Source organism: Paracoccus sp. PAMC 22219 (assembly GCF_000787695.1).
In the GTDB taxonomy this organism is placed as follows: Bacteria; Pseudomonadota; Alphaproteobacteria; order Rhodobacterales; family Rhodobacteraceae; genus Paracoccus.
Map to the genome: position 1 here is coordinate 55043 of NZ_BBPH01000001.1, position 55179 is coordinate 110221.

General features: G+C 68.3%; 59 protein-coding genes, 1 tRNA gene, 1 other RNA gene and 4 pseudogenes (2 of these 65 only partly in view). 13 read left to right on the top strand and 52 right to left on the bottom strand.

Annotated elements, in window-relative coordinates:
- From TY51_RS00280 to TY51_RS00385, 22 genes and pseudogenes are all read right to left on the bottom strand, one after another.
- Window positions 1-242: the 5' portion of a phage major tail protein, TP901-1 family gene (locus TY51_RS00280; RefSeq protein WP_042244436.1), read on the bottom strand. It extends 172 nt beyond the left edge of the window; only the first 242 of its 414 coding nucleotides appear in the window; the start codon lies at window positions 240-242; its stop codon lies off the left edge, out of view.
- A gap of 12 nt (window positions 243-254) precedes the next feature.
- Entirely contained in the window at window positions 255-674 is a 420-nt protein-coding gene (locus TY51_RS00285) for a DUF3168 domain-containing protein (RefSeq protein WP_042244438.1), read from the bottom strand.
- Complete coding sequence (locus TY51_RS00290) at window positions 671-1009, bottom strand: head-tail adaptor protein (RefSeq protein ID WP_042244571.1); 339 nt, start codon at window positions 1007-1009, stop codon at window positions 671-673. Before TY51_RS00290 ends, TY51_RS00285 begins: the two co-directional genes overlap by 4 nt.
- Window positions 1009-1623 carry a hypothetical protein gene (locus TY51_RS00295; protein ID WP_042244440.1) on the bottom strand — a complete coding sequence of 205 codons (615 nt, stop codon included), beginning with the start codon at window positions 1621-1623 and terminating at the stop codon, window positions 1009-1011. Before TY51_RS00295 ends, TY51_RS00290 begins: the two co-directional genes overlap by 1 nt.
- 189 nt (window positions 1624-1812) lie before the next feature.
- Entirely contained in the window at window positions 1813-2976 is a 1164-nt protein-coding gene (locus tag TY51_RS00300; RefSeq protein WP_042244441.1) for a phage major capsid protein, read from the bottom strand.
- Window positions 2973-3611, bottom strand: coding sequence for an HK97 family phage prohead protease (locus TY51_RS00305; RefSeq protein WP_081994617.1), 639 nt, complete (start codon window positions 3609-3611; stop codon window positions 2973-2975). Before TY51_RS00305 ends, TY51_RS00300 begins: the two co-directional genes overlap by 4 nt.
- A gap of 3 nt (window positions 3612-3614) precedes the next feature.
- On the bottom strand, window positions 3615-3845 hold the full coding sequence (locus TY51_RS00310) for a hypothetical protein (RefSeq protein WP_042244442.1): 231 nt from the start codon (window positions 3843-3845) through the stop codon (window positions 3615-3617).
- 3 nt (window positions 3846-3848) lie between these two features.
- Window positions 3849-5032, bottom strand: a pseudogene (locus TY51_RS00315) (phage portal protein).
- 79 nt (window positions 5033-5111) lie between these two features.
- Complete coding sequence (locus TY51_RS00320) at window positions 5112-6371, bottom strand: DNA-packaging protein (RefSeq protein ID WP_042244575.1); 1260 nt, start codon at window positions 6369-6371, stop codon at window positions 5112-5114.
- Window positions 6372-6405: 34 nt separating this feature from the next.
- On the bottom strand, window positions 6406-6729 hold the full coding sequence (locus tag TY51_RS00325; protein ID WP_231558827.1) for a permease: 324 nt from the start codon (window positions 6727-6729) through the stop codon (window positions 6406-6408).
- A gap of 319 nt (window positions 6730-7048) precedes the next feature.
- Window positions 7049-7683: pseudogene (locus tag TY51_RS00330) on the bottom strand (phosphoribosylanthranilate isomerase).
- 3 nt (window positions 7684-7686) lie between these two features.
- On the bottom strand, window positions 7687-8070 hold the full coding sequence (locus TY51_RS00335; RefSeq protein WP_042244443.1) for a lipopolysaccharide assembly LapA domain-containing protein: 384 nt from the start codon (window positions 8068-8070) through the stop codon (window positions 7687-7689).
- Between the two features lie 48 nt (window positions 8071-8118).
- Window positions 8119-8403, bottom strand: a complete 285-nt coding sequence (gene ihfB, locus TY51_RS00340; RefSeq protein ID WP_042244444.1) for an integration host factor subunit beta — start codon at window positions 8401-8403, stop codon at window positions 8119-8121.
- Between the two features lie 239 nt (window positions 8404-8642).
- The gene (gene rpsA, locus TY51_RS00345) at window positions 8643-10322 is read right to left on the bottom strand and encodes a 30S ribosomal protein S1 (RefSeq protein WP_042244446.1); all 1680 of its coding nucleotides are present in this window, start codon (window positions 10320-10322) and stop codon (window positions 8643-8645) included.
- Between the two features lie 187 nt (window positions 10323-10509).
- Complete coding sequence (locus TY51_RS00350; RefSeq protein WP_042244448.1) at window positions 10510-11301, bottom strand: metallophosphoesterase; 792 nt, start codon at window positions 11299-11301, stop codon at window positions 10510-10512.
- Between the two features lie 6 nt (window positions 11302-11307).
- On the bottom strand, window positions 11308-12285 hold the full coding sequence (locus TY51_RS00355; protein WP_042244450.1) for a diacylglycerol kinase family protein: 978 nt from the start codon (window positions 12283-12285) through the stop codon (window positions 11308-11310).
- Window positions 12286-12336: 51 nt separating this feature from the next.
- Entirely contained in the window at window positions 12337-12540 is a 204-nt protein-coding gene (locus TY51_RS00360; RefSeq protein ID WP_042244452.1) for a formate dehydrogenase subunit delta, read from the bottom strand.
- Window positions 12530-13354: a formate dehydrogenase accessory sulfurtransferase FdhD gene (gene fdhD / locus TY51_RS00365; protein ID WP_081994618.1), complete on the bottom strand. Its 825-nt coding sequence runs from the start codon at window positions 13352-13354 to the stop codon at window positions 12530-12532. Before fdhD ends, TY51_RS00360 begins: the two co-directional genes overlap by 11 nt.
- A 2-nt stretch (window positions 13355-13356) precedes the next feature.
- Window positions 13357-16284 (bottom strand): formate dehydrogenase subunit alpha, encoded by a 2928-nt coding sequence (gene fdhF, locus TY51_RS00370; protein WP_042244454.1) that lies wholly within the window; start codon window positions 16282-16284, stop codon window positions 13357-13359.
- Window positions 16281-17798 (bottom strand): NADH-quinone oxidoreductase subunit NuoF, encoded by a 1518-nt coding sequence (locus tag TY51_RS00375; RefSeq protein ID WP_042244456.1) that lies wholly within the window; start codon window positions 17796-17798, stop codon window positions 16281-16283. The genes fdhF and TY51_RS00375 overlap by 4 nt, the downstream gene beginning before the upstream one ends.
- The gene (locus TY51_RS00380) at window positions 17795-18268 is read right to left on the bottom strand and encodes a formate dehydrogenase subunit gamma (protein WP_042244458.1); all 474 of its coding nucleotides are present in this window, start codon (window positions 18266-18268) and stop codon (window positions 17795-17797) included. The genes TY51_RS00375 and TY51_RS00380 overlap by 4 nt, the downstream gene beginning before the upstream one ends.
- Before the next feature lie 90 nt (window positions 18269-18358).
- Entirely contained in the window at window positions 18359-19237 is an 879-nt protein-coding gene (locus tag TY51_RS00385) for a LysR family transcriptional regulator (RefSeq protein WP_042244460.1), read from the bottom strand.
- A gap of 90 nt (window positions 19238-19327) precedes the next feature.
- On the opposite strand from TY51_RS00385, the gene TY51_RS00390 reads away from it, so the two are divergent.
- On the top strand, window positions 19328-19954 hold the full coding sequence (locus TY51_RS00390; protein ID WP_042244462.1) for an alpha/beta fold hydrolase: 627 nt from the start codon (window positions 19328-19330) through the stop codon (window positions 19952-19954).
- Here the strand turns inward: TY51_RS00390 and doeB are convergent.
- From doeB to TY51_RS00425, 7 genes are all read right to left on the bottom strand, one after another.
- Window positions 19951-20940 carry a N(2)-acetyl-L-2,4-diaminobutanoate deacetylase DoeB gene (gene doeB / locus TY51_RS00395; protein WP_042244464.1) on the bottom strand — a complete coding sequence of 330 codons (990 nt, stop codon included), beginning with the start codon at window positions 20938-20940 and terminating at the stop codon, window positions 19951-19953. The two genes, TY51_RS00390 and doeB, sit on opposite strands and share 4 nt — an antisense overlap.
- Entirely contained in the window at window positions 20937-22133 is a 1197-nt protein-coding gene (gene doeA, locus TY51_RS00400; RefSeq protein WP_042244466.1) for an ectoine hydrolase DoeA, read from the bottom strand. The genes doeB and doeA overlap by 4 nt, the downstream gene beginning before the upstream one ends.
- 27 nt (window positions 22134-22160) lie before the next feature.
- Window positions 22161-22865 carry a hypothetical protein gene (locus tag TY51_RS00405; RefSeq protein WP_042244467.1) on the bottom strand — a complete coding sequence of 235 codons (705 nt, stop codon included), beginning with the start codon at window positions 22863-22865 and terminating at the stop codon, window positions 22161-22163.
- A gap of 10 nt (window positions 22866-22875) precedes the next feature.
- Window positions 22876-24162: a TRAP transporter large permease gene (locus TY51_RS00410; RefSeq protein WP_042244469.1), complete on the bottom strand. Its 1287-nt coding sequence runs from the start codon at window positions 24160-24162 to the stop codon at window positions 22876-22878.
- Window positions 24159-24824, bottom strand: coding sequence for a TRAP transporter small permease (locus tag TY51_RS00415; RefSeq protein ID WP_081994631.1), 666 nt, complete (start codon window positions 24822-24824; stop codon window positions 24159-24161). The genes TY51_RS00410 and TY51_RS00415 overlap by 4 nt, the downstream gene beginning before the upstream one ends.
- Window positions 24825-24889: 65 nt before the next feature.
- A complete protein-coding gene (dctP, locus tag TY51_RS00420) occupies window positions 24890-25915 on the bottom strand; it encodes a TRAP transporter substrate-binding protein DctP (protein WP_042244472.1) in 1026 nt (341 codons plus the stop codon).
- A 187-nt stretch (window positions 25916-26102) separates the two neighbouring features.
- A complete protein-coding gene (locus TY51_RS00425; RefSeq protein ID WP_042244581.1) occupies window positions 26103-27464 on the bottom strand; it encodes a PLP-dependent aminotransferase family protein in 1362 nt (453 codons plus the stop codon).
- Between the two features lie 64 nt (window positions 27465-27528).
- Here TY51_RS00425 and TY51_RS00430 point away from each other — a divergent pair, with 64 nt between their 5' ends.
- Complete coding sequence (locus tag TY51_RS00430) at window positions 27529-28032, top strand: Lrp/AsnC family transcriptional regulator (RefSeq protein ID WP_042244474.1); 504 nt, start codon at window positions 27529-27531, stop codon at window positions 28030-28032.
- Window positions 28033-28125: 93 nt separating this feature from the next.
- Window positions 28126-29496: an aspartate aminotransferase family protein gene (locus TY51_RS00435; protein ID WP_042244583.1), complete on the top strand. Its 1371-nt coding sequence runs from the start codon at window positions 28126-28128 to the stop codon at window positions 29494-29496.
- Window positions 29497-29523: 27 nt separating this feature from the next.
- Here the strand turns inward: TY51_RS00435 and TY51_RS19955 are convergent, their stop codons facing one another.
- From TY51_RS19955 to TY51_RS22365, 9 genes are all read right to left on the bottom strand, one after another.
- Window positions 29524-30111 (bottom strand): NTP transferase domain-containing protein, encoded by a 588-nt coding sequence (locus TY51_RS19955; protein ID WP_052649620.1) that lies wholly within the window; start codon window positions 30109-30111, stop codon window positions 29524-29526.
- Entirely contained in the window at window positions 30108-30941 is an 834-nt protein-coding gene (locus TY51_RS00445) for an XdhC family protein (protein WP_042244477.1), read from the bottom strand. The genes TY51_RS19955 and TY51_RS00445 overlap by 4 nt, the downstream gene beginning before the upstream one ends.
- A gap of 79 nt (window positions 30942-31020) precedes the next feature.
- Window positions 31021-31635: a hypothetical protein gene (locus TY51_RS00450; RefSeq protein WP_052649622.1), complete on the bottom strand. Its 615-nt coding sequence runs from the start codon at window positions 31633-31635 to the stop codon at window positions 31021-31023.
- Window positions 31632-33857, bottom strand: a complete 2226-nt coding sequence (locus TY51_RS00455) for a xanthine dehydrogenase family protein molybdopterin-binding subunit (protein WP_042244589.1) — start codon at window positions 33855-33857, stop codon at window positions 31632-31634. Before TY51_RS00455 ends, TY51_RS00450 begins: the two co-directional genes overlap by 4 nt.
- A complete protein-coding gene (locus TY51_RS00460) occupies window positions 33857-34315 on the bottom strand; it encodes a (2Fe-2S)-binding protein (RefSeq protein ID WP_042244591.1) in 459 nt (152 codons plus the stop codon). The genes TY51_RS00455 and TY51_RS00460 overlap by 1 nt, the downstream gene beginning before the upstream one ends.
- 112 nt (window positions 34316-34427) lie before the next feature.
- On the bottom strand, window positions 34428-34595 hold the full coding sequence (rpmG, locus tag TY51_RS00465) for a 50S ribosomal protein L33 (protein ID WP_042244479.1): 168 nt from the start codon (window positions 34593-34595) through the stop codon (window positions 34428-34430).
- A 255-nt stretch (window positions 34596-34850) separates the two neighbouring features.
- Window positions 34851-34925: transfer RNA gene (locus TY51_RS00470), tRNA-Glu, on the bottom strand.
- A gap of 112 nt (window positions 34926-35037) precedes the next feature.
- Window positions 35038-35280 carry an AEC family transporter gene (locus TY51_RS00475; protein WP_042244481.1) on the bottom strand — a complete coding sequence of 81 codons (243 nt, stop codon included), beginning with the start codon at window positions 35278-35280 and terminating at the stop codon, window positions 35038-35040.
- Entirely contained in the window at window positions 35256-35966 is a 711-nt protein-coding gene (locus TY51_RS22365; RefSeq protein ID WP_042244483.1) for an AEC family transporter, read from the bottom strand. The genes TY51_RS00475 and TY51_RS22365 overlap by 25 nt, the downstream gene beginning before the upstream one ends.
- 75 nt (window positions 35967-36041) lie before the next feature.
- On the opposite strand from TY51_RS22365, the gene gatC reads away from it, so the two are divergent.
- The 5 genes from gatC to rnpB all read left to right on the top strand — a co-directional run bounded on the left by gatC (window position 36042) and on the right by rnpB (window position 39166).
- Complete coding sequence (gatC, locus tag TY51_RS00485; protein ID WP_042244485.1) at window positions 36042-36329, top strand: Asp-tRNA(Asn)/Glu-tRNA(Gln) amidotransferase subunit GatC; 288 nt, start codon at window positions 36042-36044, stop codon at window positions 36327-36329.
- Window positions 36326-37810 carry an Asp-tRNA(Asn)/Glu-tRNA(Gln) amidotransferase subunit GatA gene (gatA, locus tag TY51_RS00490; RefSeq protein WP_042244487.1) on the top strand — a complete coding sequence of 495 codons (1485 nt, stop codon included), beginning with the start codon at window positions 36326-36328 and terminating at the stop codon, window positions 37808-37810. Before gatC ends, gatA begins: the two co-directional genes overlap by 4 nt.
- Before the next feature lie 29 nt (window positions 37811-37839).
- The gene (locus TY51_RS22980) at window positions 37840-38106 is read left to right on the top strand and encodes a hypothetical protein (RefSeq protein ID WP_042244489.1); all 267 of its coding nucleotides are present in this window, start codon (window positions 37840-37842) and stop codon (window positions 38104-38106) included.
- Between the two features lie 7 nt (window positions 38107-38113).
- Window positions 38114-38758, top strand: coding sequence for an N-acetylmuramoyl-L-alanine amidase (locus TY51_RS00500; RefSeq protein WP_042244491.1), 645 nt, complete (start codon window positions 38114-38116; stop codon window positions 38756-38758).
- 33 nt (window positions 38759-38791) lie between these two features.
- Window positions 38792-39166: RNase P RNA component class A (rnpB, locus tag TY51_RS19960), an RNA gene on the top strand.
- 1 nt (window position 39167) lies between these two features.
- Here the strand turns inward: rnpB and TY51_RS00505 are convergent.
- The 5 genes and pseudogenes from TY51_RS00505 to nth form a co-directional block, all read right to left on the bottom strand.
- On the bottom strand, window positions 39168-39617 hold the full coding sequence (locus TY51_RS00505) for a hypothetical protein (protein ID WP_042244493.1): 450 nt from the start codon (window positions 39615-39617) through the stop codon (window positions 39168-39170).
- Between the two features lie 90 nt (window positions 39618-39707).
- Window positions 39708-40889 carry an endolytic transglycosylase MltG gene (gene mltG, locus TY51_RS00510; protein ID WP_197054587.1) on the bottom strand — a complete coding sequence of 394 codons (1182 nt, stop codon included), beginning with the start codon at window positions 40887-40889 and terminating at the stop codon, window positions 39708-39710.
- Window positions 40889-42151 carry a beta-ketoacyl-ACP synthase II gene (gene fabF / locus TY51_RS00515; protein WP_042244497.1) on the bottom strand — a complete coding sequence of 421 codons (1263 nt, stop codon included), beginning with the start codon at window positions 42149-42151 and terminating at the stop codon, window positions 40889-40891. The genes mltG and fabF overlap by 1 nt, the downstream gene beginning before the upstream one ends.
- Window positions 42152-42299: 148 nt before the next feature.
- Window positions 42300-43309 (bottom strand): annotated as a pseudogene (locus tag TY51_RS00520) (adenosine kinase).
- Entirely contained in the window at window positions 43306-43968 is a 663-nt protein-coding gene (gene nth, locus TY51_RS00525) for an endonuclease III (protein WP_042244499.1), read from the bottom strand. The pseudogene TY51_RS00520 and the gene nth overlap by 4 nt, the downstream one beginning before the upstream one ends.
- A gap of 245 nt (window positions 43969-44213) precedes the next feature.
- Between nth and TY51_RS00530 the strand changes: the two genes are divergently transcribed.
- Entirely contained in the window at window positions 44214-44885 is a 672-nt protein-coding gene (locus tag TY51_RS00530) for an OmpA family protein (protein ID WP_042244501.1), read from the top strand.
- 99 nt (window positions 44886-44984) lie between these two features.
- Entirely contained in the window at window positions 44985-45767 is a 783-nt protein-coding gene (locus tag TY51_RS00535) for a FadR/GntR family transcriptional regulator (RefSeq protein ID WP_042244503.1), read from the top strand.
- 46 nt (window positions 45768-45813) lie between these two features.
- Here TY51_RS00535 and TY51_RS00540 read toward each other — a convergent pair whose 3' ends face one another.
- The 5 genes from TY51_RS00540 to TY51_RS00560 form a co-directional block, all read right to left on the bottom strand.
- The gene (locus tag TY51_RS00540) at window positions 45814-46377 is read right to left on the bottom strand and encodes a F0F1 ATP synthase subunit B (protein WP_042244505.1); all 564 of its coding nucleotides are present in this window, start codon (window positions 46375-46377) and stop codon (window positions 45814-45816) included.
- Window positions 46374-47009: a F0F1 ATP synthase subunit B' gene (locus tag TY51_RS00545; RefSeq protein WP_081994624.1), complete on the bottom strand. Its 636-nt coding sequence runs from the start codon at window positions 47007-47009 to the stop codon at window positions 46374-46376. The genes TY51_RS00540 and TY51_RS00545 overlap by 4 nt, the downstream gene beginning before the upstream one ends.
- Before the next feature lie 75 nt (window positions 47010-47084).
- Window positions 47085-47321: a F0F1 ATP synthase subunit C gene (locus tag TY51_RS00550; RefSeq protein WP_042244507.1), complete on the bottom strand. Its 237-nt coding sequence runs from the start codon at window positions 47319-47321 to the stop codon at window positions 47085-47087.
- A gap of 88 nt (window positions 47322-47409) precedes the next feature.
- Entirely contained in the window at window positions 47410-48159 is a 750-nt protein-coding gene (locus TY51_RS00555; protein WP_042244509.1) for a F0F1 ATP synthase subunit A, read from the bottom strand.
- 2 nt (window positions 48160-48161) lie between these two features.
- Window positions 48162-48398 carry an AtpZ/AtpI family protein gene (locus TY51_RS00560; protein ID WP_081994625.1) on the bottom strand — a complete coding sequence of 79 codons (237 nt, stop codon included), beginning with the start codon at window positions 48396-48398 and terminating at the stop codon, window positions 48162-48164.
- Between the two features lie 299 nt (window positions 48399-48697).
- Between TY51_RS00560 and TY51_RS00565 the strand changes: the two genes are divergently transcribed.
- From TY51_RS00565 to TY51_RS00575, 3 genes and pseudogenes are all read left to right on the top strand, one after another.
- On the top strand, window positions 48698-49054 hold the full coding sequence (locus tag TY51_RS00565) for a helix-turn-helix transcriptional regulator (protein WP_042244512.1): 357 nt from the start codon (window positions 48698-48700) through the stop codon (window positions 49052-49054).
- A complete protein-coding gene (locus TY51_RS00570; RefSeq protein WP_042244514.1) occupies window positions 49038-49916 on the top strand; it encodes a PfkB family carbohydrate kinase in 879 nt (292 codons plus the stop codon). The genes TY51_RS00565 and TY51_RS00570 overlap by 17 nt, the downstream gene beginning before the upstream one ends.
- Before the next feature lie 44 nt (window positions 49917-49960).
- A pseudogene (locus tag TY51_RS00575) lies at window positions 49961-50829 on the top strand (pseudouridine-5'-phosphate glycosidase).
- Here TY51_RS00575 and TY51_RS00580 read toward each other — a convergent pair.
- The 4 genes from TY51_RS00580 to TY51_RS00595 form a co-directional block, all read right to left on the bottom strand.
- The gene (locus TY51_RS00580) at window positions 50826-51890 is read right to left on the bottom strand and encodes a patatin-like phospholipase family protein (protein ID WP_042244515.1); all 1065 of its coding nucleotides are present in this window, start codon (window positions 51888-51890) and stop codon (window positions 50826-50828) included. The pseudogene TY51_RS00575 and the gene TY51_RS00580 overlap by 4 nt on opposite strands.
- A gap of 87 nt (window positions 51891-51977) precedes the next feature.
- Window positions 51978-52964 (bottom strand): aldo/keto reductase, encoded by a 987-nt coding sequence (locus TY51_RS00585; protein WP_081994626.1) that lies wholly within the window; start codon window positions 52962-52964, stop codon window positions 51978-51980.
- On the bottom strand, window positions 52961-54085 hold the full coding sequence (gene prfB, locus TY51_RS00590; RefSeq protein ID WP_042244517.1) for a peptide chain release factor 2: 1125 nt from the start codon (window positions 54083-54085) through the stop codon (window positions 52961-52963). Before prfB ends, TY51_RS00585 begins: the two co-directional genes overlap by 4 nt.
- A 200-nt stretch (window positions 54086-54285) precedes the next feature.
- A protein-coding gene (locus TY51_RS00595) for a penicillin-binding protein 1A (RefSeq protein WP_042244519.1) crosses the window boundary here: on the bottom strand, window positions 54286-55179 show its end. Its footprint extends 1650 nt past the window's final position; only the last 894 of its 2544 coding nucleotides appear in the window; the start codon falls outside the window, past its right edge; its stop codon occupies window positions 54286-54288.

Sequence of the window (55179 nt, forward strand, 5' to 3'; positions counted from 1 at the left end):
TGGCGGGCGCGACCGTCGGTGGCCGCGTCGCGGAACACACCCGAGCCTGCGATCGACGCACTGCGCACACCGGCCCCGCCCAGCAGTTCCCGCCAGCCGCCGGTGCTGTCCATGCTGGTCACGTCGACGGTGTCGGCGTTGAAGGACAGGCGCGTCGCACGCAGGCCCGCCACGGTCTCGAACGTGCCGTTGCCCGACATGTCCATCTTGATCAGCAGATCACGTCCGCTTTGCACTGCCATTGTCCCGTCTCCTCAGTTCAGATCGATGCGCGCGCGAAAGGTCAGGTCGACCTGACGCGCCGCACCGCTTTTCACCCGGCGCGCGGTTGCGCGCAGGAACCACAAACCCGCCAACTGGCCGCGCGACAGCACCAAGCCGCCCGCCTCCAGCGCGTCGGCCACGGCGACGGCCGCGGCCTTGACTGCGCCAAAGCCGGCGCCGCTGTCGCTGCCCGCCATGACGGAAATCACGAAATCATGCCGCGACCCGCGTGCTGTCGAATCACTTGCGTCGCGCACCTCCTCGGGACCAAGCGAGACATAGATCCCGCTTGGTGCCGTCACCGGCATCGCGTCAAAGATCGCATCGCCCACCAGGTCCGCCAGCGCCTCGCTCGTGCGCAACTGTTGATAGACGGCCGCCTGCAAGGCGACCCCTGCCCCATAGCTCATGTCAGATCCTCCTCGCGCGCAAAGCAGTCCAGATAGCGACCGGACGGATCGCTTTCCGCGACCGCCTCGATCTGAAACAACCGTGTTCCCTGGCGCAGCCTCTGTCCGGGCCGGGGCCTGCGTGCGTCGCCGACCGGCGCACCGCGCAGCGTGATGCGCCACTGGACGACGCTGATCATTCCCGCGCCGGTCCCCTGTTCCCGACCCGACCGCGCCTCCATCTGCCCCCAAAGCCAGCCCAGCTGACGCCACCGCGTCTCGTACCCGCCAAGGCCGTCGGCGATACGGTCGGACGTCTCCAGCGCTAGCCGGGTCGACAGGTCCGGGGCCGCCATCAGCGCCACTCCCGGTTGCCGCGCCCGGCCAGGGTGCGGACAGCACGCCACCGCTCGATCAGGGCGCTGACGCCAAAGGGCAGCGCATGGCGCAGCCCGTCCTGGCTGCGGTCGTCATAATAGCGCGCCGCAAGCAGGATCACCGCCTGTGCCAGATCGGCCGGTACCTCGGCCCAGGTATCGCCAAATCCCGCCAGGAACGTCACGGTGACGGACCCCCGCCGCGGGATCGACGGCAGCACGACCCCGGTGGGCAGGATCGCGGGACGCTGTCCGTCGGGCACCAGCCGCCACCCCTCAGGGGGCAGCATGGTCAGCGTGCCGTCCCCGTCGTCGATCTCGATCCGCTCGACCGAATGCACGGGCGCCAGCGGCAGTGACTGGCCAAGCCGGTCGCGCCAATCGTCCAGCTGCATCCGAAACCGCCGCTTCAGCAGCACCTTGCCGGTACGCCCCTCGATCGTGGCGATCGCGGCACGCAGAAAGCCCGCCAGTGCCGCCGTCTCCGCGGCGTCATCCGGCCCTTCAAACCCTTGGGCCAGACGCAAATGCGCGCGCAGGGCGGCCACCGGCAGCGCCTCCGCCGCGGGCGCCGTTTCCTCTATCAGCATCATGTTGCGAACCTCCCGTCGTGCCGTCCGCATGTTCCACCAAAGGCGGGGCCCCCGAACGGGGCCCCGGCTGTCTTGCAGGCAAAGGGAAACGGGGCGCGCCGCGCGCCAGCCATCAGCGCGCGCGGACAGTTGCTAAACCGGAATGCCCGGCACCAGGCGCGCCCCTCCCTCATCCGATCCCCCCGGGGATCAGACGAAGCGCAGCAGCTTGACGGCGCGGAAATCGGTGACCCCGCCGCCGACGCGCTTGGTGGCATAGAACAGGACATGGGGCTTGGCGCTGAACGGGTCGCGCAGCACGCGCAGGTCGGGACGCTCGACGATCGTATAGGCGGCACGGAAGTCGCCAAACGCGATCGAGAACGAGCTGGTGGCAATGTCCGGCATGTCCTCGCTGATCATCACCGGATAGCCCAGCAGCTGCGGCACCTGACCCACGCTCAGCGCATCGGTCCACAGGAAGCGGCCGTCGGCATCCTTCATCTTGCGCACCCGCGCCGCGGTCTTCGAGTTCATCAGGAAGGACGCGTTGTTGCGATATTCTGCGCCCAAGGCATAGATCAGGTCGATCAGGCAATCCATCGGCGCGGTCGCGGCAAAGTTGCCCGACAGCCCGGTGGTCACGAAACCGATCTGAGCGCCGGTCGCCGTCGCATCCGCCGCGGTGGGATAGGACAGGATGCCGCGCGGCTTGTCGACGCCGTCACCGCGCAGGAAGGCATTGGCCTCGGCCCGCGAGAAGCGGTCGGCGATGCGTTCCGCCAGCCAGCCCTCGACGTCGAAAGCCGCGTCATCCAGCAGGCGCTGGCTGGCCTTGGGCATGGCTGACAGCTCGTGGACGGGGATCGCGATGCGGTCCAACTGCGAGTTGCCGGTCTCGATGCTGGCGGCCTCGGTCGCCCAGCCCGCGCCGGTGTCGCCCTTCTCGACCAGCACCTCATAGACGCTGCCCTCGATGGTCACGACATTCGCCAGGCGGCGCAGCGAGGTGGTCGAGAACAGCAATTTCTGCACCGTCTGCGCGACCTGGGGAGCGGCCAGAAAACCGCCGTCACCGGCAACCGACAGGGCCTTCTCCTCTATCGCCAGGCCGCGCAGGCCGTCATCGTCGCCGCTGCGCAGATAGGCGTTGAACGCCTTCTGATGGGGCACCTCGACCTCTGCGGTGGCGGACAGGGGCGCGCGGCCCCGCAGGGCGGTCTTGCGGTCGATCATGGTCATACGCTGTTCCTGTGCGTTGAGCTTAGTTTGAATATCTTCACGAAAGCCTTTGAGTTCGCTGACGAACCCCATCATGGCCCCCTTCAGGTCGGCTGGCATGTCGCCGCCGCCCGCGGCCTTCACCTCGGTCATGGTCGTCTCCTCGTCACGGTGATCGGGGCCGCGCCCCTGTTGCCGGACCACCCGTATGGGCAGGTCTGAACCTGGTGACGGACCGGGCGCACCCGGTCCGAAATCTCATGCGCCCCGCAGGCCTGGGCCGCCTGCACGAACAGGGCGGCGACCTCGCGCATCTCGTCCGTTTCCTTGCGGTCGACCTTGGCCTCGGCCAGCATCGGAAAGGTCACCAGCGACACCTCCCACAGCTCGACCTCGGCCAGGACGCGCCGCCCGGCCTTGTCACGCTCGGCCCGCAGCGTGCGATAGCCGATGGACAACCCGTCGATCGCGCCCGCCTGGATCAGTGCCGCCGCCTCGCGGGCCTGCGCCACCTCGGGCAGCAGGCGGCCCTTGACCCACAGGCCCTTGCCGTCCTCGCGGACCTCCTCCCAGACCCCGATGGGCCGGGTGGGGTCGTGCTGCCACAGCATCCGCACCTTGTCGCCGCGTGCCGCGATCCGCCCCAGGGACGCCGCAAACGCGCCCGGCAGGACCGCGTCACCCCCCTGGTCGGTCAGGCCGAACAGGCTGGCATAGCCCTCGATCACCTGCCCGTCGGACAGGACCGGCGGCCCGCCCGTGAACTTCACCTCAAGTCCCGGAACCATTCGTCACACTCCCTTCGGCGCAAATTCCAAAATTCCCTGGACGGCCTGCGTCAGGATCACGGCGACCACGCCATAGACCGTCATCCACAGACGCCGCTCCAGCCCCTCGATCATCGCCTCGATCCGCTCCAGGCGCTTCTCGACCTGGCCGAATTGCAGCGCCATGATCCGCTCCTGCGCCTCAAGACGCGTGTCGTGCCACAGCCCGTCCTTGACGAAACGCGACCCCTCCATGCCTCACGCCCCGTCCACGGGCGGCAGGCCCAGCAGGGCGCGCTTTTCCGCATCCGTCAGGAAGCTTGCGCCGCTGATGCGCGCCCATTGCTGGTTGCGCTCATCGGCCAGGGCGGGAATCTGGTCCAGGTCGGGCCGCAGCTCGATCTCCGCTCCCAGATGCTCGGACAGCCACCACGCGACCGATGCCGACACCCGGCTGACCAGCGGCAGCACCGTCAGGCGATAGAACGCCCGATGCGCCTCGGCATAGTTCGCATAGGTCGCGTCTCCCGGAATCCCCAGCAGCATGGGCGGCACGCCAAAGGCCAGCGCGATCTCCCGCGCCGCCGACAGCTTGGTCTCGTGGAACTCCATGTCGGACGGGCTGAAGCCCATGGGCCGCCAGTCCAGCCCCCCTTCCAACAGCATCGGGCGGCCCGCGTTGCGGGCGCTTGGTGGTTCATCTCGATCTCGCCCACCAGGCGGTCGTACTGCTCGGGGCTCAGCACCCCCTGCCCGTCGATCCCTTTGTAGATGATCGCCCCACTGGGCCGCGCCGCATTGTCCAACAGCGCCTTGGACCAGGCGCTGGCACTGTTGTGCACGTCCAGCGCCACGGCGGCCGCCTGCATCGGGGACAGGCCGTAATGGTCGTCCTGCGGGTGGAACGCCTTGACGTGGCAGATCGGATCGGGGCTGCCGGTCATGTCAAACCGGTGCTTGCGCCCGCCCACCGCGTATTCATAGGCGACGGGCCAGCCATCCGCGCCGGGAACCACGCTCATGCGATCCGACCGCAAGACGTGCAGCTCCTCAGGGATGCCCGTGCCGTCCGCACCCACCGCCTCCAGATAGCCGTTCCCCGACAGCAGGATCTGCCCGAACAGCGCCTCGAACAGCTCTGCCCGGCCCTGCCCCGGATTGGGCCGGCGCAGCAGGTCCAGCACCGGATGCACCTCATAGCGGTGGTCGCGATCCGCACAAATCATCGGCACCGCCGCCGCCGCTTCGGCGATCAGGCGCACGCTGCGGAAGCCCACCGGGTTTCCCATGAACCCGCTGCGCGTCAGCGTGCCGGGGTCGCGTGCCGACCAGACGGGGCGCCCGGATCCGCTCGCGAATGCCACGACCCGGCCCGTGGCACTGGCCTTCCTCTCTGGCGGGGGGGATGACTTCTCCTCCCGCGAAAACAATCGAAACGCCATGCTCGCCTCCATGCCTCAGCCATGCGAAAGGGCCGCCCCATGAGGACGGCCCTTCGTCGGTCCAACCTCTCGGACCCGGTTACAATCGCCGCATCTGCGGCCTGCGCCAGCCGGCGGCGGGCTCGATCATCAGCTCGTGGATCGCCCAGACCAAGGCATCCAGTCTGTCGGGGCTGCCCCGCCCCTCGAACCCGCGCACCGTCATCTGGCACAGCTGGTCCTCCAGCGCGCCCAACGCGCCCTTCAGGTGCTTGACGCGACCCTGCTCATACAGCGCCGCAACGGGCTCTGCCCGCAGACCCTTGCCCCGCGATGCCCGCAGCGCCTTGAACGGCACCAACGGGTCGATCTGACGCACCACGCTCTCGACCAGGTCACCGCCTTGGTTCACCTCGGCCACCAGCTTCTCGGCGCCGTGGCGATCCATCGCGGCAATCGCGGCGCGGGCCCAATCCGTCGGCCCGCCCCGGACACTGGCATCCTCCAGCACATAGGCGCGCCAATCCCTAGGCTCGCCTTGAGTGACGACGCCCGCCACCACGATGCCGCATTCGTCGCTGGCCCGCCCCCCGGTGACCGAAGGGTCGACCGCGACGACAATCCGGTCCAGCTTGGGCACGTCGGCCACCCGCGCGCCTTCCAGCATCGCGGTCGTCCACAGCGCCCCCTCGACATCGTCCAGCAGAACGCCGTCCAGCTCCTGCCGCCCCAACCGGGTGCCGCCATAACGCGTCTGCACCTCGGCCAGGAAACTTTCCGCCAGATAGGCGCGGTTCGCATCCGTCGGCGCATGGGTCACGACCGTGCTGGCGTTCCCCAGAATGCGCTTCAGCACGCCGACATTGCGCGGCGTGGTGGTGACGACCTGCTGGGGATGCTCTCCAAGCCGCAGCGCGAACTGCAGCATGTCCCAGACATCCTCGGCCTTCTTCCACTTGGCCAGTTCGTCGACCCAGGCCGCGTCGAACTGCGGCCCGCGCAAGGCCTCCGGCTCATGCGCGCTATAGACGGTCGCCGTCGCGCCGTTGGCCCAGACCAGGCGCTTGCGCCCGGCCTCCCAGATGGGCCGCCGATCCGGGGGCGAGCAGGCCAGGATGCCGCTCTCGCCGAACACCATCACCTCGCGCACCTGGTCAAAGGTCTCGCCAACCAAGGCCACGCGATGACACTTCCCGGGCGCCGCGGCCGTGGGCCCCTCGACCAGACCGCGCACCCATTCCGACCCGGCGCGGGTCTTGCCCGCGCCGCGTCCGCCCATGATCACCCAGCTTTTCCAGTCGCCCTCGGGGGGCAACTGGTGCGGCAATGCCCAGAACTCGAACAGCCAGGGCAGGCTCATCAGCGCGTTCTGCGACAGCCCGCCCAGAAATTCCTCAACCTCCTCCGGCCCGGCGGAGGCAAGCCAGGCGGCGCCCGATCTCGTCTCGTGCGGCGCCGAGGTCAAGGCTGCCCCCTCCGACGCCGCCCGCGATGTCCTTGCGAAGTTTGTCAACCTTGATCCTTTCCGCCATCAGCAGCTGGACGGCCTCGCGGACCGTCTTCGCCGTCTCCATGGCCTTTTTCAGCTTGGCCGGGTCAAGCTCCCCGGACTTGAGCATCTCAAGCTCGGCCTGATGCCCCCGCAGGTCCTTGACGTAATCCCAGAACAGCCAGCGCAGGACGTCGATCTCGTCCTCGCCCTCGGCGATCTCGGGCATCGCGAACCCCGCCTTTTCGGGCTGGGTTCCGGTCACGAAAGGTCCGTCGGTTTTCCCGGCCCCGCCCCATTCCATATCGTTCATGCACTCTGCCCCGCCTCGTGTTCCTGTCCGCACGAGCCAAGAGACGAAAAAAGCGGCCCAGGGGTTTCCCCCGGCCGCTTGCCCACCTCTTCCAGCATGTACAATTTCTACTTTAGGGCGTTCGCAAAGTCAACGCTTAAACCTGAACGTGCAAATACGCGTCTCTTTATCGTTCAGTTTCAAACCGCTACAGCGCGCAACACCCCCTGCGAACGCCACGCAACACGCCCTTGAATCACCCTCGCGCGGCCTCGACGAACGCGCGGATCAGCGCAACATCCTTGACCCCCGGCGCGCTTTCCACGCCCGAACTGACGTCGACGACCGGCGCGCCTGTCAGCCGCACCGCCTCGGCCACATTGTCCGGCGTCAGCCACCGGCCAGCATCCAGGGCCGCAGCCAGTGCCGCCCGACCAGAAGCCGCCAGTCAAAGGCCAACCCGTTGCCGCCCGGCAGATCAGCCCCGGCAGGCGGCTTGGCATCGACCAGCAGCATGTCGGCCGCCAGACCATACTCCATCAACTGTGGCAGGTCCGCAGGACCCGACAGACCAACCGCCTTCATCACCGGCAGCCCCGTCAGCGCCTTGACCTCGGTCACCCGGGCCGCGCTCTCATTCCCGTGCAGCTGAATCACGTCCAATGCCGCATGATCCAGAACCTCGCGCAACAGGTCATCGGACGGATCGACGAACAGTCCGACCCGAGCAACGCCAACCGGGACGTCCGCCACCAGCGCGGCGGCCTGCGCCGCGGTCACGGCACGGGGCGATTTCGGAAAGAACACGAACCCCAGAAACCGCGCGCGGGCATCGACTGCCGCCGCGACATGCCGTTTCTCGGACAGCCCACAGATCTTGACCTCGGCCACGCCTCAGCGGACCGCAGGCAGGGCCGCGCCCTTCGCGGGGGCAGGCTCGTCCAGAATCGCCAGCACTTCGTCGCGCGGGGCGGCGTGGCGGTCGCGCAGATGGCCGACTTCGCTCTCAAGACGCACGACCTCGGCGCTGCGCTGACGCGCCTCGCGGCGGATATGCGCCTCGCGCAGCCATTCCCAGACCAGACCGGCCAGCATCCCCAAGGCGAATGCGACAAAGATCACCAGGAACAGCGGCAGCGTCAGCGACCATGTGCCGCCCAGATACTGGCCGAAATTCGCGGGAAACGCCGACAGCGTGACCATGTCACGGTTGGCCAAGGCGACGCCCACCAGCACAAGCGCCAGTGCTGCGACAAAGATCAGACGGATGAAGCGCATGGAAATTCCTCGATATCGCGGTCGGGCAGGATGCCCGGAAACAGGGGCCTAGGCGTCGCCGTTCAGGCGGTCGCGCAACAGCTTGCCGGTCTTGAAGAACGGGACGTGCTTCTCGTCGACATCCACCGATTCCCCGGTGCGCGGATTGCGGCCCGTGCGGGAATCGCGCTTCTTCACGGAAAACGCGCCAAAGCCGCGCAACTCGACCCGGTCGCCGCGCGCCATGGCGTCAATGACCTCCTCGAAGATCGTGTTCACGATCCTCTCGACGTCCCGACGGAACAGGTGGGGGTTCTCGTCTGAGATCTTCTGGATCAGTTCGGACCGGATCATATGTTCCCCCAATTGGACGGGTCTTCCTGCCGTCAAAGTCAGCACGCCAAGACGCAAGGACGGTGCAATACCGCCCTTCCTGTTTCCGTTCAACGCCCGACAGAAGTCACTGGTTTCATAGCGTTGCCAGCTTTGCCCCAATCGTGCAAGCGGGATGGCGCTCAAGCGCCGGGGTGTGGGCAAGAAAAAGCCCGCCCCGGACGAACCGGGGCGGGCAAGGATTGATCAGGCGTACCTGATCAGCTGTTGCGGTTCAATGCCGCACCCAGGATGTCGCCCAACGACGCGCCCGAATCCGAGCTGCCATAGGTGTCGATGGCTTCTTTTTCCTCGGCGATCTCGCGGGCCTTGATCGACAGGCCAAGACGACGGGTCTTGGTGTCGACGTTGGTCACGCGGGCATCGACCTTGTCGCCGACGTTGAAACGCTCGGGGCGCTGGTCGGCACGGTCGCGGGCCAGGTCGCTGCGGCGGATGAACGACTTGACGCCGTTGTACTCGACCTCGATGCCACCCTCTTCGATCGCGGTGACTTCGGCGGTGACGATGGTGCCACGCTTCACGCCATCAACGGCCTCTGCCATGTTCTCGTTTTCCAACGACTTGATGGACAGGCTGATGCGCTCCTTCTCGACGTCCACGTCCTGCACGACCGCCTTGACGACGTCGCCCTTGCGGAAGTCCTGGATCGCGTCTTCGCCGCGGGCATCCCAGCTGATGTCCGACAGGTGAACCATGCCGTCGATGTCGCCGTCCAGACCGATGAACAGACCGAATTCGGTGATGTTCTTGACCTCGCCTTCGATGACGGTGCCGGTCGGGTGGGTTTCGGCGAACACTTCCCACGGGTTGCGCATCGTCTGCTTCAGGCCCAGGGACACGCGGCGCTTGGCCTCGTCGATCTCCAGAACCATCACTTCGACTTCCTGAGAGGTCGAGACGATCTTGCCCGGGTGGACGTTCTTCTTGGTCCAGCTCATTTCGCTGACATGGACCAGACCCTCGACACCGGCTTCCAGCTCGACGAACGCGCCATAGTCGGTGATGTTGGTCACGCGGCCCTGGTGGACGGACTCGATCGGGAACTTGTCGGCAACCGTATCCCACGGATCGGCCTGCAGCTGCTTCATGCCCAGGCTGATGCGGTGGCTGTCCTTGTTGATCTTGATGACCTGGACCTTGACGGTCTCGCCGATCGCCAGGATCTCGGACGGGTGGTTGACGCGGCGCCAGGCCATGTCGGTGACGTGCAGCAGGCCGTCGACGCCGCCCAGATCAACGAACGCACCGTATTCGGTGATGTTCTTGACCACGCCGTCGATCGACTGACCTTCGGTCAGGTTCGCGATGACTTCGGCGCGCTGTTCGGCGCGGCTTTCTTCCAGAATGGCGCGACGCGACACGACGATGTTGCCGCGGCGACGGTCCATCTTCAGAATCTGGAACGGCTGCTTCAGACCCATCAGCGGGCCGGCATCGCGCACGGGGCGCACATCGACCTGCGAACCCGGCAGGAACGCGACGGCGCCGCCCAGGTCGACCGTGAAGCCGCCCTTGACGCGACCGAAGATGGCGCCTTCGACGCGCTCTTCGCTCTCGTAGGCCTTCTCCAGACGGTCCCAGGCTTCCTCGCGGCGGGCCTTCTCACGGCTGATCGACGCCTCGCCGCGGGCATTCTCGACGCGGTCCAGATAGACCTCGACTTCGTCGCCGACCTTGATGCTGGGCTCTTCGCCGGGATTGGCAAATTCTTTCAGATCGACGCGGCCTTCCATCTTGTAGCCGACGTCGATGATGGCCTGGCCTGCCTCGATGGCAATGACGCGGCCTTTGACAACGCTGCCCTCGTCGGGGGTGTCAATCTCGAGGCTTTCATTCAGAAGGGCCTCGAACTCCTCCATGGTCGCTTTAGCGCACATACGTATTCAGTATCCTTTGTGTCTGTTTTCCGGCCTGACGGTTGGCTCCGCCGGTCTTTATGATGCCGTTCGGACAACGCCAAAGGGTCGCGGCATGAAGCCCGACCCGTTTGAATGCGGTCTGTTCTGACCATGTCGCCCGTGTGACTGCGGTCCCAATACCCGTGTTTGACGCCAATTTCAACGCCTAAACGCGTCTCCACACGCCCGACGCGCGGCTGTAATCGGCGATCTCGGGGGGGCCAAAGCCATCGGCGTCCATCGGCGCGACATGCCGTTCCAGCCGCAGGTCGGGGCCGTCGATCTCCAGCAGCACGAACTCGTTCTGTCCGTCGCTGATGCGCGCGCACAGCGCCGTGCCGGTCTGAATCTGCAGCACGCGCGGATGACGCCCCGTCGCCAACAGCGCGTCCGACGCCCACCGGTGCAGGTGCCCCGACAGGACCACCTGCACGCCCGACGCCTCCAGCCGGTACAGCGCCTCGGACGCGCGCCGTGCCAGCGCCTTGTCGACCCGCGGCAACTGCTGCAGCGGATGGTGCAGCGCCACGATGTTGGTCCCCATCGCATCGACATTGCCGATCACCCGGCCGATCTCGCCCTCGCGGATCTTTCCGCGCTGCCACGCATAGGGGTCGGCGCTGTTCAGTGCCATCACCCGCACGTCGCCCGCGCGCCCCACCGGGGTCAGCACCGGCCCGAAATGCCGCCGGAACCCCGCAAACGGCCAGAACATCCGCGCCACGGGGTTCCACGCCGGCACATCATGGTTGCCCGGCATGCAGATCAGCGGCGCCTCGATCCGGTCCAGAAAGGCGCGCGCCTGCCGCATCTGCGCGGGCATCGCGCGATGCGTGATGTCGCCGCCGATCACCACCAGATCGGGCCGCAGCGCCGCGATCCGCGCCAACAGCGGCGCCTCCAGCGCGGTGCGGTGAAATCCGAAATGCAGGTCGGTCAGGTGCAGGATGCGCGTCACAGGCGGTCAGACCTCCGGCCGCTCGGTCTTGCTGATCCCGTCACGGGGCAGCAGCACGCGCAGGCCGTCATGGCGCACCTTCAGCTTGAACGGGCTTTCCAACGTCGCTTTCTCGCCGTCATGGGCCACCAGCTGGCGACGCTTGGGCGTCTCGATGGTCAGCGCGTCCGTCAGGATCAGGTCGAAATCGTCGTCCTTGGCGCTTTTGCCCATCGCCATGCGCAATGCCGACCGCATCAGCGGCAGGGGCCGCTTCGCCTTGGCAATCAGCACCGCAAATTCGCCACGCCGGATCTCCTCCGCGCCCTCCAAGCCAAAGCTGTCCAGCTGATAGGCACTGCGCGCGACGAACACCAACGCGCTGGTATAGCGGCTTTCCTGCCCGTCGACCCGGGCGACCAGCTGCATCGGACGGCGCAGACGCCGCAGCGCGACCATCACCGACCAATAGGCCGCCAACCGCGACCGCCCCCACCGCTTATAGATCCCCTCGCGCGTCTTCAGGATCTGCGGATAGGCGCCAAGACTGACATTGTTCAGAAAAATCAGGCCGTTGACATCGCCCAGATCGACTGCCTCGACCCGCGCGTCCAAGATCGTGTCCAACGCCTCCTCGACGGTTTCACCCACGCCAAGGTCACGCGCGAAATAGTTGAAGGTCCCACCCGGCAGGACACCCATCACGACATCGCTGTCCACCAGCGCCCCGGCCACCGCCGATTGCGTGCCGTCACCACCCGCCGCGATGACCAGATCGAACCCCTCGGTCGCGACCTTGCGCGCCAGCGCGGGCAGATCGCTGCCCTTGCGGCTCTCGCGCAGCGCGAAGCTGCCGCAGGCCGGGGCCAGACGCGCGTTCAGCATCTCGCGCAGCTCGACATGCTTCTTCTTGCCCGATCCGCGATTCATCACGACACAGACTCTGGCGCTGGCCAAGTCGAACCCGTCGGTCTTGTGCTGCATCGCTGGACTGTCCCCGGCCATGATTGTCATCCGTTGGCCACCAAACACCCAACCCCGGTGCAGGGTTGCATCCTACAGCAGCCGGGCCGCCGCCTCGGCAGACGGTTTCAGCCCCTGCCCGCCGCCGCCGACGAATGCGGTCAGCTGCTCGCGCATCCGCGGCTCCCAGAAATCGCGCAGGTGGGCGGCGATCTTCTCGGGCGCGGCGCCGCCGGGCTGGGTGTCAAAGAAACCGGCGATCTGGTTGACCATCAGGACCATCTTGTCAGGCGACATCGGACACCTCGGCGCGCAGCCGTTCGGGGTGGGAAAACAGATCGAAACCCTCGCCGCGGGCAAAGGCCGCAAGCGTGATGCCCGCGCCCTGCGCCAGGCGCAGCGCATGGGCGGTGGGCGCGGAGACGGCGATCAGCACCGCCCCCCCGGCCAGAGCGCATTTCTGCACCATCTCGACGGACACGCGGCTGGTCAGCACGAACGCCCCCTGCCCCGCGTCGATCCCCTGCCGCGCCATCGCGCCGATCAGCTTGTCCAGCGCGTTGTGGCGACCCACATCCTCGCGCGCCAGGACGATCCCCTGCCCGGGGATCATGAAGCCCGCCGCATGCACCGCACGCGTCCGGTCATGCAGCGGCTGCCACCCGCGCAGATCGTCGGTCGCCCGCGCGATCTGGCCCGCATCCAGCACCGGCCCAGCGCCCGACAGGTCGGGCAATGCGCGCACGGCCTCGTCCAGGCTGTCGATCCCGCACAGCCCGCATCCGACAGGTCCCGCCATGAAGCGACGCCGCGCCGCCAGCGCATCGGTGCGGTCGTCCGCGATCCACATCTGCGCCTCGACGCCCTTGGGGTGGGCCAGAACCTCCAGCCGTTCGATCTGCGACGGGTGGGTCACGATCCCCTCGGTCAGGGAAAAGCCCACGGCGAAGTCTTCCAGATCCGCGGGCGTTGCCATCATCACGGCCTGGGTCGATCCGCCATAGACCATCGCCACCGCCGTCTCCTCGGGCAGGGTCCGGGTCACGTCCGCGCGGCTGGTCGCGCGGACGTGTGTGGCGGGGGTCTGGGTCGTGGGGTCGGGCAGGCTCATGGTCACTCCGCGGCTGACAGGATCCGCCGCGACCTCTCGGCCTGTGCGTTATAGCTTTCCTGCCAGTCCGACGGACCGTTCGAGGGGCTGACCTGCACCGCGGTGACCTTGTATTCCGGGCAATTCGTCGCCCAGTCCGAAAAATCGGTCGTCACCACGTTAGCCTGCGTCGCCGGATGGTGGAAGGTCGTATAGACCACCCCAGGCGCCACCCGCTCGGTCAGCGTCACCATCAGCGTGGTTTCCCCCGCCCGGCTGGCCAGCCGCACCCAGTCGCCATCATTGATGCCGCGCGTCTCGGCGTCATGCGGATGGATCTCCAGCACGTCCTGTCCGTGCCAGGCGGTGTTCTCGGTCCGCCGGGTCTGCGCGCCCACGTTGTACTGCGAAAGGATGCGCCCGGTGGTCAGCAACAGCGGGAACCGCGGCCCGGTGCGTTCGTCGGTCGGGATGTATTCGGTGATCACGAAATGCCCGCGACCGGACTGGAACCCGTCGACATGCATCAGCGGCGTGCCCGTGGGCGCGGCCTCGTTGCAGGGCCATTGCACCGACCCCAGCTCCTCCAGCCGCTCATAGCTGACGCCGGCAAAGCTGGGCGTGGTCGCGGCGATCTCGTCCATGATCTGCGACGGGTGGGTGTAATGCCACCCGGCCCCCATCGCATTGGCCAGCAGCTGGGTGATCTCCCAGTCCTCATAGCCGTTGCGGGGCGCCATGACCTTGCGCACGCGGTTGATGCGGCGTTCAGCATTGGTAAAGGTCCCGTCCTTCTCAAGGAACGACGACCCCGGCAGGAAGACATGGGCGTAATTCGCGGTCTCGTTCAGGAACAGGTCGTGGACGATCACGCATTCCATCGCCGCCAGCCCGGCCGCCACGTGATGCGTGTCCGGATCGGACTGCAGGATGTCCTCCCCCTGGCAGTACAGACCCTTGAACGTCCCCTCGACCGCGGCGTCCAGCATGTTCGGAATGCGCAGGCCGGGCTCGGGGTCGATCTCGACCCCCCAGGCGTTCTCGAAGATCGCGCGCACGTCGGGCATCTTGACGTGCCGGTATCCCGGCAGCTCGTGCGGGAACGACCCCATGTCGCAGGCGCCCTGCACGTTGTTCTGACCGCGCAACGGGTTCACCCCCACGCCGGGCCGCCCGATATTGCCGGTCAGCATCGCCAGGTTCGCGATCGCCATGACGGTGGTCGACCCTTGGCTGTGCTCGGTCACGCCCAGCCCGTAATAGATCGCGCCGTTCCCGCCCGTCGCGAACAGCCGTGCGGCCGCGCGCAGCTCCGACGCGGGAACGCCTGTCAGCGCCTCTGTCGCTTCGGGGGCGTGGCGGGGATCGGCGATGAACTCGGCATAGTGCTGGAACTCGTCCCAGTCGCAGCGGTCGCGGATATAGGCCTCGTCCATCAGCCCCTCGGTCACGATCACATGCGCCATGGCGCTGATGACGGCGACGTTGGTGCCGGGACGCAGCGGCAGGTGATGGGACGCCTCGACATGCGCGGACCGCACGATGTCGGTGCGCCGCGGATCGACGACGATCAGCTTGGCCCCCTGACGCAGGCGCTTCTTCAGGCGGCTGGCAAAGACCGGGTGCCCGTCGGTCGGGTTGGCACCGATGATCAGCACCACGTCTGTCTGTTCCACAGAATCGAAATCCTGTGTCCCGGCGGACGTGCCGAAGGTCTTGCCCAACCCATAGCCGGTGGGCGAATGGCAGACCCGCGCGCAAGTGTCGGTGTTGTTGTTCAGGAACACCGCGCGGGTCAGCTTCTGGACCAGATAGGTTTCCTCATTGGTGCAGCGCGACGACGTGATCACCCCTACGGCACGGCGCCCGTGGCGTTCCTGGATGCCGCGCATGCGGTCGGCGGCAAAGGCCAGCGCCTCGTCCCACTCGACCTCGCGCCACGGATCCTCGATGGCCTCCCGGATCATCGGCTTCAGGATGCGATCCTGATGCGCCGCGTATCCATAGGCGAACCGCCCCTTGACGCAGCTGTGTCCCCGGTTCGCCTTGCCGTGCTTGTAGGGCACCATGCGCACCAACTGGTCGCCGTTCATCTCGGCCTTGAAGCTGCAGCCGACGCCGCAATAGGCGCAGGTGGTGATGACCGACCGCGTGGGCGTGCCCAGTTCGGCCACCGACTTCTCCTGCAGGGTCGCCGTCGGACAGGCCTGCACGCAGGCACCGCAGCTGACGCAATCGCTGGAAAAGAAGTCGTCGGCGCTGGTCCCGGCACTGACGCGGCTGTCGAAACCCCGCCCCTCGATGGTCAGAGCGAACGTCCCCTGCACCTCGTCACAGGCTCGCACGCAGCGCGAACAGACGATGCACTTGCTGGGATCATAGGTGAAATAGGGGTTGGAATTGTCCTTGGGGATGAACTGCGGGTTGTCATGCCCCCCACGCAGCTTGGCCTCGGCCTGGCTGCGCGCGCCCGTTCCCGACGGGTCGAAATGGTTGTCGCCCGGCGTGTAACGCACGTCGCGCAGGCCCACCTGCCCCGCGGTGTCCTGCAATTCGCAATCGCCATTGGCCGAACAGGTCAGACAATCCAGCGGGTGGTCGCTGATATAAAGCTCCATCACGCCCTTGCGCAGCTTGCGGATCTTGGCAGACTGGGTGTGGACGACCATCCCCTCCATCACGGGCGTCGTGCAGGATGCGGGCGTGCCGCGCCGCCCCTCGATCTCGACCACGCACAACCGGCACGACCCGAACGCCTCCAGGTTGTCGCTGGCGCACAGCTTGGGCACGGTGATGCCCGCGATCATCGCAGCGCGCATGACCGACGTCCCCTCGGGCACGGTCACCTCGAACCCGTCGATGGTCAGGGCCACGGGCATGCCGCTGCGGGCGGGGGTGCCCATGTCGCGGTCGTCGCCGGGTGCGAATTCCGGGATGATGAAGTCTTTCATTCCGCAGCCTCCTTGTGGGTGGCGAAATCGTCGGGAAATTGCGTCAGCGCGGACATGACCGGATAGGGCGTGAACCCCCCAAGGGCGCAGAGCGACCCATCCTTCATCGTCTCGCACAGATCGGTCAGCAGGGCCGCGGCACCGGGGTCGCCCGCGGCGATGCGGTCGATGGTCTCGACCCCCCGCACGGCGCCGATCCGGCAGGGCGTGCACTTGCCGCAGGATTCGATGGCGCAGAACTCCATGGCGAACCGCGCCATCTTCAGCATGTCGGCGCTGTCGTCGAACACGACCAGCCCGGCATGGCCGATCAGCCCGCCGTTCTGGTCGAACTCTTCATAGCCCATGGGCGTATGGAACTTGCCGATGGGCATATAGGCACCCAGCGGCCCGCCCACCTGCACGGCCTTGACCGGACGCCCGGTCGCGGTGCCACCGCCGATATCGTTCACGACCTCGCCCAGCGTCATGCCAAAGGCCGTCTCGAACAGCCCGCCCCGCGCGACGTTGCCGGCGATCTGCAGGGTCACCGTGCCGCGCGACCGGCCCAGCCCGAAATCGGCGTAATGCGCCGCCCCGCGTTCAAAGATCACCGGCACGGTGGCCAGAGAGATCACGTTGTTCACGACCGTGGGCTTGCCCAGGAACCCTTCCAGCGCCGGCAGCGGGGGTTTCGCGCGCACCGTTCCGCGCTTGCCCTCCAGGCTGTTCAGCAGGCTGGTCTCCTCTCCGCAGACATAGGCACCGGCGCCGACCCGCACCTGCATGTCAAATGCCCGCCCCGACCCCAGCACGTCCGCACCCAGCACGCCGCGCTGGCGGGCGATCACCACCGCGCGTTCCAGCACGTCGATCGCTACCGGATATTCGGACCGCATGTAGACATAGCCGCGCGTGGCCCCGACCCCCAGGGCGGCGATGGCCATCCCCTCGATCAGGGTGAAGGGATCGCCCTCCATGATCATCCGGTCGGCGAATGTGCCGCTGTCGCCCTCGTCCGCGTTGCAGACGATGTATTTCTGATCGGCCAGCGCATCGGCCACGGTCTTCCACTTGATGCCGGTCGGAAAGCCCGCGCCGCCGCGCCCGCGCAAGCCGCTGGCCGTGACCTCGGCCACGATGGCGGCGCCTGCCATGCCGGTGGCCCGGCGCAGCCCGACCAGCCCGCCGTGGCGTTCGTAATCGTCCAGGTCCAGCGGGTCGATCAGCCCGCAGCGCGCAAAGGTCAGCCGCGTCTGGCGCGCGAAGAAGGGAATGTCCTCGACCCGGCCCAGCCCCGGCAGTGTCCCGTCCAGCAGCGCGCCCACATCTGCGGGCGTCACGGGACCGTATGCCAGACGCTGGCCGTCGGCCTCGATCTCGACCAGCGGCTCCAGCCAGACCATGCCGCGCGATCCGTTGCGGATGACCTGCGCGTCCAGTCCCCGCGCGGCGATCTGTTGCATCAGGGCGTCGGCCACGGCATCGGCACCCAGCGCCTTGGCGGCACTGTCCAGCGGAACGTAGATCCTCATCGTGCCGCCTCCAGCGCGCTGACCAGCCGGTCGCCATCGACCCGCCCCATCAACTGTCCGTCCAGCATCGCCGCTGGGGCGCAGGCGCACAGGCCCAGACAGTAGACCGGCTCTACCGTCACCGCGCCGTCCGGTGTGGTGCCGTGCCAGTCGACGCCCAGCCGGTCCAGCACACCCGCAGCCATGGCCGCACCGCCCATCGACTGACAGGCCTCGGCCCGGCAGATCTTCAGGATATGGCGGCCGGCGGGGTGGTCGCGGAAATCGTGATAAAAGCTGATGACCCCATGCACCTCGGCCAGGCCCAGGTTCAGAACGTCGGCTAGCACCGGCACGGCAGCTTGCGGCACATGCCCCCATTCCGCCTGGATCGCATGCAGCATCGGCAGCAGCGGCCCCTCCAACGCGGTCAGGGGGGTGACGACATCGCGGATCTCGTCCGCGGTCGGGGCTGGCGCTTGGTTCAGCATGGCTGGCCTTTCAGATATCCACTGTTCAGAAGACCCCCGCGATCATCTGAAATCAATATCGCAGTTCCGTTGAACGATAGAGGATTTCTATCAAGCCATGCGCCGCGCCTCGGTCAGCAGCGCCTCCAGCACCGGGGTGTGCGGCTCTCTCCACGGGGCGATCAGGCCGACGGCATGGCCCGGTGCCGACCCCTCCAGCGCGATCAGGCGCAGGGGTTTGCCCTGCGCCAGGAACCCGGCGATGTCCTCGGGCAGGATGGTCAACCAGCCGCCCGCCATCACATGCGACACCAGCACCACGGTCGAATTGGATTCGACCGTCGCCTGCGGGGTCACCCCGGCGGCGGTCAGGGTGCGGTTGATGATGCGACGGTTCTGCATGTCCTGGGACAGCAGGCACAGCCGCTGCCCGTCCAGGTCCGACCACGCCACCTGCGCCTGCGCCGCCAGCGGGTGATCCCGATGCGCGACCAGCAGATAGCGTTCGTCATACAGCGGCACGCTGCTGACCCGGCCCAGCGGTTCGTTGTCCAGATAGGAGATGCCGGCATCCACCTCCAGATCGTCGATCATCTGCAGGATCTCGACCGAGGTGCGCGACAGGATGGTAAAGCCCACGTTCGGATGCGCCGCCCCGAACCGGGCACTGATCCGCGCGGCCCAGGTCAGCGCGGTGGGAATGACCGCGATGCGCAGCCGCCCCGACAGGCCGTGGCGGACGGCCCGCATCTCGTCGCGCAGCTGGCGGGTGTCGCCCACGATGCGCCGCGCCCAGACCAGGGCCTGCTGCCCCTCGGGCGTCAGCCCGCCATAGCGCGACCCCCGAAAGATCAGCAGGACGCCCAGGCTCTCCTCCAGCTGCTTGATCCCGGCGGAGAGGGTCGGCTGGGTCACGCCGATGGTGGCGGCGGCGCGGCCGAAATGACCCTCCTTGGCCACGGCCAGGAACATCTCCAGCTTGTCGATCATGTGCCGTCCCCCTTTGGCCGCCATCAGGCGCGACCGGGCGGGCGCGGTCAAGGACTTGCCGTGCGGGCCTTCGCGAGTCAGGGTCGGGGGATGACCGATATTTTGCTGATCCACGGGGCATGGCACGGCGGCTGGTGCTGGGACCGGACCGCGGCCCTGCTGCGCGCGCAAGGCTGGCGCGCGTCCTGTCCCGACATTGCCGGCGACACCTTGGCCGACTGCGCCGCGGCGCTTCCTTGGGCGCCGGTGGTGGTGGGCCACTCCCTGGGCGGCATGCTGGCCGAGGCGATGGACCAGCCCCCACGGGTGCTGATCCACCTGTGCTCCTATCTGCCGCTGCCGGGCGACAGCGTGGCGTCGCTGGACCGGCTGGTGCCCGCGCCGCCGCGGCGCTGGCCGCGCGACGATCTGGGGCGGCTGGTCCTGCCGCCGGACGCCGCGCGGGCGATGCTGTATCACGACTGCCCGGATGTCGACCTGTCCCGCCTGCGGCCGCAGCCGATCGGTCCCCTGCGCGACCCGCTGCCCGGACCGCGTAGGCAGACCACCCGCCACTATGTCCTGTGCGACCAGGACCGCGCGATCTTGCCCGCCGCACAGCGGGCGATGCTGGACCGCGCGCCTGTCGATCACCTGCACCACCGACCCTGGGGGCATTCGCCCTTTCAGTCGGACCCGCAGGGGCTGGCCGACCTGATCGACGCGATCGCGCGCTAGACTTCGGGGACCGCCACCACCGCCAGACAGTCGCCGGTCTGCACCAGCCCCGGGAAATGCCGCGCGGCCAACAGGCCGGGACGGTTCGCATGAACGGTCACGGGCGCGACGCCGGTGCGATCCACGGGCCAGATGCAGGCCAATGGCTGGCCCTCGGCCACGTCCTGTCCCAGATCGATCAGCGGATGCAGCAGCCCGCCCTGGGGCGCGAAATGGAAACAGGCGTCGTCGGGCATGTCCAGCATGCGGCTGTCATCCACCCCCTCGACCGGGCCCGACAGGATGCCTGCATGGCGCAGCACGTTGCGCGCACCGCGCAGCGCGATGGATACGGAGGCCGCCGTGGCCGTCCCGCCGCCGCCCAGTTCGGTCGTGACGAAGACCTTGCCCTGCTGTTCCACCGTGGTGTCGAACATGCCCACCGCGTCGATCTCGCGCATCATCATCGACCAGGGCGCGCCGAACGCCCGCATTGCGGCGACGCAGGCCACCTGCTGATCCGCATCGTCCAGATAATGCGCCGCGGCATAGGGCAGGAAATCCAGCGTCTTGCCCCCCGAGTGGTAATCCAGCACCAGATCCGCCGCAGGCACCAGCACGGTGGCCAGGTAATCCGCGATCTTCTGCGTGACCGTGCCGTCCGGGCGGCCCGGAAATGCGCGGTTCATGTTCACCCCGTCCACCGGGCTGACCCGCGTGCCCGCCACCACCGCAGGCGCGTTCATCGCGGGCAGGATGATGACGCGGCCCGTCACCTGCGCAGGCTCCAGCTCCCATGCCAGCTGCTGCAATGCCAACGGCCCTTCGTATTCGTCGCCGTGATTGCCCCCCGTCAGCAGCGCGGTGGGACCGTCGCCGCCCCGGATGACCGTCAGCGGGATCATCACGCTGCCCCAAGCGCTGTCGTTGCGACTGTGGGGCAGGCGCAGGAACCCGTGATGCTTGCCGGGGGCGTCCAGCGGAATGGTGGGGACGATCGCCGTCACGATTTCACCAGCATCCGGCGCGGCAGGGTGCAGAACAGGTCGGGCGCGCCATCGGTGATGATGATCGATTCCGTGGTCTCATAGCCCCAGTCATCCATCCAAAGCCCGGTCATGAAATGGAATGTCATGCCCGGCTTCAGCACCGTCTTGTCGCCCCGGCGCAGCGACATGGTGCGTTCGCCCCAGTCGGGCGGATAGGACAGGCCGATCGGGTACCCGGTGCGGTTGTCCTTGACGATGCCGTGGCGGTCCAGCACCCGGAAGAAGGCGTTGGCGACGTCCTCGCAGGTATTGCCCGCATGCGCGGCCTCCAGCCCCTCGTCCATGCCCTCCAGCACGGCCTTTTCGGCCTCCAGCATGGCTTCGGGGGGCGTTCCCAGAAAGATCGTGCGCGACAGCGGCACGTGGTATCGCTGGTAACAGCCGGCGATCTCGAAGAACGTGCCCTCGTCCGGCTTCATCGGCTGGTCGTCCCAGGTCAGGTGCGGCGCGCCCGCATCGGGCCCCGACGGCAGCAGCGGCACGATGGCCGGATAGTCGCCGCCATGGCCCGACCATTCGTCATAGCGCAGGCCCGCATCATAGATCTCGGCCACCAGGTCGCATTTGCGCATGCCCACCTCGACCTTGTCGGCGATGCGGCGGTGCATGCGCTCGACGATGCGCGCAGCCTTGCGCATGTATTCCAGCTCCTTGGGCGTCTTGACGGCGCGCTGCCAGTTGACCAGCGACACCGCGTCGGTCAGCCGCGCGTCCGGCAGGCCTGCGGACAGGCAGGCATGCGCCTTGGCCGAATACCAGTAATTGTCCATCTCGACCCCGATGGTGCCGCGGTTCCAGCCCAGATCGGTCAGCCGGGCGGCCAGGTATTCCATCGGGTGACGCTCGGTGGACTGCACATAGTGGTCGGGATAGCCGATGATCGCGTCCTCGGGCATCCAGACGGTGCGCAGCGCGCCTTGGGCGTCCTGCCCGCGCCCGAACCAGACCGGCGGACCCACAGGCCCCACGATCACGCATTGATGCACATAGAACGACCAGCCGTCATAGCCGGTCAGCCAGGCCATGTTGGACGGGTCGCTGACGATCAGCGTGTCCAGGCCCTGGCGGGCCATCCGGGCGCGGGTGCCGGCCAGCCGGGCCTCGTATTCCTCGGTCGCGAAACGTTCGGGCGTGCGTTGCAGTTCGGGCATGGGACGGACCTTGCGTCGGGGGGTGAATTACCAGCTGCGGGTGTGGAACAACGCCCCCGGCCCGCGGCCCGGAATGCGCGCGCGGTCCAGCATGGCCCAGAACAGCGCCTGGTTCGCGGTGACGACCGGCTTGCCCAGCAGCCCCTCCAGCGTGTCGATCAGGCCCAGTGCGGGCAGCGCGGTGCAGGACATGAACAGCGCCTGCGCGTCGGGGTGGTCGCTGGCCAAGGCCATCTCGGTGATCTCGGTCGGGTTCAGCATGGCCATGTCGCGGTCGTCGGCATGTCCCATCGACGACCGGCGGACGACATCCACCCCGTGGGCCGCGAAATGATCACCGACCAGATCGGTCGTCGCCGCCAGATAGGGCGTCATCAGCGCCACCCGCGTCACGCCCAGCGCGGCAAACGCCAGCAGCGCCGCGCCCGCGGGCGTGGTCACCGGCGCGCGGCCCCCCGCCAGCGCGTCCATGCCGTCGCCCAGCACCGCCGCGGCGGAGGTGCAGCCGAACCCGATCCCCGACAACGGCACCCCCGGCACCAGCAGATCCACCGCGTCGCGCAGGCGCGGGCCGGTGGCGCGCAGGTTGTCCTCGGTCGTGGGGTTGTCAAAGGCGATGCGCGTGACATGCAGCCGCGTGCCTGGCGGCATCAGGGTGGCGGCATCGCCCTCGATGGTCAGGTCGGTGGCCAGGGCCACCAGCCCGAACCGGTTCAGGTTGTCGTGCAGCATGCCATTCCCCTTACCCGTCGATGGACAGATCACGCAGGAACAACGCGATCTGCGGGAAAAAGATCAGCAGGACCGACACGCTCAGCAGCATGACCACAAAGGGCGGCGTGCCGCGGATGACCTCCCAATAGGGCCTGCGGAACACCGCGATGGCCGTGAAGATGTCACAGCCGAAGGGCGGCGTGGCACTGCCGATGGCGACCTGCAGGGTGATGATCGTGCCGACCAGCACCGGGTCCAGCCCCGTCGCCTGCACCACCGGCGCAAAGATCGGCACCAGCACCAGGATCACCACGATCGGGTCCACGAACATGCAGCCGATGAAGAACGCGATGGAGATCGTGAACAGCACCCCATAGGGGCCCATGCCGTCGATGCCGATGCCGGCCAGGATCTCCTGCGGGATCTGGGCAAAACTGATGACATAGCTGAAGGCCGCGCCCGCGCCGACCAGGATGAACACCACCGCGGTGATCAGCCCGGTCGATTTCGCGGTCGCGAACAGCTGACGCGGAGAGACCTGGCGAAAGACCACCATTTCCAGCACGATGGCGTACAGCACGCATGCGGCGGCGGCCTCGGTCGGCGAAAAGATCCCGCCATAGATGCCGCCGATGATCAGCGCCGGAAAGCCCATCGGCCAGATCGCCCGGCGCACCGCGCGCAGCCGGTCGGGCCAGGGCATCCGCGGTTCGGTCGGCACATTGTGGCGCACCGCATAGATATACGAATAGATCGAGAACATCACCAGGATCAGCAGCCCCGGCCCGATCCCCGCCAGGAACAGCTCCGCAATGGATGTCCCCGACACCACGCCATAGATGATCATGCCGATCGACGGCGGGATCAGAAAGGCGATGTCGGATGCGTTGATGATCAGCGCCAGCGTGAAACGGTCGCTGTAGCCCGCCTTGAGCAGGCGCGGCCGCATCGGGCCGCCCACCGCCACGACCGTGGCCTGCGTCGACCCCGATACCGCGCCGAACATCGTGCAGGCCCCCGCGGTCGAGATGGCCAGCCCGCCCTTGATGTGACCCAGGAACGCCATGACCACGTCGATCAGGCGGCCCGCGGACTGGCCGCGGGTCATGATCTCGGCGGCAAAGATGAACATCGGGACGGCGATCAGGCTGGCGGGCTGGATGCCCGCGATGACCTGCTGGACCAGCGTCTCCAGATGGCCGATGCCGCCGAAGATCGCGACAAAGCCCACGACCGACGCGACGATCAGCGGCACCATCATCGGAAAGCCCAGCAGCAGCAGCACGATCATCGTGCCCAGAATGGCGGCGGTCATGCGTCGGCGTCCTTTTGCGGCAGGTCGTACCCGTCGCGCACGGCGGTCGACAGCCAGATGTCGGGGTCCCTGAGGTTCTTCAGCGCGGTCAGCGCGTATTGCAGGCCGGTCAGGAAGAACCCTGCCGGAACCCAGACGATGATCCACCATTGCGGGATGCGCAGCGCGGGCAGCACCCGCCCCCGGCCCGCCTGGCTGATCACATAGGACAGCGCGAACCACGCCAACACCAGCAGCAGCGCCGCAGTCAGCGCCGAGATCGCCACCACCATCGCCTTGCGCGCCTTGGGCGGCAGCGCGTCGGTGATGGCCGACATGCGGATGTGGCGCCCGTGGCGCGCGGCATAGGACATGCCCGCGAACGTCACCAGCACGATCAGCGCCTGGTTCACCTCTTCCGCGAAATACAGCGACCGGCCAAAGACGAAGCGGCCGACGACATTGGCGACGGTGTTGAACGCCATCGCCAGCACGCCGATGGCCAGGGCCACCGCCTCCAGCCGGGCGATCACGCGGTCGGCGACCCCCAGGGGGCCGGGCAGACCGGATTCGTACAGCGCGTCGTCGATGTCGTCCTGTGCCTGCGTCGCCTCGGCGGCGGCAAGGATGTCCGGGTCGTCGGACAGGCCTGGGGGCCGGTCACCTGCGGTCTTTGGCGTCATGGCCACCTGTCCATCATCGTTCCGTCATCGGCCCCGCCCCGCGACGCGGGACGGGGCAGCGGAGATCAGCCCTCGGCCGCGGCGGACAGGTCCGCCTTCATCTGGTCCAGGACCTCCTGGGCGCGGGGGCCGCCGATCTCCAGGAAGGTCGCCTCGACCTGGGCCGCGGTGTCGCGGAAGGGCGCGCGCTGCTCCTCGGTCAGGGTGGTGACGGTGACCTCGGGGCGATCGGCGGTGATCTTCTCCAGCGACGCCTCGGTCAGACCCTGCTGATATTCGATGATGTGGTCGAACGCGGCCGCCGCGGCGTCGCGGACCACCTGCTGATCCTCGGGGGACAGACCCGCAAAGAACTCCTGGTTGGCCATCAGCGCGGTGGTGAAGTTGTTGTGGCCCAGCCGGGTGATGTGGTCCTGCACCTCGTACATGCGGGTCGATTCGATGAAGAAGGCCGGGTTCTCCTGCGCGTCGACGATGCCGGTCTGCAGACCGCCATAGACCTCGCCCCACGGCAACGGCGTGGGCGTGGCGCCGAACGCCTGATAGCTGCTGACCAGCAGCGGGTTGGTCATCACCCGCACCTTGACGTCGTCGAAATCGGCGGGCGCCGCGATGGCGTCGTTCGACGTGACCATCACCTCGCCCTCGGGGTACATGCTGAGCAGCTCCAGCCCCTGCTGGGCGTACAGCTCCGGGAAGATCGTGTTGATCGCCTCGGAATTGCGGAAGAAGGCGAACAGCTGGTCGTCATCCTCGGGCAGCAGATAGGGCACGAAGAACACCTGCGCCTCGGGGATCAGCGACCCGGTAAAGCCGGGCGACTGGTTCACGAATTGCAGGATGCCCGATTGGGTCTGTTCCATGATGTTGTCGGATTCGCCCAGCGTGCCGAACGGGAACAGCTGCACCTCATGGTCGGAATTGGCCTCGACCTCCTCCTTGAACTTCTGGGCATAGACGCCCTGGACCTCGTCCAGCGCCTCCTCGAAGGCATAGCGCCAGGTGTCGGCAATGGCGGCCCCCGATCCCAGGATCAGGGCGGTCAGGCTGGCTGCGGTCAGGTGGATGGCGGGGCGGGTTCTGATGGTCATGATACCTCCTGTTGGGGCGGGCCCTGCACGCGGATCGCGCGGGTCCTTCTGTGGCAGGATTCGGACCTTGCGGACCGTTCCGGTTGGACCCGATGGTTCGGGACAAGCGGAATCCAAGTCAATTGATGTATTAAATCATGACAATTCCGACCGCGAGAGTCAAACAGGTCGCGGGATTGTCCTGCCCTCAGCCCGGCAGAACTGCCGAGACGATGCGCAGCGCCTGTTCCAGATCACGGGCCGTGGCCCCGCCCAGCGACACCCGCAGCGCGGGCCCCTGGGGCAGGACCGCAAACCCCGCGCCGGGGGCCAGCGCGACCTGATGGGTCAGTGCCGTGGCCAAGGCCGTGCCTTCGTCCGTGCCCGGCGCCAGCGGCATCCAGCGGTGCAACCCGTGCAGGAAGCCCTGCGCACGCTGGCCCAGAACGCGCACCGCCAGCCGGTTCCGCGCCGCCAGTTCCGTCCGCTGCGCCGCCAGCAGCGCGTCGGCCGTGCCGCCGGTGATCCAGTCCTGAGCGATCTCGGCCATCAGGGGCGTGGCCATCCAGGCCATCGACAGGTGGCGGTTCAGCGCGGCCTCTGCCAATTTTTCGGGCATCGCCAGAAAACCCAGCCGCAGGCCCGGCGACAGGCATTTCGACAGGCCGGTGAAATAGAAACTGCGGTCCGGAGCGAATCCCGACAGGGCGGGCGGACGGCGCGGCGACATGGGGCCCGTCGGATCGCTTTCCAGGATCATCAGCCCGGCTTGGGTCGCGGCGCGGGCCAGCGCCTCGCGCCGGTCGCGGTCCATCACCCGCGCCTGCGGCCCCCCGCCCGAAGGCAGCAGGAACACCGCCTTCATTCGCCCGCCTGCGGCCCGCGCCGCCCGGATCAGCGCGTCGGGGTCCATGCCGTGTTCGTCGTCGGGAATGCCCTGCAGGCGCAGATGCAGGTGCTGGGCCGCGGGCCGCAGCGTGTGGCACGTCGCCGATTCGGTCGCGATGATGTCGCCGGGCATCCCCACGCATTGCAGCGCCACGAACATAGCGGGCGTGGTCCCGTTGGTGATCAGGATCCGCTGTGCCGGCACCACCTTCCCGCAGCGCGCCAGCCACGCCGCCGCCATCCCGCCATAAAGCGACATCGTCTGACGCGGCCGGAATGACAGCATCGCCGAATCAGGCAGACGGTCGGACAGGCGCAACAGCGTCTCGCTCCACGCGGTGCGGATCTGGGGCAGCGCCACGGGGGTCATCATCGACAGATCGATCGGCGGTCGGTCGGTGGGCGCGCGGAACCACGGCACCTCGATCGTCTCGCGCGGGCCCGAGCGGACAAAGCTGCCGCGCCCGACCTCTCCCGAGATCAGGTCGGCGCGGATCAGCTCCTCGTACGCGCGGCTGACGGTCTGGACGCTGACGCCCAACTGCCACGCCAAGTCGCGATGCGGCGGCAGGCGCGCACCGGGCGCCAGGCTGCCCGCGTCGATGGCGGCCGCGATGCCCTGGGCCAGGCTGCGATAGGCCGGGCGGGTGATGTCGTCGCGTCTCAGGGGCCAATGGGACATGGGGCGCAGGATCGCCCGCCGCGCGCGGATTGACAAGCGGGCCGCGCAGGGGAACATGCGCCCCATGATCCCGCCCCGCAGCCTGCGCCTGGACGACCGCGACATCGCCATCCTGGCGGTGCTGTCGCGCGAGGGGCGCATCACCAAGACCGACTTGGCGGCACGCGTGAACCTGTCGCCCACGCCCTGCTGGGACCGGATGCGGCGGCTGGAACAGGCGGGCCTGATCCGCGGATACCGCGCGCAGATCGACCTGGGCGTGCTGGGTCCGCATGTGCAGGTCTTTGTCACGGTCGAGCTGGACCAGCACCGCAGCGAAAGCTTTCAGCGGTTCGAGGCGGTGATCGCCCGCATGGACGCCGTCACCGGCTGCTGGGCCATCGGCGGGGGGTTCGATTACCTGATGTCGGTGATCGCGCCGGACGTCGCCGCGTTTCAGGGGGTCATGGATGCGCTGCTGGACAGCGGCGCAGGCGTGCGGCGCTATTTCAGCTATATCGTGACCAAGCCGGTCAAGGATCAGCCCGTGGCGGGCGCGATGCTGGAACATCATCGCCCTGAGGGCTGAAGTTCAGGGATTTCCTCGGGCAAGACCCGCCGGATCAGAGGAATCCTCGGGGCCCACCGCCCTATCCTGCCTCCAGCAGGAACAGGAGCGATGATGCTGACGAATGACGAACTGGCCCGTTGGGACCGCGAGAGCTTTTTCCACCCCTCGACCCATCTGGGGCAATTCGCGCGGGGCGAGGCGCCGCAGCGCATCATCACCGGGGGCGAGGGCTGTCACATCACCGACCGCGACGGCAACCGCATGCTGGACGGGTTCGCGGGCCTCTATTGCGTGAATGTCGGCTATGGCCGCCCGGAAATCGCGCAGGCCATCGCCGATCAGGCGCATCAGCTGGCCTATTACCACGCCTATGCCGGCCACGGGTCCGAGGCCGCGATCACCCTGGCGCAGATGGTCATGGACCGCGCGCCCAAGGGCATGGCACGGGTCTATTTCGGCCTGTCGGGATCGGATGCGAACGAGACGAACATCAAGCTGGTCTGGTACTACAACAACATCCTGGGCCGCCCGAAGAAGAAAAAGATCATCAGCCGCTGGCGGGGCTATCACGGGTCCGGCCTGATGACCGGGTCGCTGACCGGGCTGCAGCTGTTCCACGCCAAGTTCGACCTGCCGCTGGACCAGGTGATCCATACCGAAGCGCCCTATTACTTCCGCCGCCCCGATGCGGCGATGTCGGAATCAGATTTCGTCGGCCATTGCGTGACGCAGCTGGAGGCGCTGATCGCGGAACATGGCGCCGACACCATCGCGGCCTTCATCGGAGAGCCGGTGCTGGGAACGGGGGGCATCGTGCCGCCGCCCGCGGGCTACTGGCCCGCCATTCAGGAGGTTCTGGACCGCCACGACATCCTGCTGATCGCGGATGAGGTGGTGACCGGGTTCGGGCGTCTGGGGACCATGTTCGGGTCGGACCATTACGGCATGCGCCCCGACCTGATCACCAGCGCCAAGGGCCTGACCAGCGCATATGCGCCGCTGTCGGCCAGCATCGTGGGCACGCGCGTCTGGGACGTGCTGACGCGCGGCACGGATGAAAACGGCGTGATGGGCCACGGCTGGACCTATTCCGCGCACCCCATCGGGGCGGCGGCCGGGGTGGCGAACCTGAAGCTGATCGACAGCTTGGGCCTGGTCGAGAATGCCGGGACCGTGGGTGCCTATCTGAACGACCGGATGGCGCAGGCGGTCGGCGGTCACGCCCATGTCGGAGAGGTGCGCGGCGCGGGCATGCTGTGCGCGGTCGAACTGGTCGCGGACCGCGATGCGCGGCGGTTCTTTGACGCGTCCGAGGGCAAGGGCGCCAAGGTCGTGGCCGCGATGCTGAAGCGCGGCGTGATCGCACGCGCCATGCCGCAGGGCGACATCCTGGGCTTTGCCCCGCCCCTGTGCCTGACGCGCGAAGAGGCCGATCGGATCGTCGACGTGACAGCCGAGGCGCTGGCCGCGGTGCTGGGCTGAATTGCGTCCCGCGACGGCGGGGGGATTTCACATCCCCCCGCACCCCCCAGTGGAGTCGCGCGGCTGCCCCGGCTGCGGTGGGTTGATCTGGTCCGGCAGGTCGATGTCGCGCAGCAGTCCCGGCGCAGGCACATACCGGTCCGGCGTCAGATCACGCAGCAGGCGACCCGCGCCCTGATCGCCGGTCAGTTGCGCAAGCCGCGACAGCCAGCCACGCGGGAAGCAGGCCGGTGGCAGGGGGGAGGTTCCGTCATGGCTGCAGGAGGGCAGACCATCGGCGGCTCGGTCGACGATCTGGGATAGATGCGCGGCGGTGACGTCGGGCATGTCGCCAAGGGCGATCAGCAGTCGGTCGGGATCACCCGCCGCGGCCAGACCCGCGCGCAGGCTGTCCGATTGCTGCCCCTGAGGGATCAGCACGATGCGAAAGCCGTCCAGCCACGGCGTCAGGGTGGGGTTGGTGATTACGGCGATGCGGTCATCCAGCGCGGTATTCCGCATTGCCTGCGCGGCGTGGGAAACGAGCGGTATCCCCGCCACCGGCGCCAGCAGCTTGTCGGACGGACCAAAGCGCCGCGATGCGCCGCCCGCCAGCAGCAGGCCGGTGCAGGTCAAGCGGTCAGCACCTCGTATGCGGCCAGGATCTGGGTCAGGGCGGACGCTGCGATCAGGCGCGGGTCGCGGGCCGGGCTGACGACGCCGATGGGTCCGGTGATCCGCTCCAGCGTCGCCGCGTCAAAGCCCTGCTCGGTCAGCGCCGCCAACCTCGCGGCCTGCGCGCGACGCGACCCCAGCGCGCCGATGTAGAACGCGTCCGAGCGCAACGCGCGGGCCAACGCGGGCAGTTCGCGGTCGTGATCGTGGAACAGCGTCACCACGGCGGTATGCGCGTCGGGCCTGGCGTCCTGGCCCATCACCGGCATGTCCATCGCGGCGACCAAGGTTGTCAAGGCCTGCGCCTCGTCCCCCTCTCCGTGGATCTGGAAGGCGGGGGGCGGCGGCAGGACCAGCGTGAAATCGTCGGGGTCGGGGTCGCCCGCGCGGCAAGGTGCGCCGGTGCGCAGGTTCAGGCACCATGTGCCCGTGCGCCTGCGGATGCGGTCGTCCCAGATGGCGCCCAGCCAGTCGGGGTCGGGCTTGTGGATCAGCGCGATCTCAACCGTGCCGCCGCAGGGCAGCGGCAGGTCCAGCGGGCCGCCCACGCCATAGGTCAGCCGCGTCACCGGTCCGGGCGCGTCCAGATGCGCGGCAATGTCGGCATCGATGCAACCCGCGCCCAGACGGCCCACACGACCGCCGTCGGGCCACAGCGCCATCATCGCGCCGGGGCGGCGGGGAAAGCCGCCCTTGGCGTCGGTCAGCATGGCCAGCGACCCGCCGGGACGGCGCAGCAGCGCCTTGACGGGACAATCGGCAGAGGCGGTGATGGGGGCGGAGATCGACATGGCGCAGGCTTTCGGCAATCGGTGCTGCCAGCCTAACGCAGTCGGCCCGATTTGGATGCCGAAAAAGCGACCGGTCCGGTCATTCCGGACAGGGCTGTCCGGCTGCCCCCCATTTCAGCACGTCGTCGATATGCGCCTGCAGGCCGAACGGCGCGGGTTCGCGCCCGCCGCCGGGCGCAAAACCCCAGGCGACGAACCCGCCGTGGCTGGCGTCGTCGCGCAGGTGTTCGGCCAGTTCGACCCAGTCCCGCCCGCCGTTCAAGTCCGGATCGCGCAGCTGGCGGCACAGGGCGGGGCCGTCCAGGCCGAACCACGCCATCTCGACCGGGGGCAGTTGCCAGGGGATCATCGCGTTCGGCGCTTGGCGCGGGTCGGATTCCAGCGTCGATGCGGTGATGTGGCAGGTGGCACAGGGCAGAGTCTCGACCCCCATGCGGCTGTCGCCGCCGCTGATGGCCATGCCATGCGGGCGGGGTTCGGGATATTCCGGGCCGGACCACATGGGCAGGTGGTCGGGACCCACGTGGCAATTCGCGCAGCGCGGATGCGACACGACCTGCTGCACGCGGTCCCACGCCGCCAAGCCGTCGGCGGTGCTGACCGACCCCTCTGCAGGCGGGGCGACGATCGAGGGCATGACATCCTCGGCCCAGACGGGGCCTGTCATCAGCAGCAGGGCCAGCAGGCGCATCATGCGAAACGCACCCCGCGGGCAAAGGGCAGGTCGCGCAGGCGCTGACCGGTCGCGGCAAAGATCGCGTTGCCAAGGGCGGCGGCAGCGGGCGGTACGCCGGGTTCGCCCAAGCCCCGCAGCGGGCCGTTCTCCAGCAGCCGCACCGTGACCTGCGGCGTCTGACGCATGCGCATCCCCTCATAGGCGTGAAAATTGGTCTGATCGGGACGGTGGCCGCGATAGGTCAGTTCGCAATTCATCGCGTGGCCCAGCCCGAACAGCATGCCGCCCGACAGCTGCGCCAGGGCATTCACCGGGTCCAGCACGATGCCGACATCGGCCACGGCAAAGGCCTGGGTGATCCGGATGCCCTGCGGGGTCTGCTCGACCTCGACCACCTGGGCGCAGGGCACGCCGAAGGACAGGCAGAACGCCACGCCCCGCCCGCGCCCCTGCCCCGCATCGCGACCGGTCCAGCCCGACAGGTCGCGCAAACCCTCCAGCACCGCGCGCGAGGGGTCGTGGCTGCACAGCCCGATAAGCCCCTCCATCGGGTCGATGCCGGCGGCCGCGAACATCTCGTCCATCGCGGTGCCGAAGAAGAAGCCGTTCGACGATGCGCCGACCGACCGCCAGCTGCTGACCGGCACGGATTCGGGCGCGCGCAGCCCCGTCACGCGGAAATTCGGGATCGCAAAGGGCTGGTCCCAGGCCCCGGTGGTGATGCTGGCATCCGGCCCCGGTGGCGCGCTGGAGACGCGGCCGAACCAGGATGCGATGACCGACGGGCTGGCAACGGTCAGGTCCAGCGCCTGCACGCCCTGATCGGTGGCGCGGCCCCGCACCCGCGCGATCTGGGCCGGGCGCGGCTGGTCATGGGCAAAGTCCTCCTCTCGCGACCAGGTCAGCTTGACCGGGCGGCCGGGGACGGCCATCGCGATCTCGACCGCTTGGGCGATGAAGTCGATCTCCAGCCTGCGGCCAAAGCTGCCGCCGATCATCTGGTTCTCCAGCCGGATCGCGGTTTCGGGCAGGCCGGTCAGTGCGGCGGCGCGAGCCACGGCGAAATCGGGCACCTGCGTGCCGGCCCAGATGGTGCAGGCGTCGTCCGTCACCAGGACCGTGGCGTTCATCGGCTCCAGCGGCGCATGGGCCAGGAACGGGACGCGATATTCCGCAGTGACATCGCCCGCGCCGATGACCGCGTCCACGTCGCCGTCATCGCGCTTGCGGCTGTCGATGTCGCCTGCGTCATGGGTGGCCGCAAGCGCGGCCCAGATCGCGTCCTGATCGCCCGTCGTGTCGGGGGCCGCGAACGCGACGTCCAGCGCCTGCACGGCGCGCATCGCGGACCAGGTGTCGCGCGCCAGCACCGCGACGCCCCCGGTGATCGGCAGCACGCGCAGCACGCCGGGCAGCCCTTCGGCGGCGACCGGGTCCAGCCGCGCGACCGACCCGCCCCAAGGCGCCATCCGCACCGTCGCGTGCAGCATGTCGGGCAGGGACAGATCGATGCCATAGACCTGCGTGCCGGTCGATTTCGCGATCACGTCGGTGCGCGCCATCGGCTTGCCCAGCCAGCGCCATTGCGACCGGTCGCGCAGCACGATCTGGGTCACCGGCTCCAGCGCCGCGGCGTCGCGTGCCAAGTCGGGATAGGGAATGCGCGTGCCGTCGGGCAGGATCACCGCGCCATCCGCGGTGTCCAGGTCGGCGCGGTCCAGGCCGTGGCGCAGGGCGGCGGCCTGTTTCAGCGTTTCACGCGCAACGGCGCCCGCCTGACGCAGCTTGTCGAACCCGTCGGCGGTCGAACTGGACCCGCCGGTCATCTGCCAGCCCAGCAGCCGCGCGGGAATGTCGGCCGCATCGCGCGCTGTTTCGGCCAGCCAACCGGTATCGGTGGGCGCAAAGGGCATGAAATCCGCGATCAGCGCGCGGTTATAGTATGTGGCGCTGACCGGGCCCGGCACGATGCGGGCGGTGGCGGGGTCGATGTCCAATTCCTCGGCGATCAGGGCGGCCTGCAGCCAGCGGGCGCCCTGCCCCTTGTCCGCACGCGGCGCGACCAGCGTGACGCCATCGGCATCTATCAACACATAGGGGTTCAGCGCCCCCGCATCCGTCCCCGCAAAGGGGTCCGCCAAGGGCCGGGTATAGCGCCAGGCGCCAAAGGCCACGCCCCCCGCCACCGCGACCGACCCGATGAGAAAGCCGCGCCGCGCGATGCGCCCCGCACGCGACATCAGGCGGCGCCGATGCGGACGGATGCCGACCGGATCGCCGCGCGGATGCGGGGATAGGTGGCGCAGCGGCACAGGTTGCCCGACATCGCGCGGTCGATGTCCGCATCCGAAGGGTCGGCGTTCAGCGCCAGGAGCGACGCGGCCTGCATGATCTGGCCGGACTGACAGTAGCCGCATTGCGCGACCTGCTGCTCGATCCAGGCGGCCTGGACGGGGTGCGGGTCGTCGGGCGTGCCCAGCCCCTCGATCGTGGTGATCTCTCCGGCCACGTCAGCCAGACGGATCTGGCAGGCGCGCACCGCCATGCCGTCCATGTGCACCGTGCAGGCCCCGCATTGCGCAATCCCGCAGCCATATTTCGTGCCCGTAAGGCCCAGCAGATCGCGCAGCGCCCACAGCAGCGGCATCTGCGGGTCGGCGTCCAGGTCGTGGCTGTTTCCGTTGACGATCAGTTGCATGCGCGCAATCTGCCGCAGCCGCCCGCATCGCACAAGATGCAGGTGCGTCCCCATGGCAAAAGGCCGCCAATCCTTGCGGATGGCGGCCCTTGCGCAGTCGGACAGGCAGATCTTACTTGATCTTGCCTTCCTTGTATTCGACGTGCTGACGCACGACCGGGTCGTATTTCCGGACGGACATCTTTTCGGTCATCGTGCGGGCATTCTTCTTGGTCACATAGAAGTGGCCGGTGCCGGCGGTCGAGTTCAGCCGGATCTTGATGGTGGTCGGCTTCGCCATGGTTGTTGCTCCTGCTTCGGGGCAATCGCGCGCCGCAAACCCCGTGGAATTCTTATCGAAGCCGCCTTTTATCCCCGCGGGTGGCGGAGTCAACCGCCAAAGCCGCGGATCGGCACGAAAACCTGACCCGGAACGCAGAAACTTCGTCCTCCGGGGCGAAACGGCGCATTGGCGCATTGGCGCATGCACAACCGAAAAAATGCCCGTGGCGGGGTGCCGGGGCATGGTTCAGCGTGTTGATCTTGAAGGGAGAAGTGGCAGCCCGTAGGGGAGTCGAACCCCTCTTTTCAGGTTGAAAACCTGACGTCCTAACCGATAGACGAACGGGCCACTTTCTGTCGCTGCCAGTCTTCCCTGGCGGCGTGAGGCGGTGTTTAGGCAAAGCCGCGAGAGGCTGCAAGCCAAAAAATAACGCCCACCCGAAAAAAATCGCAAGCTGCCTTCAGGCGCCAAGAAACCCTGCGAAAATAAGCCACAAGGGCAAGGTCAGTGCCGCAAGGACGGTCTGCCAGGTGAAGATCGCGGCATAGAAATCGGCGTCCCCGCCCATCTGGCGCGCCAGAATATAGCCGACGGGCGCCCCCGGCGCGGCGGTGGCCAGCACGCCCGACGCGACCTGTCCCGCGGGCAGGCCGATCATCAGCGCGGCCGCCAGAAAGATCACCGGGCACAGCGCCAACCGCATCCACACCCCCAGCCACAGCGCCGGGTCGCGCTGCCACAGCGCGCGGGGTCGATCCCCGCGCCCACCGCCAGCAGACCCACGGCCAGCGCCCCCTGCCCCAGCCAGTCCAGCGGCGACAGCACCCATGCGGGCAGCGCGATCCCCGACAGGTTCAGCACCAGCCCCGCCACGCAGGACAGCACCATCGGGTTGCGCCCGATCTCTGCCCCGATGCGGGCGGCGGCCCCCGCGGGTCGCGGACCGTCAGACAGCAGCGTCAGCGCCACGATGGCCGCGATGTTGAACGCCGGAATCAGGAACGCGAATGCCACAGCCAGATCGCCAAGCGCCTGCCCGCCAAGCCCCTGGGCCGCGACCGCCAGGATCAGCAGCGAATTGAACCGCAGCGCGCCCTGGAACAGCGAACTGCTGCGCGGCCCGGTCTGGCCCCGCCGCCTGGCCCAGATCAGCGCCAGCGCCCCGGTGACCGCAAAGGCCAGCGTCAGCGCGGCCAGATAGGGGCCAAGCCGTCCCAGGGACAGTTCCGACCGATAGATCGACGTCAGCAGGATCGCGGGGAACAGCACGCGGTATCCCAGCTGTTCGATCCCAGGCCAGCTGGCGGCGTGGATCAGCCCGCCGCGCCGGGCCAGATGGCCCAGCACGACCAATGCGATGACGGGGATGATGGCCAGGGCTGCTTGCATGGGGCACCTTTCGGCCGTGCGTCTTGCGGCCTTTCGCGCGGGGTTGTAGACCCGCGGCCAACGAAAGGAAACGTCATGTCGATCACCGAGGATCAGGCCCGCAAGGTCGCCCATCTGGCGCGCATCGCGGTCGATGATGCCGCCCTGCCCGCCCTGGCGCGCGATCTGTCCGGCATCCTGCATTTCATGGACCAGCTGAACGAGGTCGATGTCGAGGGCGTGGAACCCATGACCGGCGTCACCCCCATGCGCCTGAAGCGGCGCGAGGACGTGGTGACCTCGGGGGGCATGGCCGACAAGATCCTGTCGAACGCCCCCGACGCCCGCGAGGGGTTCTTTGCCGTGCCGAAGGTGGTGGAATGACGAACGCGAACCGACTGACCATTGCCGACGCGCGCGACGCGCTGGCGCGCGGCGATCTGACCTCGGTCGAGCTGACCGATGCCTGCCTGGGAGCAATCGACGCCGCGGGCGCGCTGAACGCGTTCGTGCATCACACGCCCGACATGGCCCGCGACATGGCCCGCGCCGCAGATGCGCGCATAAAGGCGGGCGACGCGGCGCCAATGACCGGCATTCCGGTGGGCATCAAGGACGTCTTCTGCGTGAAAGGCGTGCCGTCGCAGGCGGGCAGCCGCATCCTGCAGGGCTTCACCCCCGAATACGAATCGACCGTGACGCAGAACCTGTGGAACGCGGGCGCGGTGATGCTGGGCAAGCTGAACCAGGACGAATTCGCGATGGGTTCGACGAACGAGAGCAGCTGCTATGGTCCGGCCGTGAACCCGTGGCGCGGCACTGACGGGGCGCAGCTGACGCCTGGCGGCAGCTCTGGCGGGTCCGCCGCCGCCGTTGCCGCCGATCTGTGCCTGGCCGCGACCGGCACCGACACCGGTGGATCGATCCGCCAGCCCGCGGCCTTTACCGGCACGGTGGGGCTGAAGCCGACCTATGGCCGGGTCAGCCGGTGGGGCGTGATCGCCTATGCCTCCAGCCTGGATCAGGCGGGGCCGATGACGCGCACCGTGCAGGACGCGGCGATCATGCTGGGCGCGATGGCCTCCGCCGACCCGATGGACAGCACCTGCGCCGACCTGCCCGTGCCTGACTTCGAGGCCGCGCTGACCGGCGACATCCGCGGCAAGCGGATCGGCATCCCGCGTGAATACCGCGTGGACGGCATGCCCGACGCCATCGACGCGCTGTGGCGCGAAGGCGCGCAGATGCTGCGCGATGCGGGCGCGGAAATCGTCGACATCAGCCTGCCGCACACGAAATACGCCCTGCCCGCGTACTATGTCATCGCACCGGCCGAGGCGTCGTCGAACCTGGCCCGCTATGACGGCGTCCGTTATGGCCACCGCGCGAAACTAAGCAAGGGCGACGGCATCACCCAGCTGTACGAGAACACCCGCGCCCAGGGCTTTGGCCCCGAGGTTCAGCGCCGGATCATGATCGGCACCTATGTGCTGTCGGCGGGCTTTTACGACGCGTATTACAACCGCGCCCGCAAGGTGCGTGCGCTGATCAAGCGCGACTTCGACCAGGCCTTTGCGGCGGGCATCGATTCGATCCTGGCGCCCACCACGCCATCCGCCGCCTTGCCGCTCGGCTCGGGCGACAAGAACGATCCGGTCCAGAACTACCTGATCGACGTGTTCACGGTGACGCTGAACCTGGCGGGTCTGCCCGGTATCGCGGTCCCGGTCGGACAGGACGCGCAGGGGCTGCCCTTGGGCCTGCAGCTGATCGGCCGCCCCTTCGAGGAGGGCGATCTGCTGAACCAGGCGCAGGTTCTGGAACGCGCTGCGGGATTTGTGGCAAAGCCGGATCGCTGGTGGTAACGTCCGGCGAAACGGACAAGGGGGGCGCCATGCGCGGCTGGTGGATGATCGGGGTGCTGGCGCTGGCCGGATGCGGGGAGCACCGGGGCTGGAACCCGAACTATCAGTTCGAGGCCGACCGCTATGGCCAGTACCGCACCGCGCGAGAGGCGGCCTTGGTCACGGGCGCCACCCCGGCGGCGACGATTCCTATCGCGCTGCCGGTCCAGGCCCCCACCGGCGCGCAGATCGCCGGGTCCGACCCGGTGCCGATCCCGGCCACCAAGGGCCTGCGCATCCGCCGCCCCGCGCCATAGGGCGCAGGTGACCGACTTTCCCAGCCCGAATCACGGCGACCGCCGCGGGCAGGTGCCATCGCTGATCGTGATCCACTATACCGGCATGGCCGATGCCGCCTTGGCCCGCGCCCGCCTGTGCGACGCCGCGGCCGAGGTCAGCGCCCATTGGCTGATCGCCGAAGACGGCACGACCGAACCGCTGGTCTGCGAGACCCGCCGCGCCTGGCATGCCGGCGCGGGCGCGTGGCAGGGCCTGGACGACCTGAACAGTCGGTCCATCGGGATCGAACTGGCCAATCCGGGCGACCGCCCCTATCCCGCGCCGCAGATGGCCGCGCTGCGCCGCCTGCTGCGGGACATCATGGACCGCTGGTCCATCGGGCCCGCCGCGGTCATCGCCCATTCCGACCTGGCGCCCGGGCGCAAGATCGACCCCGGCCCGCGCTTTGACTGGGAGGGCTTGGCGGCCGAGGGGCTGGCGACCTTTGCCCGTCCCGCGCCCACCGACCCGGACCCCGCGCTGGCCGGGGGCCTGTCGGCCCTGGGCTATCCAGACGTCCCCGCGCGTCTGGACGCGTTCCGGCTGCGCCACCGTCCCTGGGCCACGGGCCCCGAGACCGCCGACGACCGCCGCACTGTCGCGCGCCTTCTTCGCAACCCCGCCCCTTGACGCCCCCGGCGCCGCGTCCCATACGGGCGACGCGCGGAGGGCTGGATGACCGCGGCAGGCTTGCCTGTCGAGGAAAGTCCGGACTCCATGAGGCAATGGTGCCGGGTAACGCCCGGCGGGGGCAACCCCAGGGACAGCGCCACAGAGAACAGACCGCCCATGTCCGCATGGGTAAGGGTGAAACGGTGGGGTAAGAGCCCACCGGGGGGCTGGCAACAGCGCCCGCATGGCAAGCCCCACCAGGAGCAATGCCGAATAGGGATCGCGCGCGGAGCAATCCGCAGGGCCGCCTTGCCCCAGCAGATCCGGGTAGGCAGCTAGATCCGTCCGGTAACGGACGGACCAGAGGAATGGTCATCCAGCCGCGCAAGCGGTGGACAAAATCCGGCTTACAGGCCCTCCGCGCAACTCAGGCCTTCTTGCCGCTCTTGCCCCGCGCCTCGGTCGCGGTGGCGATCGCCTTGGCGGATTCGCCCTGCATCTTCTGGGTAAAGGCGACCATCTGCGCGGCATAGGTCTCGGCCCAATCGGCGAATGCGTTGCCTCCCGATCCGCCCGTGGCGGACATGGCCTTGCTGCGCATCTCCTCTCCCTGCTTCTGCATCGTGGCGAACTGGTCCTCCCAGGCCTTCTGCATCTGCTGCCACTGGACCTGCATGGCCTCGCTGGCGCCTTCCATCTGGGCCATGACGCGGGCGTTGACCTCCTGCTGCTGCTGCATGGCTTGGGTCTGCCACTGGCGGGCCTGCTCCATCGCCTCCTCCTGGCCCTTGGCCATCGCGGCCTGCCATTCGGTCAGGCGTTCCTGGAACTGGCGGGCATTGTCGGTCAGCGTCTTCAGCATGTCGGGCAGTATCATCACGGCTCCTCCCAAAGCGATGGGGCCATGAGAAAGGCCCCCGGATGCAAGCCTGCGTCCGGGGGCCGTGTTTGTCAAACGCGGGGCGCGTCAATCCGCGGTCTGGACCGGGCTGTCCGCGGGCAGGCCCTGCTGCCGTTCGATCTCGCGCCAGCGGGCGACGGCGGCGTTGTGTTCGTCCAGCGTGCGGCTGAACGCATGCCCGCCGGTGCCGTCGGCGACGAAGTACAGATAGTCCGTCTCGTCGGGGTTCAGCGCCGCGCGGATCGCGGCCCGGCCCGGATTGGCGATGGGCGTCGGCGGCAGCCCGTCGATCCGATAGGTGTTGAAGGGCGTCGTCGTGTCCAGTTCCGACCGGCGCAATCCGCGGTCCAGGATGCCCTGCCCGTTCGTCACGCCATAGATCACCGTCGGGTCGGTCTGCAGGCGCATCCCCTGACGCAGGCGGTTCACGAAGACGCTGGCGACCTGCGGGCGTTCGTCCGCCTGCCCCGTCTCCTTCTCCACGATCGAGGCCATGATCAACGCCTCCTCGGGCGTGTCATAGGGCATGCCGAACGGGCGCGCCTCCCATTCGGCGGCCAGGATCGCGGCCTGGCGGCTGGCCATCTGGGCCAGGATCGCGTTCCGGTCGCCACCCTTTTCCAGCAGATAGGTGTCGGGGGCCAGGCTGCCCTCGGCCGGGGTCTCCGCCACCTCTCCGGTCAGGAAATCGGCGGCGCGCAGCGCCTCGACCACCTGCCAGCTGGTCACGCCCTCGGCCATGACCATCGACAGGCGCACGTCGGCGCGGTCCTGCGCCTGGACGATCGGCGCGGGGCGTTCGCCCTGCGTCGGGTTCCAGCGGGCCACTTCCTCATACGCGCCGGTCTGCGGGTTGGTGTCGCGCAGCAGGACGGTGTTCTCGCGCACGCCGACACGCACGACAACCTCGGTCCCGCAGGTCGAGGGGCCACCCGCCGTCACCGTCTCGACGATCTGTTCCATGCTGGCCTGCGGCGGCATCAGGAAGCTGCCGAACTTCAGGTCGCGCGCCTTGTCCATGTAATCGGTGCCGGCGCGAAAGATGTAGGCGTTGGAAATCGCCCCCTGCGCCGCCAGCTGGTTGCTGACCGCGTTCAGGCTGGCACCCGGAGAGATCTGGACGCATTGCGCGATGGCGCTTGGTCCCGGCCCGCTGAATTCGCGCTTGGCCCAGGCCACCGCGGCCGCAGCCCCGATCAGCAGCACGATGGCCAGCGTCAGGAAGTTCGAGGCGATATTGCGCCAGATCATCCGGCGACCTTCCCCAGCACCAGGCTGGCATTGGTGCCGCCAAAGCCAAAGCTGTTGGACAGCGCGATGTCGACCTTGCGGCGCACCGCGGCATTCGCGGCCAGGTCCAGCTTGGGCGTCACGGCAGGGTTGTCCAGGTTGATCGTCGGCGGACAGATCTGATCGCGGATCGCCAGCACGCAAAAGATCGCCTCGACCGCGCCGGCCGCACCCAGCAGATGGCCGATGCTGGATTTCGTCGACGACATGACCGCGCCCGATGCGGCGTCGCCCATCAGGCGTTCGACCGCGCCCAGCTCGATCGTGTCGGCCATGGTCGAGGTGCCATGCGCGTTGATGTAATCGATCCGGTCCGGCGTCAGGTTCGCGCTGCGCAGCGCGGCCTCCATCGCGCGGTACCCGCCATCGCCATCCTCGCTTGGCGCGGTGATGTGATAGGCGTCGCCTGACATGCCATAGCCCAGCACCTCGGCGTAAATCTTGGCGCCGCGCGCCTTGGCGTGTTCGTATTCCTCCAGCACGACGACGCCCGCACCCTCGCCCATCACGAACCCGTCGCGGTCGGCGTCATAGGGGCGGCTGGCCGCCTGTGGATCATCGCCCCGCTTGGTCGACAGCGCCTTGCAGGCGTTGAAGCCCGCGATGCCGATCTCGCTGATCGGGCTTTCCGCGCCGCCCGCGATCATCACGTCCGCATCGCCATAGCGGATCATCCGCGACGCATCCCCGATGGCATGGGCGCCGGTCGAACAGGCGGTCACGACCGCATGGTTCGGCCCCTTGAACCCGTACCGGATCGACACCTGGCCCGAGATCAGGTTGATCAGCGCGCCCGGAATGAAGAACGGCGACACCCGCTTGGGCCCACGTTCCTTGATCAGCACCGCTGTCTCCGCGATCGAGGTCAGCCCGCCGATGCCCGACCCGATCATCACGCCCGTGCGCAGGCGGCTTTCCTCATCCTCGGGCATCCAGCCCGCGTCCGTCACCGCTTGATGCGCGGCCGCGACCCCGTACAGGATGAAGTCGTCCACCTTGCGGCGGTCCTTGGGCTCCATCCAGTCATTGGCATTGAAGGTGCCATCGGTGCCATCGCCCAAGGGGATCTCGCAGGCGTATTTCGTCACCACGTCGGACGCGTCGAACCGCGTGATAGGCCCGGCGCCGGATTTCCCGGCCAGCAGACGTTCCCACGTCGCCTCGACCCCCGAGGCCAGCGGCGTGACCATCCCCAACCCGGTGACAACAACCCTGCGCATCCATGTTTCCTTAACTGTTCGCGATTTTCTCCGTGATACACGCGCGCCCCCCCTCACGCAACGCCACGAAACCGCGATGGGCGGGGCATGGCAGCACGCCGCCGGGGGGTCCGGGGGGCTGGCCCCCCGGCACGTCGCGGGACGCAGATCAGCCCAGGCCCGCGGCCCGGAACTGCGCCAGGATGTCAGACTGCGGGCGCGCACCCACATGACCGATCACCTCGGACGCCGCGATGATGCCCATCCGGCCCGCGACCTCCAGCGGATGCCCGGATGCCAGCCCATAGATCAGGCCCGCCGCGAACTGATCGCCCGCCCCGGTCGCGTCCACCGGCACGACGCGCCGCACCGGCACCGTCACCCGCTCTCCGTCGCGGATCAGGATCGCGTCCTCGCCCGACCGGGTGCAGATCACCGTGCCGCAATCGGCGACCGCCAGCCGCAGCGCCTCCTCCAGGTCCTCGACCTGATACAGCGACTGCCATTCGTGGACGTTGCCGATCACGTAATCCATCGGACCCGCGACCAGCTTGCGGAAATCGTCGCGGTGGCGGTCCACGCAGAACGGGTCCGACAGGGCGATCCCCGCCTGCCCGCCCGCCGCGTGACAGCATTCGGCGGCCTTCAGGAACGCGGCCTTGCCCTTGTCCTTGTCGAACAGATAGCCCTCCAGGAACAGCCAGCCCGCGCCGTCGAACACCTCGGGCGCGACCTCCTCGGGCCCCAGCTCGGCCGAGATCCCCAGATAGGTGTTCATCGACCGCTCGCCGTCCGGCGTGACAAAGATGATCGTGCGCGAGCTGGGCAACGCGCCCCCCGCCACCGGCGCATTCACGAACCGCGTGCCCGCGGCCTCGGTCTGGCGCGCATACAGACGCCCGATCTCGTCATCCGCGACGCTGCCGATGAACGCCGTGCGCAGGCCCAGCCCGCCGATGCCCGCCAGCGTGTTCGCCACGCTGCCGCCCGCGACCATGCGCGCCTGGTCACGGCGCGCGGAATGGTCGTCGGCCTGCGCCGCCATCAAGTACTCGGACCGTTCGCGGTCGACCAGCTGCATGATGCCCTTGGTGATGCCAAGGGTGTCCAGCCGCGCTTCCTCGGTCGGTGCGATGATGTCCATCACGCATTGCCGATCCCGACGATATAAGGGGTCATGCGGTCTTCTCCTCATAGGGGCACAGGTCGCGGATCGGGCAGATGCCGCAGCGGGGTTTGCGCGCCTGGCAGACATAGCGCCCGTGCAGGATCAGCCAGTGATGCGCGTGGGTCTGGAACCGGGCGGGAACGTTGTCCTCGATCGCGCGCTCGACCTCGTCGACGTCGCGGCCGGGGGCGATGCGGGTGCGGTTGCCGACGCGAAAGATATGCGTGTCGACCGCCTGCGCCGGGTGGCCAAAGGCACAGGACAGCACCACATTCGCGGTCTTGCGCCCGACGCCCGGCAGGCTGGTCAGGGCGGCGCGGCTGTCGGGAACCTGGCCCGCGTAATCGTCGACCAGGATGCGCGACAGCGCGATGACGTTCTTGGCCTTCTGCCGGAACAGGCCGATGGTACGGATATGCTCGGTCACGCCCTCGACGCCCAGCTCCAGCATCTTTTCGGGCGTGTCGGCCACCGCGAACAACCCGCGCGTCGCGCGGTTCACGCCGACATCCGTCGCCTGCGCCGACAGCGCCACCGCCACGACCAGGGTGAACGGATTCACGAACAGCAGTTCGGTCTCGGGCGCGGGGTTCGCCTCGGACAGCCGCGAAAAGATCGCGACCTGATCGGCAAAGGGCAACGGGGGCGGAATGCGACGCTGGATGGCCATGCCTGCTTTTGACCGCCGCGGCGCCCGTTTGCAAGCGCGCCCCGCCCCGACCCGCCACGGGCGGGTTTCTGCCACGTTTCCAGTGACCTCCACGAAACAGTGACTTTCCTTTGGCGCGGAACTGCGACAGCTTGCCACGCGTTGACGGCAGATCCCGGAATCGGTTCCACCGACCCGCCGGGGCAGCCACGAACGCACCGGGTATGGCACCAAGGCCCGCCCGCGACCCAAGGAAAGGGAGCCCGATGAACCTCCGCAAGACTTCGATCCTGGCCGTTTGTGGCCTGACCCTGCTGGGCGCCTGCGCGCCCGCGATGACCGATACCGGCACCGGCGCCACCGGCCTCAGCCGCACCCAGCAGGGCGCGCTGGCGGGCGCCGCCGTGGGCGCGCTGTATGGCGGCACCCGCGACAGCGACAGCAACAACCAGGGCCGTGACGCCGCACGCGCCGCGATCATCGGTGCCGCCGCAGGTGCGGTCGCCGGCAACATCCTGGACCGCCAGGCGGCGGCGCTGGAACAGTCGATCAGCAACCCGAACGTGCAGATCATCAACCGCGGCAGCTATCTGCAGGTCATCCTGCCCGAGGGCATCCTGTTCGCCACCGGATCGGCCGCCGTGTCGGGCGTGGCGCAGAACGACCTCTATGCCGTCGCGCGCAACCTGAACCAGTACCCGAACAGCCGGGTCGAGGTCGTGGGCCACACCGACAACACCGGCAGCGCCGCCCTGAACCAGGACCTGTCGCAGCGTCGCGCACAATCGGTCGCGGGCATCCTGGCCGCCGCCGGCGTGGCATCGGGCCGTCTGTCGGCGCTTGGCGCCAGCTTCAACCAGCCGATCGCGTCGAACGACACCGCCGCAGGACGCGCCCAGAACCGCCGGGTCGAGATCCTGATCCGTCCCACGCAGTAATCCTGCCGCATCACGACCAGAGGCCGGGCCATCGCCCGGCCTCTTTGCATTGGCGGGGTCCGGTTCTAGGATGTCCTTCCAGAACCCCGGAATCCCGCCATGTCCGACCCCGACAGCCCCTTCCAGCCCATCGACGCCGCCCGCCTGTCCGACGCGGTCGTGGCCCAGATCGAGGCCCTGATCCTGCAGGGCGTGCTGCGCCCCGGCGAACGCCTGCCGGGCGAACGCGATCTGGCCGACCGCATGGGCGTCAGCCGCCCGTCCCTGCGCGAGGCGCTGGCCGCGATGCAGGCCGACGGGTTGCTGGTCACCCGACCCGGCGCGGGCGTGTTCGTGGCCGATGTGCTGGGCAGCGCCTTTTCCCCGGCGCTGGTGCGGCTGATCGCGCGCCATCCGCAGGCCGCCGACGACTATCTGGCGTTTCGGAAGGACTTGGAGGGGCTGGCCGCCGAACGGGCCGCCCTGGCCGCCGGAGAGACGGACCTGGCCGTTCTGGACCGTATCGTGCAGGCCATGCGTCACGCCCATGCCAGCCCCGATCCGCAGATCGAGGCCGCGCTGGACGCCGATTTCCACATGGCCATCGTCGAATCCAGCCACAACCTGATCGCACTGCACCTGATGCGCGCGATGCAGGACCTGCTGCGCCAAGGGATGCTGTTCAACCGCCCCCGGATCTTTGCCAGCCCGGAGCTGCGCGACCGGCTACTGGACCAGCACATCGCCATCAACGACGCCCTGCAGGCGCGCGACGGCCCTCGTGCCCGCGCGGTGCTGGAGGATCACCTGGACCTGGTCGCGCGGACCCTGACCGCGCAGCGGCGCGCCGACGATCATGCGGCCGTGGCGCGACTGCGCCTGCAGAACCGCCGCGCGCCATAGAAAAAGGGCCCCCAAAGGGGCCCTTTCGATCACTGTCCGTCAAGGATCAGTTCAGGCGACGCGCCACGTCTTCGATGGCATCGTCGATCCCGGCCGAACGCTGTCCGGCGCGCACCTGGCCTGCCAGGATCTCTCCGGCGGCGGCGATGGATGCGGCAACGGCACGGTCACGGACCGCACGCACCGCGTCGCTCTCGGCGCTGGCGATCTGGTCCTGGGCCGCCTGCAGGCGACGGTCGATGGAGCGGGCCAGATCCTCGCGCGCCTTGGCGGCTTGGGCTTCGGCCTCGCGCTTGGCATTGGCGACGATCTGGTCGGCCTGCGTCTTGACCTCGCGCGAGCGACGCTCGTAGCTGGCATAGATCTCCTGCGCTTCCTCGCGCAGGCGACGGGCCTCGTCCAGGTCGTTGCGGATGCCTTCGGCGCGCTTGTCCAGCAGGCCGCCGATCAGGCCCGGGACCTTGAAGTAGACCAGCACCCCGATGAAGCCCAGAAAGGACAGCAGCACGATGAAGTCGGTGTTGCGCAGCGAGAAGAAACCGTAATCCCCCGATGCGGCCATGGCGGGTCCGGCGCTGAGCAGGATCAGCGTTGCGATCATGCGGTTCATTGCACGGCCCCTTTCATGCGCCCGTCCAGGGCTGCGGCCACGGTGGCGTCGTCGGCTTGGCCGCCAAAGGTGCGGACCAGCTCGGCGGTGACATCCTGTGCCACCTCGCGTGCGCTGACATCGGCGGATGCGCGGACGTCGCGGATGCGCGCCTCGGATTCGGCTGTGCGGGCAGAGATTTCGGCATCGGCCCTGGCGATCGCCTGGTCCAGCTGCGCCTGGATGTCGGCGCGGTTCCGGGCGACGATGGCCTGTGCCTCGGTGCGGGCATCGGCCAGCGCCTTGTCATAGGCAGCCTCGGCCTCGCGGGCCTTCAGCTTGAATTCTTCGGCGGCCATCAGATCGCCGGTGACGGCACCCTGACGGTCGGACAGAACGGCCGCGATCCGCGGCAGGGCCACGCGCGACAGGACCAGATACAGGACCACCAGCGTGACGACCAGCCAGAAGATCTGGTTGCCGAACGTGGCGATATCCAGCTGCGGCAGGCCCGCAGATTCGGCGGCGTGACCGGCTGCATCGACCCCGTGGGTCGCGGCATCCGCGCCGTGGGTCGCCGCATCGTCGATGACGATCGCGCCCTCAGTGGTTTCGACCGCGGTGGTGGCGGCCTCTTGCAACAGGCTGAACATATCCTACCCCATGGCCTTGGAACGAACGAAGGGGCGGGGGACAGGCCCCCACCCCGCCGCAAGGATGGCCGTGGATCAGACCGCGAACATCAGCAGAAGCGCGACGAGGAACGAGAAGATCCCCAGTGCTTCGGCGAATGCCATGCCGATGAACAGCGTGGCGGTCTGGCCTGCAGCGGCCGACGGGTTGCGCAGGGCGCCGGCCAGGAAGTTGCCGGCAACGTTGCCCACACCCAGAGCAGCCATGCCCATGCCGAATGCGGTCAGGCCGACGCCGATGTACTGGCCCAGTTCTCCGATATTGCCTTCCATGGTATTTCTCCTTGCGGTTGGAAGTTGGTCGATCTTGGTGGATGCGGACCCGGAACGGGACCGCGCAGGGGCTGCGAGGACCGTCGCGTCAGTGCGACGGGTGCAGCGCGTCCTTGAGGTAAACGCAGGTCAGGATGGTGAACACATAGGCCTGGACGATGGCGACAAGCACCTCGAAGGCGTACATCCCGATGACTGCGATAATGGCGATGGGGGCGACGGCGGCGATGGCCGCGAAGCCTGCGAAGACCTTGATGACGGCGTGGCCGGCGATCATGTTGCCCGCAAGACGAATGGACAGCGACAGCGGACGCACGAAGTAGCTGATGACCTCGATCACGGCCAGCACCGGACGCACGGCCAGCGGAGCCGAGCGGACCCAGAACAGGTCCAGGAAGTGCAGGCCGTTCTTGGCGAAGCCGATGATCGTCACGCCGAAGAACACCGCCAGCGCCAATACGCCGGTTACGGCGATATGCGAGGTCGTGGTGAAGGCCAGCGGCAGCAGGCCCAGCAGGTTCGCGAAGACCACGAACATGAACAGCGTCAGGATGTAGGGGAAGTACCGCAGGCCATCCTTGCCGGCGATGTCCTCGATCATCTTGTGGACCAGGCCGTATGCCATCTCGGCGATGGACTGGGCGCGGTTCGGCACGATGGCGCGGCCACGGGTGCCCAGCACCAACAGCGCGATAGATGCCAGCGCGGTCAGCGCCAGCCACAGCGTCACGTTGGTCGGCGTGTACCACGCCACGGGCCCGTTACCGAACAGCGGCGAGACCACGAACTGGTCCATCGGGTGGAATTCAAGGCCGCCGCCAGTTGCTTCCGTCGCCACGATCAGTCCCTTTCGTCACGTTCCGACGGATCGCCGGATTTCCTGTCAAGCTCGGACGCGGTGCGCATCATAGATTTGACGCCAGCCGCAAGGCCGAGGAAGATGAACAGAACCATCAGGAAGGGCTTTGTGCCCATCAGATAGTCCAGTCCGTAACCGACCACGAAACCCAGCCCAAGGCCGGTCACAAGCTCGATCACCATGCGCCAGGCGAGATTCGCCTGTTCGTACTTTCCCATCGGGCCGGGGCCTTCGGGTTTTGGCGTCAGGGCTGCCAGCTTGGCCTCCAGCGCGCGCAGCCGGTCGCATCCGCCGCCCTGTCCGCATCGCCCTGGGGTTTTTCGGCCATCTGTCACGCCCCCGACGTCGTTGGCCGCTGTCTAGGGGCAGACGCCCCCCAAGTCAAGCAACTGGCCCCTGCCCGCAACGCGTTGATCCACATGACATTTTCTGTACGACGGCGATCTTGCATTCCCGGCGCCGCCGCGCCATCATTCAACCGCCCGGTTGACCATCGCCCCCCGCAGAAAGCCCCGCCATGACCCCGCCCACCCCGCCGGACCGGCTGGACCTGATCTTTGCGGCCCTGTCGGACCCGACGCGGCGTCGGGTGTTGTCGATGCTGCTGGAGGATGACATGGCGGTCAGCGACGTCGCCGATCCGTTCCAGGTCAGCCTTGCCGCCATCTCCAAGCATCTGGCGGTGCTTGCAGCCGCCGGCCTGATCCGGCAGGAGAGGCGCGGCCGGATCACCTGGTGCAAGCTTGACCCGGACGGGATGCGGACGGCCTCGGTCTGGATGCAGGGGTTCGGGCAGTTCGACCCGGTGGACCTGGACGATTTCGAACGCTTTCTGGATGTACAGCTGAGGGATGACGATGACCAAGACGCCTGACGTGCTGTGCATCGGCGCGATGCTGTGGGACGTGATCGGCCGCGCGCCGCGCCGCATGGCGCCGGGCGCCGACGTGCCGGGCCGCATCCGCCACCTGCCGGGGGGCGTGGCGCTGAACGTGGCGGTCGCGCTGGCGCGGTGGGGCATGACGCCGTCGGTCCTGTCCGCCGTGGGCCGCGATTCCGAGGGCGAGGGCCTGATCGCCGAGGCGCAGCGCCTTGGCGTGATGACCGAGCACCTGACGCGCGACGCGGGCCTGCCCACCGACTGCTATATGGCGATCGAGGACAGCGAGGGGCTGATCGCCGCCGTGGCCGACGCACTCAGCCTGGAGCTGGCCGGCGCCGCGATCCTGGCGCCGCTGGACGCCCTGCCCGCCTGGACCGGCCCGGTCGTCCTGGACGGGAACCTGACCGAGGAGCTGCTGGCCGCCATCGCCCGCGACCCGCGCCTGATGCGCGCCGACCTGCGCGTGGTGCCCGCCAGCCCCGGCAAGGCCGAACGCCTTGAGCCGCTGATCGCCGCGCGGCGCGGCTGTTTTTATCTGAACCGGCTTGAGGCCGAGATCCTGGCCGGACGCGCCTGCGCCAACGCGGCCTTGGCCGCCGAGGCCGTCGTTGCGCGCGGCGCGGCCCGCGTTCTGGTCACCGACGGCCCGAACCCCGCGGCCGAGGCGATCGCCGGCGGCCCCACCCTGACCCATCAGCCCCCCACCGTCACCGTGGAACGCGTGACCGGGGCGGGCGACTGCTTTCTGGCGGCCCACCTAGCCGCCGAACTCAAGGAAATGCCGCGCGACGCGGCGCTGCGGCAGGCCGTCAGGGCCTCGGCCGCGCATGTCTCCGGAAAGGACGTCCCGTGACCCATACTGCCCCCCTCACCTTCGCCCCCGAGGTTCGCGACGCGCTGGATCGCGGCCTGCCCGTGGTGGCGCTGGAATCGACCATCATCACCCACGGCATGCCCTGGCCCCAGAACCTGGAGATGGCCGAGAAGGTCGAGGCCACCATCCGCGAGGGCGGCGCGGTCCCCGCGACCATCGCCGTCATGGGCGGCCAGATCCATATCGGCCTGACGCCCGAGGCGCTGCGCGCCCTGGCCCAGACCCCGCCCGCCGAGGCCATGAAGCTGAGCCGCGCCGATCTGGCGGTCTGCATCGCGAACGGTCGCACCGGCGCCACCACGGTGGCGGCCACGATGATCTGCGCGCAGCTGGCGGGCATCAAGGTGTTCGCCACCGGCGGCATCGGCGGCGTCCATCGCGGGGCCGAGGACAGTTTCGACATCTCGGCCGACCTGCAGGAGCTGGCGCAGACCGCCGTGACGGTCGTGGCCGCAGGTGCCAAGGCGATCCTGGACCTGCCCAAGACCTGGGAGGTGCTGGAGACCCTGGGCGTGCCGGTCATCGCCTATGGCCAGGACGAGCTGCCGGCCTTCTGGTCGCGCGCCTCGGGCATCAAGGCGCCGCTGCGCATGAACACGCCCCAAGAGATCGCCGCCGCCGCCGCCATGCGCGCGGCCCTGGGCCTGAAGGGCGGCCAGCTGGTCGCGAACCCGATCCCGGAGGCGCCGAGATCCCGCAGGACCAGATCATGCCCGTGATCGAACAGGCCCTGTCCGAGGCCGCGACCCAAGGCATCGCCGCAAAGGCGGTGACGCCCTTCCTGCTGGGCCGCATCTTCGAGCTGACCGAGGGACGGTCGCTGGACAGCAACATCGAACTGGTTCTGAACAACGCCCGCCTGGCCGCGCGGATCGCCGCCGCGATGGCCTAGGGGACGCGCTGCGACGGGAACAGGGCCGCCAGATCAAAGCTGTCGGCCTTGTTCAGCTTGTCCGCGTGATCGGCCAGGAAACTGTCCGCGGCCGATTGCCCGGCCTCTTTCATCGCGGCCAGAAGGCCGGGGCGCGGCATCATCTTGGAGCGCGCCGACAGGTCGGTCATCAGCTTGTCGTCGTCGATCAGGTGGATCAGCACGTTCTTCATCGCGTCCGGGTCCATCTTGCCCTGCGCGAACAGGCGCTTGACGAAATTGATCGCGCGCAGCTGGTTCATCAGGCTGCTGTTGAAGCTGACCTCGTTCACGCGGTCCGATATCTCGACGGGGGTGCGGGGCAGCACCTCGCGCATCAGCGGGTTGATCGCCACGATCAGGATGTCGCGCGGCAGGCTGGGGCGGTACAGCGGGAACAGCGCCGGGTTGCCCGCATAGCCGCCGTCCCAATAGGCCTCGATCCGGCCCGTGTCCGGGTCGTGGATCTCGACCGCACGGAACAGCGTCGGCAGGCAGGCCGAAGCCATCACCGCATCCGCCGTCGCCTGCCCTCCGGTGAACACCTTGATGCGGCCCGTGCGCACGTTCGTCGCCGCGACATACAGGTCGGGCCCGCGATCAACGGTGAAATCGGCCCAAGGCAGATCGCGCAGCAGCGATTCCAGCGGGTTGACGTAGAACGGCCCGTAATCATAGGGGCTGAACAGCCGCGTCAGGTTGTCCATCCAGGCGGCGGGCGACACCATCTCGGTCCAGCGCTGCATGCCGCGGGACATGGGCATCACCGATTGCGTCCAGCGCACCACGCGGTTGTCGCTTTTCGATCCGACCTGCGACCACAGCGCATCCAGGTTCTTGCGCGCGGCGCGCCGCCCCGCCAGACCCTTGCCGGCCGCCAACCCCGCCTTGAGCGCCGCCCCGTTCAGCGCCCCGGCCGATGTCCCACTGATCGCCGAAAATTCCAGCCATTCCTCGTCCAGCAGCCGGTCAAGAACGCCCCAGGTAAAGGCGCCATGCGCGCCGCCGCCCTGCAGGGCCAGGTTGATGCGTTTGGTCTCCAAGGCGCGCGTCCTTTCCATGATGCAGTCGCAGCATCATACAAAGGTCCGAAATCGTGGCAAGTTCCGCGCCGATGCTGCACTGCGGCATCAGGCCCAGGTTTCGGGCCCCTGCGCCATGGCGGCACCATAGCGCGCGCCATGCGCCCATCCGGCGGGCAGCAGCGCATCAATCTGGGCCAACTGATCGCCGGTCAGGGACAGGCCCGCGCCGCGCTCAATCTGGCGCCAGTGGTCCACGCTGCGCGATCCCGGCAGCGCGATGACATGTGGCGCGCGGGACAGCACCCAGGCAATCGCCATGGCCGCAGGGCTTTCGCCCTGATCGCGCGCCCAGTCCGCGAATGCCTGCAACCGCGGCAGGTTGCGCGCCCAGTTGTCCGGGTGAAACCGCGGCATGCCCGCGCGCAGATCGCCCGGCGCAAAGCCTGCCGGGTCGGGCGGCACATCGCCAAACACCCCCCGCCCGACCGGAGAGAACGCCACCAGCGCCGCCCCGTGGCGCGCGCAGGCATCGACCATGCCCAGCTCGACCTGACGCGACCACAGCGAATATTCCGACTGCACGGCGGCCACCGGACCGATGGCACAGGCGCGGTCCAGCGTGGATGGCGCCACTTCGGACAGGCCGATGGCGCCGATCTTGCCCTCCGCCTGCAGGCGCATCAGCGCTCCCATCGCCTCCTCTACGGGACGACCTGCCTGGCGGCGGTGCAGATAGTACAGGTCGATCCGCTCGACCCCCATGCGGCGCAGCGACCGGTCCAGCGCGGCGCGCAGATAGGCGGGCGAATTGTCAAAGGGGTGGTCCGGGTCGCGGGTGATGCCCGCCTTGCTGGCGATGGTCACGCGACCCCTGTGGCGCGCCAGAACCGGGGCCAGCATCTCCTCGGCCCCGCCCGCGCCATAGACGTCGGACGTGTCGATATGATCGATCCCCATCTCGACGCAGGCGTCGATCACGCGCTGGCTGTCGGCCGCATCCGCCGCGCCATAGGTGCCCTGAAAGTTCATCGTCCCCAGGGCCACGGACCCCACCAGGGGACCGCCCTGCCCCAACTGGCGACGCGGGATCACTCGGCGTTGGCCTCGGCGCGGCTTTTTCCGGCGACGTCCAGCGCCAGCGTCGCGGCCATGAAGCGGTCCAGATCGCCGTCCAGCACGCCTTGGGTGTCGCTGGTCTCCTCGCTGGTGCGTAGATCCTTGACCATCTGATAGGGGTGCAGGACATAGCTGCGGATCTGGTTGCCCCAGCCCGCATCGCCCTTGGCGGCGTGCTGGGCGTTCACCTCCGCGTTGCGGCGGTCCAGCTCCATCTGGTACAGGCGCGCCTTCAGCGCGGCCATGGCGTTGGCGCGGTTCTGGTGCTGGGACTTTTCCGACGACGTGACGACGATGTTGGTCGGCAGGTGGGTGATCCGCACGGCCGAATCCGTGGTGTTGACGTGCTGCCCGCCCGCGCCCGACGACCGATAGGTGTCGATGCGGATGTCGCGGTCTGGGATGTCGATCTCGATGTTGTCGTCGACCACCGGATAGACCCAGACGCTGCTGAACGACGTGTGCCGCCGCGCAGCGCTGTCATAGGGGCTGATGCGGACCAGCCGGTGCACGCCCGATTCCGATTTCAGCCAGCCATAGGCGTTGTGCCCGGTGATCTTGTATCCCGCGCTGCGGATGCCGGTCTCCTCGCCCTGCGTCTCTGACAGCAGCTCGACCTCGTATCCCTTCTTCTCGGCCCAACGCACGTACATGCGCGCCAGCATCGACGCCCAGTCGCAGCTTTCGGTGCCGCCCGCGCCCGCGTTGATCTCCAGGAAGGTGTCGTTCGCGTCGGCCTCACCGTTCAGCAGGGCCTCCAGCTCCTTCTGGGCGGCCATCTTGGCCAGCGCCTTGAGGTTGCCCTCGGCCTCGGTCACCAGCTCGGCGTCGCCCTCCTCCTCGGCCAGCTCGACCATCTCGGCATTGGCCGACAGGTCGCCCTCGATCCGGCGATAGGTCTCGATGGCGTCCGACAGGGACTGACGCTCGCGCATCAGCTTCTGCGCGCGGGCGGGGTCAGACCACAGGTCGCCATCCTCGATCATGGCGTTCATCTCTTCCAGGCGATGCGGCGCGGTGGTCCAGTCCAGGCGCTGGCCCAGCAGGGTCAGGGAACGGCGGATGGCCTCGATGTTGGACTGCGTCTCGGCGCGCATGGGCGGATTCCTTCGGTCAGGCGTCAGGTCCGGGGTGATACCGCGAAGGCCGACCTTGGGCAAGACCGGCGCAACGGCGCGACACGACCCCCGCGCGATGCGCGCAACGGTTTAGGACGCCCCATCGTCACAGCGGAGGGCGGGGGGTGCGGGGGGCAGCAGGCCCCCCGCCGTCGCGGGACGCAACGAACCGTCCGGCCTCAGTACAGCCCGCCCGAAGACATGGTGCCGAAATCGGTCCGCCCCGGAATGACCCGCCGTTCCCCGGTCGAGGTCGTGATCGACTGCCCGCCGCCGCTCGCCCCGGCCTCCCACGGCAAAATCACCACCTCGTCGCCAAAGCCGGACACGACATAAGGCGCCAGCCAGTCGGGATCGGTACCGTCGCGGAAATACTCGGCGATCACGTTCGGGCCGCTGGCAGTGTCGGGCAGGCGCTGGCCGGTCACGCGGTCGATCTTGACCCAATAGCCGCCGGGCGGAACGGTGAACTCGGTCCCGCCATACTCGGCCACGGCCTCGCGCATGAAGGCGTTGAAGACCGGAACGCACAGCGTGCCGCCAAAGGCACGCTCGCCCAGGGACCGCGGCTGGTCATAGCCCAGATAGCAGCCCGCCACGATGTTGCTGGAATAGCCGATGAACCACACGTCCTTGGCGTCGTTGGTCGTGCCGGTCTTGCCCGCGATCGGCACGGGCAGATCGACGCCCGACGCGGACCCGCGCTCGACCGCGCCTTCCAGCATCGAGGTCAGCTGATAGGCCGTCACCGCATCCATCACCCGCTCTCGGTTGCTGTCGATCACCGGCGCCTGACCGGCGGGCATGGCCTGCATGGCGCAGGTCTCGCAGACGCGCTGGTCGTGGCGATAGACGGTGCGCCCACGGCGGTCCTGCACGCGGTCGACCAGCGTGGGCTCCACGCGTTCGCCGCCATTGGCGAACATCGCATAGGCGGCGACCATCTTGAACAGCGTCGTCTCCTGCGCGCCAAGCGCGTTGGCCAGGAACGGCGACAGCGCGTCATAGACGCCGAAATCCTCGGCATAGCGGGCCACCTGCTCCATGCCGATGTCGTCGGCGATGCGGATGGT

Bases quoted from the DNA above. Each gene is read 5' to 3' on its own strand.
- TY51_RS00285 (WP_042244438.1), bottom strand. From the start codon at position 674: ATGAGCTATGGGGCAGGGGTCGCCTTGCAGGCGGCCGTCTATCAACAG.
- TY51_RS00290 (WP_042244571.1), bottom strand. From the start codon at position 1,009: ATGGCGGCCCCGGACCTGTCGACCCGGCTAGCGCTGGAGACGTCCGAC.
- TY51_RS00295 (WP_042244440.1), bottom strand. From the start codon at position 1,623: ATGATGCTGATAGAGGAAACGGCGCCCGCGGCGGAGGCGCTGCCGGTG.
- TY51_RS00300 (WP_042244441.1), bottom strand. From the start codon at position 2,976: ATGACCGAGGTGAAGGCCGCGGGCGGCGGCGACATGCCAGCCGACCTG.
- TY51_RS00305 (WP_081994617.1), bottom strand. From the start codon at position 3,611: ATGGTTCCGGGACTTGAGGTGAAGTTCACGGGCGGGCCGCCGGTCCTG.
- TY51_RS00310 (WP_042244442.1), bottom strand. From the start codon at position 3,845: ATGGAGGGGTCGCGTTTCGTCAAGGACGGGCTGTGGCACGACACGCGT.
- TY51_RS00320 (WP_042244575.1), bottom strand. From the start codon at position 6,371: ATGAGCCTGCCCTGGCTGTTCGAGTTCTGGGCATTGCCGCACCAGTTG.
- TY51_RS00325 (WP_231558827.1), bottom strand. From the start codon at position 6,729: ATGCCCGAGATCGCCGAGGGCGAGGACGAGATCGACGTCCTGCGCTGG.
- TY51_RS00335 (WP_042244443.1), bottom strand. From the start codon at position 8,070: ATGCGCTTCATCCGTCTGATCTTTGTCGCAGCACTGGCGCTTGTGCTG.
- ihfB (WP_042244444.1), bottom strand. From the start codon at position 8,403: ATGATCCGGTCCGAACTGATCCAGAAGATCTCAGACGAGAACCCCCAC.
- rpsA (WP_042244446.1), bottom strand. From the start codon at position 10,322: ATGTGCGCTAAAGCGACCATGGAGGAGTTCGAGGCCCTTCTGAATGAA.
- TY51_RS00355 (WP_042244450.1), bottom strand. From the start codon at position 12,285: ATGGCCGGGGACAGTCCAGCGATGCAGCACAAGACCGACGGGTTCGAC.
- TY51_RS00360 (WP_042244452.1), bottom strand. From the start codon at position 12,540: ATGTCGCCTGACAAGATGGTCCTGATGGTCAACCAGATCGCCGGTTTC.
- fdhD (WP_081994618.1), bottom strand. From the start codon at position 13,354: ATGAGCCTGCCCGACCCCACGACCCAGACCCCCGCCACACACGTCCGC.
- fdhF (WP_042244454.1), bottom strand. From the start codon at position 16,284: ATGAAAGACTTCATCATCCCGGAATTCGCACCCGGCGACGACCGCGAC.
- TY51_RS00375 (WP_042244456.1), bottom strand. From the start codon at position 17,798: ATGAGGATCTACGTTCCGCTGGACAGTGCCGCCAAGGCGCTGGGTGCC.
- TY51_RS00380 (WP_042244458.1), bottom strand. From the start codon at position 18,268: ATGCTGAACCAAGCGCCAGCCCCGACCGCGGACGAGATCCGCGATGTC.
- TY51_RS00385 (WP_042244460.1), bottom strand. From the start codon at position 19,237: ATGATCGACAAGCTGGAGATGTTCCTGGCCGTGGCCAAGGAGGGTCAT.
- TY51_RS00390 (WP_042244462.1), top strand. From the start codon at position 19,328: ATGACCGATATTTTGCTGATCCACGGGGCATGGCACGGCGGCTGGTGC.
- doeA (WP_042244466.1), bottom strand. From the start codon at position 22,133: ATGCCCGAACTGCAACGCACGCCCGAACGTTTCGCGACCGAGGAATAC.
- TY51_RS00405 (WP_042244467.1), bottom strand. From the start codon at position 22,865: ATGCTGCACGACAACCTGAACCGGTTCGGGCTGGTGGCCCTGGCCACC.
- TY51_RS00410 (WP_042244469.1), bottom strand. From the start codon at position 24,162: ATGACCGCCGCCATTCTGGGCACGATGATCGTGCTGCTGCTGCTGGGC.
- TY51_RS00415 (WP_081994631.1), bottom strand. From the start codon at position 24,824: ATGACGCCAAAGACCGCAGGTGACCGGCCCCCAGGCCTGTCCGACGAC.
- dctP (WP_042244472.1), bottom strand. From the start codon at position 25,915: ATGACCATCAGAACCCGCCCCGCCATCCACCTGACCGCAGCCAGCCTG.
- TY51_RS00425 (WP_042244581.1), bottom strand. From the start codon at position 27,464: ATGTCCCATTGGCCCCTGAGACGCGACGACATCACCCGCCCGGCCTAT.
- TY51_RS00430 (WP_042244474.1), top strand. From the start codon at position 27,529: ATGATCCCGCCCCGCAGCCTGCGCCTGGACGACCGCGACATCGCCATC.
- TY51_RS00435 (WP_042244583.1), top strand. From the start codon at position 28,126: ATGCTGACGAATGACGAACTGGCCCGTTGGGACCGCGAGAGCTTTTTC.
- TY51_RS00445 (WP_042244477.1), bottom strand. From the start codon at position 30,941: ATGTCGATCTCCGCCCCCATCACCGCCTCTGCCGATTGTCCCGTCAAG.
- TY51_RS00450 (WP_052649622.1), bottom strand. From the start codon at position 31,635: ATGATGCGCCTGCTGGCCCTGCTGCTGATGACAGGCCCCGTCTGGGCC.
- TY51_RS00455 (WP_042244589.1), bottom strand. From the start codon at position 33,857: ATGTCGCGTGCGGGGCGCATCGCGCGGCGCGGCTTTCTCATCGGGTCG.
- TY51_RS00460 (WP_042244591.1), bottom strand. From the start codon at position 34,315: ATGCAACTGATCGTCAACGGAAACAGCCACGACCTGGACGCCGACCCG.
- rpmG (WP_042244479.1), bottom strand. From the start codon at position 34,595: ATGGCGAAGCCGACCACCATCAAGATCCGGCTGAACTCGACCGCCGGC.
- TY51_RS00475 (WP_042244481.1), bottom strand. From the start codon at position 35,280: ATGCGGTTGGCGCTGTGCCCGGTGATCTTTCTGGCGGCCGCGCTGATG.
- TY51_RS22365 (WP_042244483.1), bottom strand. From the start codon at position 35,966: ATGCAAGCAGCCCTGGCCATCATCCCCGTCATCGCATTGGTCGTGCTG.
- gatC (WP_042244485.1), top strand. From the start codon at position 36,042: ATGTCGATCACCGAGGATCAGGCCCGCAAGGTCGCCCATCTGGCGCGC.
- gatA (WP_042244487.1), top strand. From the start codon at position 36,326: ATGACGAACGCGAACCGACTGACCATTGCCGACGCGCGCGACGCGCTG.
- TY51_RS22980 (WP_042244489.1), top strand. From the start codon at position 37,840: ATGCGCGGCTGGTGGATGATCGGGGTGCTGGCGCTGGCCGGATGCGGG.
- TY51_RS00505 (WP_042244493.1), bottom strand. From the start codon at position 39,617: ATGATACTGCCCGACATGCTGAAGACGCTGACCGACAATGCCCGCCAG.
- fabF (WP_042244497.1), bottom strand. From the start codon at position 42,151: ATGCGCAGGGTTGTTGTCACCGGGTTGGGGATGGTCACGCCGCTGGCC.
- nth (WP_042244499.1), bottom strand. From the start codon at position 43,968: ATGGCCATCCAGCGTCGCATTCCGCCCCCGTTGCCCTTTGCCGATCAG.
- TY51_RS00530 (WP_042244501.1), top strand. From the start codon at position 44,214: ATGAACCTCCGCAAGACTTCGATCCTGGCCGTTTGTGGCCTGACCCTG.
- TY51_RS00535 (WP_042244503.1), top strand. From the start codon at position 44,985: ATGTCCGACCCCGACAGCCCCTTCCAGCCCATCGACGCCGCCCGCCTG.
- TY51_RS00540 (WP_042244505.1), bottom strand. From the start codon at position 46,377: ATGAACCGCATGATCGCAACGCTGATCCTGCTCAGCGCCGGACCCGCC.
- TY51_RS00545 (WP_081994624.1), bottom strand. From the start codon at position 47,009: ATGTTCAGCCTGTTGCAAGAGGCCGCCACCACCGCGGTCGAAACCACT.
- TY51_RS00550 (WP_042244507.1), bottom strand. From the start codon at position 47,321: ATGGAAGGCAATATCGGAGAACTGGGCCAGTACATCGGCGTCGGCCTG.
- TY51_RS00560 (WP_081994625.1), bottom strand. From the start codon at position 48,398: ATGGGAAAGTACGAACAGGCGAATCTCGCCTGGCGCATGGTGATCGAG.
- TY51_RS00565 (WP_042244512.1), top strand. From the start codon at position 48,698: ATGACCCCGCCCACCCCGCCGGACCGGCTGGACCTGATCTTTGCGGCC.
- TY51_RS00570 (WP_042244514.1), top strand. From the start codon at position 49,038: ATGACCAAGACGCCTGACGTGCTGTGCATCGGCGCGATGCTGTGGGAC.
- prfB (WP_042244517.1), bottom strand. From the start codon at position 54,085: ATGCGCGCCGAGACGCAGTCCAACATCGAGGCCATCCGCCGTTCCCTG.